Raw genomic sequence first — 57,671 nt, forward strand, 5'->3', positions numbered from 1 at the left:
GTGTCGTCGATGAACAGCCCGGCGCCTCCGGTGAACGGGTCGCTGACGTACGCGAACGACACCTCGACCCGCTTGCCCGCGTAGGCGGACAGGTCGAAGGCCGCCGGCACCCAGCCGTTGGAGTTGCCCGTGAAGGCGTTCCACGAGCCGGACGATCCCCTGTTCTGGCAGGGGTTCCCTCCCGTGAGGTAGTGCGTGAGGAACGGGTGCATGTCGAGGTAGTAGCCCGCCTCGCACTCGATCGGGACGGTGGTGCGCGTCCGCCCGTTCTTGTCGGGCAGCGTCGTCCAGTCGTCGCCGTCCGCCGTGCGGGCCTCCAGGATCACGTTGTCGAAGCCCGTCTCCGTGCTGTAGGAGAGCATCGCCTGGAGCGCCGGGGCCTGCGCGGCCGTGACGTTCGTCAGGTCGATGGTCCGGGTCAGCCGCCGGTACAGGCTGTCGTCGTGCGCGCCCGCGACGTAGTACCGGCCCTCGATCGGCTCCGTCGCCGCGGCGGCGCCCAGGTAGTCGCCCAGCTTCCAGCTGCGGAACTGCGGGAAGTCGCCGGCCGGAAGGACGGTCGAGGTCACCTGGAATCCGCCGGCCTCGTTCACCGGGTTGGACGGCGTGCCGCCCAGCCCCGCGTCGAGGCCGCCGAACGGGCTCGCCGTGCCGGTGAACGCGGTGGGCGCGCCCACCCGCTGCCGGTCGAAGGCGCCCAGGTAGTACTGGAAGAAGTCGTCCGACAGCAGTTCGCAGTCGTCCCGGAAGTTGCCGCTCACGACGCACGGCCGGTCCGTATGGCCCTTGAGACCGTAGTAGATGCCGCCGCCGTTGAGCCGGTTGAGCGGGCCGTTGTAGCCGGTCGTCTCCCCGGTGTGCAGCAGCTTCCCGCCCTCGTTGAGGTAGGAGCGGACGTTGAGGACGAGTTCCTTGGCGCGGTCGGCGACCTGCGAGTCGGGGACGTCGCCGAGGTAGGTGCGGACGGGGTCGTCCGCCGCGTCCTGCGTGAGGCGGTTGTCTCCGAGGTACCAGACGACGCCGCGGAAGTGCTTCAGGACGCCGAGGTCGTGCGGGACGCCGTCCTTGTCGATGTCCCAGACGAGCGGCCGGTGCCCGGCCCCCCGCACGAGGTCCGCGTACCGCCCGCTGTACCGGGGCGCGTTCGTCCCGGCCGGATACGTCGGGTTGACCCCGGTGTAGTCCTCGTCCGCGATGACGAGGACGTCGGCGCGGCCCCTGTCGCGGACCGTGTAGGTGAAGCGGCTCGACTCGACGCGGGTGCGCCCCTTGTACCCCGTGAACCAGACCTCGACCCTGTCGCCGGGCTTCTGGCCGTGGACCCTTCCGCGGTATTCGGCGTAGTAATGGTCGCCCTCGCCGCCGAACCGCTCACCGCCCCGCCATTCGCGGACGCCCGCCCGCCGCGCCTTTCCGCCGTTGATGCGGTAGTTCAGCGTCTTGGCGCCGAGCGACCGGCGGATCACCGCCGCGGCCTCCTGCGAGCCGCCGAAGGACGTCGTGAAGCCGTCCGGGACGAAGTCGGCGGTGGTGCGGCCGACGACGGACACCGGCTCGTCCGGCTTGTGGGCCGACTTGCCGGTGGCCACCGCGAACGGCAGGTTCTTCTCGAACTCGTGCTGGATCAGCCGCTCGTCGTCCGGGAACTCGAAGACGCTGCCGCAGTTCTCCGGCGTGTACGGGTCGTCGGGGAACGTGTTGGCGGCGGTCACGCAGGTCGCCATCTCCGGGGTGATCGACAGGGCGCCGTGCCGGTTGTCGGCCTGCCCGTCGGTCTCGCCGTTGGTGGTGTAGAGCTGCGCGCCGAGCTGCGGCGTGTAGCCGGGGACGGCGGGCTTGTCGATGTCGCCGAGGGCCGCGTCGTGGATCACGTCGTCCGGGCTGCGGGTGAGGCTCTGCCAGCCGACGCCGTGCAGCAGCAGCTCCGCCGCCGAGTGCCAGTTCACCAGGAAATTCGGGCGCAGCCGGTCGTACAGGGCGATCTGCGCTCGGGTCTCGGGCTCGGACGCGGGCCCGGTCCCCCGGTAGGTCTCGCTCGCCGGGTTGGGGGAGGAGCCCTCGTTGTCATAGCCCCACTTGTAGGGGAAGTTGCGGTTCAGGTCGACGCCGTCCCCGCCGGTGATCTGGCCGTCGCCGTTGTTGTCGCGCGCGTTCTTGCGCCACAGCCGGAACCCGTCCTGGAACGTCAGGTCGTAGCCGTCCACGTTGACGACCGGGATGAACCACAGGTCGGTGGTGTCGACGACCTTGGTGATGTCGGCGTTCTTCCCGTAGTTCCCGACGTAGTGGTGCAGGAGCCGGCGCACCATCTCGGGCGTGATCCACTCGCGGGCGTGCTGGGTGGCCTGGTACACGACCGCGGGCCGCTTGCCGTCCTTGAGGGTCTTCGCGCCCTTGCTGACCCGGATCGCCGTGATCGGCTTGCCCTGGACGGACGTGCCGATGTCCACGGCCGTCGCGATGCCGGGGTTGTCGGCCGCGAGCTTCACGATCTCCTCGCGGATGTTCCCGGCGCCGCTGTAGGGGCGGAAGACGCCGTTGGCCGCCGCCTTCGCGCGGGCGCGGGCGTCCTTGCCGTCCACCTTCTTGACCGCGAGCCGGACGCCCTGCTTCGCGAGCGCCGCGGCCTGCGTCCCGCTCATCACGGCCTCGACGCGGAAGAGGCCGTTCTTCCCCTTGCCGAACTGGACGTCCTCGCGATCGAGTCCCGATTCGTTCAGCGTCTTCACCTGGTCGCCGGTCAGCTCACCGGTGTACGCCTCGACGGCGGCGCCGGACGCGGCCGGCTTGGGGGCGGCGTCCGCCGGGACGGCCGTGAACGTCCCGATCAGGAGCGCCACGACGGCGAGCAATGTGGTGAATCTTCTGCGCCTGTGCCGGAATCTCGTGCGCGTCATCGCGCCCTCCCTGGCGTCGATCACAACGGGGGCGGGGCGATCGTCCGTTGAGGGAAGGTGGGTGTCAATGTGGCATCAGTGCTGATTGCCGCATTCGGTCAATTTGTGGGGCTTCCAACTGGCAAGTCCGGCGTGTTCCTCTGTTGACGCCATTCCGGGCAGACCAACTTCGGCATAGGCCCCCGCGAGTCCCTTACAGGAGGTAGCGTCACCTTCACCGCGGGTACGTGGCGTGGTCGCGCCGCCGCCGCGCCCCGACGTCGCCCAGGGGGGTCACGTGATCGCCAGAGAGCATCAGCCGCGCGCCGGGGCCGCCGCGCCGGGCGACGCGAACGCGCCGTGGGTCCTGGAGCGGCGCATCCTCGGCACCGTGCGGCTGGCGGCGATGATGCTCGACGGGGCCGGCCGCGTCCGGCACTGGAACCAGGCCGCCGCCGAGCTGTTCGGGGTCCGCGAGGCCGAGGCCCTGGGCAGGCCGCCCGCCGCGTTCCTGAAACTCCCCCGGGAGAACCGCGACGCACTCGAGCCGAAGACGTTCCGGCACGTCTGGTGCGGCTCCTGCACGCTGCCCCGCACCGACACCGGCGAGCACGCCGAGGTCGGCTGGTGGATCTACCCCCTCGACTCCCCGCCCCCCGGCGAGGACGGCACCGGCATCGTCGCGCTGGCCGTCGACCTGCGGCTGCTCCGCGCGGACGGCGCCGGCCTGCTCATCGACGGCGTGACCGTCGCGGTGCCGGGCGTCGCGGCCGGACGCGGCGGGGCGATGCGGGTGCTGCGGGTCGAGCCCACGATGACCGGGGTCGCGCCGGACGAGTCCGCGCCGATCGCCCGGCACCTCGCCGACCTGCTGCCGGTCGACGGCCCCGCCGCCACGGCGATCACCGACCGGGTGCTCGAGCTCGGCTGCCCGGCCATCACCCTCACGACGACCGTCAGGCTCCCCGTCGTGCCGTACGTGGGCGGCGTTCCGAAGACGCTGCGCGCCCGCCGCCGCCCCGGTGCGGTCCGCCCGCCGCTCGTGCCGAATCCGCGCCCTGGACAGGGATTGGAGACGATGGCCGTGTGGGAGCCACTGGAGTTCCTCGGTGAGGCCGGAGAACAGATCGGAAGCTCGCTCGACCACCTGCAGGCGGCCCGCACCCTCGCCGAGGTGCTGGTCCCGCGGATCGCCGACTTCGCCGCGGTCGAGCTGCTGGAGAGCGTCGTGACCGACCTCGAGCCACCGCGGGGGGAGTTCGACGGGCTGACGCTGATGCGCCGGGTCGCGGTCGTCCACAACGACGACCCCGGCGGCTGGACGGACGCCGTCCCGGAGGACGAGACGCTGCGGCTGCCCGAGAGCACTCCGTTCGTCCGGGCCATGAAGTCGGGCCGGGCCGTCCACATCCCGCGGGTCGGTCCCGAGGACGGCGCGGAGATCGCGGCCTCGTTCGGCGACCACGACGTCCGGCCCCTGCTGACCGACCGGGCGCTGCTCATCCAGCCCCTGATCGCGCGGGGCAACGTGCTCGGCACCTTCAAGCTGCTCCGCAAGCACGACCGGCCCCCGTTCGACGACCTCGAGCTCGCCATGGTGGACGAGCTCGCCCGCCGCGCCGCCCTCTGCATCGACAACGGGCGGCTCTACCGGCGCGAGGTCCAGGTCGCGCAGGAACTCCAGCACCGGCTGCTGCCCGATGATCCGCCGCACGTCCCGGGCGCGCGCATCTGCTACCGGTACCGCCCCGCCGGGCAGGCCGCCCAGGTCGGCGGCGACTGGTTCGACGCCCTCGTGCTGCCCGGCCACCGGGTCGGCATCGTCGTCGGCGACGTCATGGGGCACGGCATCACCTCGGCCGCGATCATGGGGCAGATGCGGACCGCCGTCCGGACCCTCGCCACGCAGGACCTCCCGCCCGAGGAGCTGCTCCGCCGGCTCGACATCCTGACCCGGCGGCTCGGCGAGGACAACCTCGCTACCTGCATGTACGCGGTGTACGACGCGGTCGGCAAGACGTGCACGATCGCGAACGCCGGGCACGTCCCGCCCGTCCTCGTCTCCCCGCTCGGCGAGAGCACGGTGCTGCCGGTGCCGGCGGGGCTGCCGATCGGCGTCGGCGGCGAGCCGTTCGAGACGGTGCGGATCGACGTCGAGGACGGCTCGCAGCTCTTCCTGTGCACCGACGGGCTCCTCGAACGCCGCGACCGCGACGTGGAGGCGGGGCTCGAGGCGATGCGCGCGCAGCTCGCCGGCGCGTCCCACGACCTCGACGACACCTGCGACGGGCTGCTCGCCGCGCTCGCCAACGACGTCCCCGCCGACGACATCGCGATCGTCGCGGTCGGCATCGACGGCATCCCGAAGGACGACATCGCCCGCTGGGACCTCACCCCCACCCCGAGCGCGGTGCCCCGGGTGCGGGCCCAGGTCGCGGCCCAGCTCACCGACTGGGGGCTCGGCATCGCCACCGACGCCGTCCAGTTGCTCGTCAGCGAGCTCGTCACCAACGCCCTCGTGCACGGCGCCGGTGTGATCAGGCTGCGCCTCATCAAGACCGACACGCTCCTGTGCCAGGTCTACGACGACGGCCAGGAGCTCCCGCAGCTGTGCCACGCCGGCGCCACCGACGAGTCCGGCCGCGGCCTGCACCTGGTCAGCGCCATCGCCGAACGGTGGGGCTCCCACGGCGCCGACCACGGCAAAGTGGTCTGGTTCGAATACGCCCTGCCCTGACCGGCCGGGCGCGGATCGGCCGGGTCCCGTGCCGCCCGGAGCCCGGCCGCCGGGCCTGACCCGGCCGGGCTGATAGCCAACTGTTCCTTTCGCGACAGCTTCTGCCGCACCCCTTTTCGGATCTTATTGTCGGGATAGTGGCAATTGTCGGGGGGGCGGAATGCTGACGCTGCCGGTTCCGGAGACGCTGTACGCGACGTACGCGGTGGCGTCCGGCGGTCCCGTCGAGGACCCCGGCGGGGTCGCACGGGTCGAGGTCGCCCGGCGCGTCCCGCCGCCGCTCCGCGACCTCGCGCTCGGCATGCTCGACAGCCCGATGATCACGCTGGACCTGCGTCCGGCGGCGGAGTTCCCGCCGCTGCCCGCGGACCTGCTCGCCGTGTACCGCGCCACGGCCGGCGACCTCGCCGCGATCGACGCCGCCACCCACGTCCTCGTCGTCCGCGCGGCCTACCGGCCGGGCCGCCCGCCCGCGCACGAATGGGCGGCCCGCGCCGTCGCGGGCGCCGTCGGCGCGGCCCTGGCCGCCCCCGTCATCGACGTCTTCACCCCGCAGGTCCTGACGCGCGAGCACCTCGAACGCTCCCTGCCCGCCCCCGACGGCACGTTCCGCCTCACCGACTGGATGCTGCTGCCCCACACGTCCGCACCGGGCGGATTCTGGTTCACCACCAAGGGCCTCGCCCGCTTCGGGCTCCCCGAACTCCAGACCGAGAACGTCCCGCCGCACCTGGTCGAACCCTGGGGCCTCCTCATGAACGGCCTGGCGCGCCGCCTCCTCGACCTCTGGCTGGACGCGCTCTCCGCCGGAGCCGTCACCGTGGACGTCCCCGACCGCATCTCGGTCGCCTCCCACCATGTCGCCGCGGCCCAGGGCGCGGCCGCCGACGCGGATCCGGAACGGGAGGTCTCGGTGCGGCTGCGACTCGTCCCCGGCGAGGTCCGGGCCGTCCTCGCGGAGGGGGACGGCGACCTCGACGCGCTCTGCTCCGCCCTCTTCGGCGCGCCGAGCGCGGGCTGACCGCTTGCCGATGATCTTGTTCTGGGCGCAGGATCGGTCACGTGAGATTCGGCCCGCGTGACCCGAACCCTGAACCCGACGATCCGGAACCCGGGGAGCAGCCCCCGCCGCAGGCGCCCCACCCGGGCGACGTGCACGTGGCGGGCAGCGGCCAGGCCCCCGACCCGGCGGCCTCATCGGACTGGGTGCACGTCCCGCCCGCGTCCACCGGCGGCCGGCACGAGCGTCCCGACGAGTTCCAGGAACCCTGGACGCCCCCGGAGCCCGGCGAGACCCCGCCGGACCCCGCCCCGGACGAGCCGTTCCTCCCGGGCAAGGGCCTGTCCGCCGACCCCCCGCCGTCCGCGACGAGGCCCGACATCGCCGTCCCGCGCGCCCGCGAACCCGCCGAGGACTCCCCGAGCTGGCCCGCCGGCCTCGCCGCGGACCCGCCGCCCCCCGCGCCCGGCCCCATGGACGACCCGGAGCGCCGCCGAGCCCTCGCCGACGCCTTCGTCGCCGAGTTCGTCGGCAGCACCACATGGCGGGCGACGCTCGCCGTCCTGGAGGGCGCCTTCCCCGGCGTCGGCATGGCCGCCACCCTCGCCCGCCGCACCGACGAGCTCTGGCGCACCATGGAGCCCCTCGACCAGCGGGCCGCCGCGGTGCTGTGCCTGCCGGCCTGGCTCGACGCGTCCGGCATGGTCGTCGACCTCAGCGCCCACCTGCACGTCCGCTCGCCGGCGCGGCCCCCCGCCCGCACCCGCCCGCCCCGCGCCTCCCGCCCCTACGCGGGCGCGTTCGTGATCGACACCCTCGACCCGCTCCGCTACCACCGCGCGGTCGGCGGCCCCCGCGCCCCCCGCGACCTCCCCACCGACGGCGCCGCCGCGCCGCCCGGGGAGGAGGACGACAGCGGCGTGGTCATCGTCGCGAACCTGACGTCCGCCGGAGTACGCGTCCTGGACTCCGTCGCCCTGTGGCGCTACGCGGGACGGGTCGTCACCGACACCCTGCACGACCCGCTGCGCCCCGACACCCGCGCCCGCGCCCGCCGGGCGCTGCGGGCCCTGCGGAGGGTCGTCCTGGTGGACCCGGACCTCCGCCTGGGCCTCTGCCTCCAGCTCGACGCGACCCGCACACCCCGCTGTCTGCTGGCCTTCGCGGTGGACCGCACCGACGCGGCGACCCCGCACTTCATCCGGCCCTGAGAGGAGCCGCCGTCCGGGGGCGGAGCGCGGCGCGGGTCAGGGCTGGGTGCGCAGCCAGGTCAGGTCGTGCTGGAGGGTGTCGGGGAGTTCGCGCAGGTGGCTCGCCAGCTCCCACGGCTCGGACGGGACCGTGGAGTCGTCCGGGTCCGCGAGGACGCCGCAGACCAGGCCGCTCGCGGTGCGGACGGCGGTGAACGCGCCGAACCGGGCGATGCCGCCGCCGTTCAGGTGCGCCAGCTCGGTGAGCAGCGCGCCCAGCGCGGACGGGTCGTGCGTGTCGTGCAGGCCGCGGACATAGGAGAAGACGTCCTCGGCGAGCGCGTCCGGGCGGCGGCCCGACAGGTAGTAGACCGTTCCCCAGTACGTGCCGTTCGCCGCGCGGGCGGAGCGCCGGTCGCGGACGCGCACGCGCAGGCCGTACTCGGCGGCGCAGCGCTCGTAGGCGTCCGCGAGGAGATGCTCCGCCTCGCCCTCCTCGCTGAGGAGCATGCCGGTGACGACGCCCTCGGTCCGGTCGAGGCGGTCGAGGAGCTCCCGGTGCAGCTCGGCGACGTCCTGCTCAACCGCGTCCAGCGAGCGGGCCAGGGCGTGCCGCGCGTCGCGGTCGAGGTCGAGGCCGGCGAGTTCGGCGGCGAGGTCGCCGAACTCCCGCTCCAGGCGCTCGACCCGTCCCTCGACGGCGTCGAGGCGCTCGACGACCTCGGGCGGCGCGGCCAGGGGCGGCGGGATCGGGATGCCGGCCGGCTCACCGGCCGCGGTGATCTCCGCGCGCAGGTCCTCCTGCCGCCTGGTGAGCTCCGCCAGCTGGGCGCGCACCTCGCGCAGCTCCGCCAGCGCCCTCGGCAGCCGTTTGTCGGACGCGATGTAGAGCTCGCGTCCGGCGAGCGCCAGGCAGAGCAAGACCAGGATCACGGTCGACATGTGACTCCTCGGGGGCGGGCTGCGCTCTCGACCCTAACCACAGGGACGCCCGTTTGGCCGGGCGAGCGGCGGATGTCGTCCGAAAGACCCGGATATTCCGTCAGCCGAACAGCCCGCCGAGCAGCCCGCCGAGGATCTCCCCGACGCCGCCGGCGAGCTCGGCGCCGACATCGGCCGCGACACCGCTCGCGGCCTCCGCGGCGAGGTTCCCGGCCATCTGGCCCGCGACCTGCCCCGCCGCCTGCCCGACATGTCCGGCGATCGCGTTGCCGAACGCGTCCACCGGCACTCCGCCGACGTAGCCGGCGACGTTCCCCGCGAGGCCGGCGGCGCCCGCGGCGGCGTTGAGCGCCATGCCGCCCGCCACGCCCGCCGCCGCGATCCCGCCGACCGCTCCGGCGGCGGCCGCGGCCGCGCCGTAGTGCCCCCGGTGGCCGTGGTGGCCCGGGTGGCCGTGCTGGACGTGCATCGGCGGGGGAGCGGGATGCCCGTGCGCCGCCGGCGGGTACGCCCCGGGCGGTGCGTAGGGCGTGCTCGGCGGCGGTGGGTATCCACCGGACGGGGAGTGGGCCGGGAAGCCCGCGGGCGGTGGAGGCGAGGGCCGGCCGTGCGCGTGCCCCGGCGGGGGCGCGTGCCCGGGGCCGGGAGGCGCCGCGTAGCCGGGGCCGGGGGCCGCATGGCCCGGACCGGGGGGTGCCGCATGGGCCGGACCGGGCGGGGGCGTCCGCCCCGGGAACGACGGGGGCATGTGGCCGGGGCCGGGCGGCGGCGCGTGCCCCGGGAACTGCGGGGGAGCGTGGCCGGAACCGGACGGCGGGTGCCCGGGACCGGGCGGGGGCGCGTGCATGGCGGCGGCCGGAGCCTGGTCCGGCGCGGGGGCGGGCGGCGGGAACCGGACGTCCCCCGGCTGCCCGTACTCGCCCGGCCCGCCGTACGGCGCGGCCTGATGACCGCCGGGCGGGAACGTGGCGGGGCCGCCCGGCGGCGGAAGCGGGGCCCGCCCCGCCCCGTGCTCGGACGCCCCGTGCTCGGACGCGCCGTGCTCGGACGCGCCGTGCCCGGACGCGCCGTGCCCGGACGCGGACGGCGCCGCTGAGCGGGGAAGCCGGTCGGCCTCCTCCAGCCACCGGGTGATCTTCTCGTCCCAGTCGGTCGTGGCGGCCTCCGCATGGCCGACCTGGAACACGCCGAACGCCTCGTCCGGCGGGGTCGTGCGGTCTTCGGCGCGCAGGACGAACGCCATGACGCGGGGGCTCGCGACGAAGCTGAGGCCCACGCGCTCGACCCGGCCCCGGTAGGCGGACGGCGGGACCAGGTGGATCTCCTGGTGGAACGGCAGTTGCCGCGAGAGCCCCCGCAGCCTGGACTTCTCGAACGTCACGTTCTTGATCTGGAAGCCGAGCCGGGCGATCGCCGCGAGGACCCACTGCTGCGACTCCAGGGGCTCCACCGAGATCGGGTCGATGTCGCCCGGATCGCGCTGCCCGGCGAGGTCGACCTCGGTGCACATCCCGATCGTGAACCCGGGCAGCTCGTGCCCGAGGACGGTCGTGAACGGCAGCTCGTACGGCAGCGGGATGGAGAACGACAGGTCGCGGTTCTGCGTCGCGTCCAGCCGGAACCCGCGGGTGAGCGCGCCCCGGTACACCTCGGGGCCGGCGCTCTCGCCGCCGTACCCGTTCTGCATGCGGGGCATCAGCGCGAGCGTCACGTGCCGGACGTCGGCGGGCAGGGCGCCGCCGCGCAGGTGGACCTTCCCGGCGATGACCCCGCCGGGGCGGCAGTGCGGCTCGTCCAGGATCGTGTCGACGGTCGGCCCGCCCGCACCGTGCCCGCCCGCACCGTGCCCGCCCGTGCCGTGCCCGCCCGCCATCGGCCCCCCTGGCATCCGCCCGTACGACACCGGCAGTTCCCCTCTCGCGACCCGCGAGGCCGTTCCCCGCACATGTCAGACGAAGTCCACCATGCCACCGGTTCACGCTCGCGCGCGAACATCGAGCCGGATAGGTCTTCGAGTCCTCCGCGCCGACCACCGCGGCCCCGGGCGTCGGCCGCCCGGGGCCGTCCGCGGACGGACGGGGTCAGTCCTCCTTGCCGGTGACCGTGACCGGGGCGTAGCCGAGCTTCTCCAGCGGTTCGCGGATCTGCGCGGCGTCACCCACGGCGACGATGGTGAGGGCGTCCGTGTCGACGTGGTTGCCGTAGGCGTGGGCCACGCCGTCGGGCGTGGACGTGCGGATGGCGGCGAGGTAGCGGCTCGGGTAGTCGGCGCCGAGCCCGTTCGCGGCGGCGTCGGCGAGTTCGACGGCGACGGAGCGGGACGTCTCGTACTCGGCGGGCGCCCGGTCGGCCAGCGCCCGCACGGACGAGCCGTGCTCCTCCGCGTCGATGCCGCGCGCCGTGACGCTGCGGAGCTCGGTGAGGGCGTCCGCGACGGCGTCGGCGGTGACCTCGGTGTGCACGGCGCCCTGCGCGATGAACAGGCTGCAGTGGCGCATGCGCAGCAGCCCGGCCCGCATCCCGTACGTGTAGCCCTTCTCCTCGCGGAGGACGGCGTTCAGGCGGGACGTGAGACCGCCGCCCAGCACATGGGACGCGACCATCAGGGACGGCCAGTCGTGGTGCGCCCGGTCGGGGACGCCGTGGGCGAGCCCCAGGTACGTCTGCACCGATCCCGGACGGTCGACGACCACGATCCTGGCGGCGGAGGTCGGCATGACGCGGTCGGCGGCCGGGAGGGCGGGGCCGGAACCCGCCCAGCCCTCCAGCGCGGCGGCGAGCGCCGCGTCCGTGTCCACCCCGGAGAGGTCGCCCGCGACGACCGCGGTGCCCTCGGCGGGCACCACGGAGCCGAAGAAGGAGCGGACGTCCGTGCCCTGGAGCGCGCCGACCGACGAGCGTCCGCCGGCGGTCGGGCGGGACGCGCGCGCCTCCGCGGGGAACATCACCGCCCGCAGCTCGCGCATGGCGCGGCTGCCCGGGTCGGCGTCCTCCTGCGCGATCTCCTCCAGGCGCTCGCGGACGAGGCGGCGCACGTCGGCGTCGTCCAGCGCGGGCCGCCGCACCATGGACGAGAACAGCTCCAGCGCCGGCTCCAGCCGCGTCACCGGCACGTCCAGCGCGACGCGGAGCGCGGTGAGGTCGGCGAGGGCGTAGACGGTGGCGCCGAGCCGCTCGAACGCGGCGGTCAGCGCGGTGCCGCCGCCGGGCTCGGTGCCCTCCAGCAGCGCCCGCGCGGTGAGCGCCGCGACACCGTCCAGGCCGCCGGGCTCGCGTCCGGCGCCCGCGTGCAGGACGAGCCGGACCGCGGCGAGGCGGCGTCCGGGCAGGTCGCAGCGGAGCGTCGCGGGACCGGCCGGCACGCGCCCGGCGGTTCCGGCCGGGAACGCCCACGCCGGGACGGCGCCGGGAACGGGGCGCGGCTGCACGGCGATACCCGTGTCACTGCCGCTGCCATCACTGTCGGTCACGGCGTTCACTGCGCTCCTTCGTAGGTCAGGGCGGTGCGGGCGCCGGGGGCGAGCCACCGGCCCGCCATGTCCTTGATGGCGTCCGCGGTGACGGCCGCGGCGCGGCCCGGCGCGGTGAACACGCGGGCCGGGTCGCCGAACTGGGTGGCGTTCTGCGACAGCGCGTTCGCCAGGCCCGTCACGGTCTCGGTCTGCTCCAGGAAGCTCCGCTCGGCCTGCGCGGTGGCGCGGGCGGTCTCGTCGGCGTCGGGGCCGTCGGCGGCGAACCGGGCGAGCTCCTCGTCCAGCACGGCGGCGATCTTCTCCGGGTCGGGGCCGATCGCGTCCACGATGGCCAGGGAGGGACCGGACGCGAGCCGCGTCACGCCCGCCCACACCTCGGTGGCGATCTGGTCGCGGCGGACCATCCGGTCGTAGAGCCGCGAACCGGACCCGCCGCCGAGGATCTCGACGGCGAGTTCCGCGGCCTCGATGCCGTCGCCGCCATCGGTCGGCAGCGGGAACATCGCGAAGTAGGCGGGGGACGGGACGTCCTCGTTCAGCGCCTCGCCGTGCACCCCGGTCAGCGGGCCGAGTTCGCCCGGACGGGCGGGCGGCGTCCGCGGGCCGGCCGGCAGGCCGCCGAAGTAGCGCTCGACCGCGGCGATCGTCTTCTCGGGGTCGACGTCGCCGACGACGGACAGGACGGCGTTGGCCGGCGCGTACCAGGTCGCGAAGAAGTCGGCGCAGTCCTCGAGGGTGGTGGCGTCCAGGTCCTCCATGGACCCGATCGGCGTGTGCGCGTAGGGGTGCCCCTCTGGGAACGTCAGCGCGCACAGCCGCTCGAAGGCGGTCCCGTAGGGCTGGTTGTCGTAGCGCTGGCGGCGCTCGTTCTTCACGACGTCGCGCTGGTTGTCGAGGTTGGCCTGGGTCAGCGCCGCGGGCAGCGTGCCCATCCGGTCAGCCTCGAGCCAGAGGGCGAGTTCGAGATGGCTGACGGGAACCGTCTCGTAGTAGTTCGTCCGCTCGAAGGACGTGCTCGCGTTGAACGTGGCGCCGGCGCTCTCCAGGAGCGCGGCGTGCTCGCCCTCCGCGACGTTCGCGGACCCCTGGAACATGAGGTGCTCGAAGAGGTGGGCGAGCCCGGTGCGGCCGGCGCGCTCGTGGCGCGAACCGACTCCGTACCAGATGTTGACGGCGGCCAGCGGTACGACGTGGTCTTCGCAGACCACGACCCGCAGGCCATTGCCGAGCGTGTGCTCGTGCAGCGGCTGTTCGGCCACGGAGCGCTCCCGTCCGGTCGATGGTTGGACAGCCCCGCGCGCGTCGGCGGACGCGGCCCGGGCGGGCTTGATCTCCACCTCACCGTACCGGTTTCGTCCACCGGGCAGGCGCCGCAGCGCACCGTCCGGCGGTCACCGGGAGAGCGTCAGGACGCGGCGGCCTCGTGCGCCGCGATGGCGTCCTCCAGCGACCCGTACAGGACGAAGATCTTCGTCAGCTGGGTCACGTGGAACACCCGGCGGACGCGGTCGTTCACGCCCATGAACGCCATCGAGCCGTCGCGGGCCCGGAGGCGGTGGTAGATGCCGACCAGCACGCCGAGGCCCGTCGAGTCGAGGAAGGTGACCTCGCCGAGGTCGATGACGAGGTGCGGGGCGGTTTCGTCGTCGATGATGCCGAGCAGCGCCTCCCGCAGCCGGGGGCTGGTGAAGACGTCGATCTCACCGCTGATCTTGACGACGGTGAGGCCTCTCTCGACCCGATGCTCGACAGCGAATTCCACCGGTGCTCCCTTTGTCGCTCGTGGTGCCTGTGCCGCTCGTCGGAAAGACCCCTATACCCGGCTCCTCGCGTCCTACCCTTCAAAAGGAGATCAAGGGGCGTCCGGGCAGCGGAACAGCGCCCAGACCACCTTGCCGGCGTGCAGGGGACGCCATCCCCACCGGACGCTGAACGAGTCCACCAGGTGGAGTCCGCGGCCCGTCTCGGCGATGTAGTCCGGTTCCTTCCGGCGCGGCGCGGCGGTACTGGAGTCCATGATCCCGCAGAGCACCCACGGTCCCCGGTGGGTGAGCAGGAGCCGGATCTCCGCGGGCGCGGAGCCGAGCGGGTCGGCCGGATCGCCGTACACGCCCGCGCGGTGCACGGTGCCGTCCGGCCGCCCGCCCGCCGTTGTGCCGCGACGGTCGAACGCCGTCGCCTCACGGTCGTCGAATGCCGCCGCGCCGCCGTGCCGGAGGGCGTTCGTGACGAGTTCCGAGACGACGAGCCCGACATCGTCGGTCAGGGCGGGCACGCCCCACTCGCGGAGCAGCGAGAGAGTGAAGTGCCGCGCGTCGGTGACGGACTCGGGGTCGGGTGGGACGGTGTAGGAGACGGTCCCGCCGGCGAGTTCCGTGAGCGCGGTCAGCGCCGATTCGAGGCGGGACGGCAGATCGGACGATTCCGGTATGGGTGTCGAGCACGCGGCATCGCTCGGGGGGGCCGTCGGCCTCACGGCGAGGCCGACCTCCCACCGCGTGTGGTCGTGCGCCTGGCGTGACGTCATTCCCGGGACCCCGCAGAGTGATCTCGTTGTGCAGCCGTGGCTCGGAAGTCTCGTGCGTTATCCTGCGCATCGTAGCGTGCGAATGCAAGACCCAATGCACGTGCATCCGAACTTGCGGGGTGGGTGAGTCGGGCGTGCACGGCAGGAACGGAGGTGGACGGCAGAGACGCTGAAGCCGCGAAACACTGAGGCCAGTGGCACACTAGGTGCGCTGTCCGCCATTTAGCCGGGAGGTTGGGCGTGACTCCAGAGACGCCGGGAAGCGGATCGACGGTCCGTCGGATCCTGCTCGGGTCACAGCTTCGCCGTCTGCGCGAAGAGAAAGGCGTGACCCGCCAGGAGGCCGGCTACGTCATCCGTGCGTCGGAGTCGAAGATCAGCCGTCTCGAGCTCGGCCGTGTCAGCTTCAAGGAACGCGACGTCGACGACCTGCTGACGCTCTACGGCGTCACGGACAAGACGGAACGCGAATCGCTCCTGCAACTGGCGCGCGAGGCCAACACGCCCGGATGGTGGCACCGGTACAACGACGTCCTGCCCGGCTGGTTCCAGACCTATGTCGGCCTGGAGGAGTCGGCGGCGCTGATCCGCACGTACGAACTGCAGTTCGTCCCGGGACTGCTGCAGTCGGAGGGGTACGCGCGTGCGGTGATCCGCCTGGGGAACGCCGGAGCCGCCGAACACGAGATCGACCAGCGCGTGGCGCTGCGCATGCAGCGCCAGGAACGCCTCACCGGCCCGGAGGCACCGCGCCTGTGGGCCGTGCTGGACGAGGGGGCGCTCAAGCGCCCCATCGGCGGACCCGAGGTGATGCGGGGCCAGTTCGAGCATCTCATCGAGATGTCGAAACTGCCCAACGTCACCATCCAGATCATGCCGTTCAGGTTCGGCGGCCACGCCGCCGAAGGGGGGGCCTTCACCATCCTGCGCTTTCCCGAGCAGGACCTGCCGGACGTGGTGTACGTCGAGAACCTCACGGGCGCGATGTACCTGGACAAGCGCGACGACGTCGACACCTATCTGCAGGCGATGGAACGCCTGTGCGTCGACAGTGCGACCCCGGAACGCACCGTCGAGCTTCTTGGTGATCTTCTCAGAGAGACATGATGCTCCACATCTCTTACGGCCCGACGATGGCCGATCCTCACGAGTACGACAACGGGATGCCCGCCACCGAGCTCCACGGGGCACGGTGGCTGAAGTCCCGGCGCAGCAACTCCCAGGGAAACTGCGTCGAGATCGCCGAACTGCCCGACGGGCAGGTGGCGATGCGCAATTCCCGGCACCCCGAGGGCCCCGCCCTCATCTACACCCGCCACGAGATCGAGGCCCTCATCCTTGGAGCCAAGGACGGGGACTTCGACCATCTCATCCTCTCCCGCAACTGAAACCGAGAGGCCACCCCGACGAAGGGGTGGCCTTTCCTCATGGCCCGCAGGGCGCGGCGCCCCCGTCCCCCGAAACAGGCGACACGGTCCCCACGCTCTCACCGAGCCCTGAACTCCGAACCCCGACACAAAGGCCCCCATGCCCGAGGGCATGGGAGCCTGCGCAGCCGTGGGTCAGGCCGGGTCGGGGGACCTACGCGCGGGACGCGCCGCCGCCCGGCCGTCTCTACCGCCCGGCGGGCCCTCCGGGGCGTGATGCCGTTCCAGCCGCGCCGCGAGCGCGAGTGCCCGCAGCGACGTCGTCTTCATCTGCGTCCGTCCGGCCAAGGGCCGCGGCGTGGGAATGCTCGTATGCACGCATACCTCCTAGAGATCTTCCAGCGATGTCATTACTTGCAACTGCAAAGACTTGCCCCGTATTCCCCCACCCACACCTCCCGCCCCATCACCTTCATCACAATGAGTACATGTATCGCCACTGAGTGTATCTACGCCCATGACCGCACGGACACGCGCGGCGGCCCCACCGCCGCGCGCATGCGGCGCAGGAGGTCAGGGGCGCGGTTACCGCTCCCGCAGCCGTCGGCGTGGCCTCCGTGGGCCGGTTCGAGTCATGAGAGCTGCACGCGATTCGGCCGGGAGGATCGCATACGACCGACCATGTTGGGTCGAGCCGTGGGGGGGCGGGCTGTGCGGCCGATGTGGTGGGTTCGGGCCGGTGATGATCGGGGTGAGCGCGGGTCACAGGTACAGGCCGACTTGGCCTGAAGGGTTCGTGGTGGGTGGGCGGAGGTCGGTGGCTTGGAGGGTGATCAGGTCGGTGGGAGGCGAGTCGTCGGTCAGGCGTTCCGACTGGACGGCTATCGCGGTGTCCAGGAGGTTGCGCATCAGGCGGCCGTTGCCGAAGGCGGGGCCCCTCGGGATGTCGCGGAGCAGGGTGTGCAGGCGCGGCTTGACGTCGGGCGTCAGGATGAGGCCCTCGGCGGCGGCCTGGTGCTCGAAGATGGCCGCCAGTTCGGTGTCGGTGTAGTCGGGGAACCTCAGGTGCTTCGGGAAGCGTGATTCGAGGCCGGAATTGGCCTTCAGGAAGGTCTCCATCTCGCGTTCGTAGCCCGCCGCGATGACGACGAGGTCGCCTCGGTACTCCTCCATGAGCTGGACGAGGGTGGCGAGGGCCTCCTGGCCGTAGGAGTCACCGGCGAGGGCGTACGCCTCGTCCACGAACAGGATGCCGCCCAGGGCCTGCTCCACCGCGGCGCGGACGCGGGGTGCCGTCTGGCCCAGGTAGGAGGCGACGAGGTCGGCGCGGGAGACCTCCACGAGGTGGCCGGAGGACAGCAGCCCCAGGGAGGCGTACACGGACGCGACGAGGCGGGCCACGGTGGTCTTGGCCGTGCCGGGGTTGCCGGTGAAGACCATGTGGCGGGTCGGGACGGTCACGGAGTGGCCGGCGGCGCGGCGGAGTTCGGCGGCGCGGGCCTCGGCGGCGAGGCGGCGGACCTCCTCCTTGACGGAGGTGAGGCCGATCAGCGCGTCCAGGGCGGCCATCGGGTCCTCGGCGGGGGTGACGCGGGTGGTGCCGGTGAGGGAGTCCGGGATGTCGGCCGGGAGGAGGGTGGCGAGGTCTTCCGGGGTGGCCTTCTTCTTCGCGGTGACACGGGCGGCCTGGAGGGCGGTGGCGCGCTCGGCCAGGTTGCGCATGACGCGGGCGTTGCCGAACGACCGGCCGCGGGGGGCGCGGCGGAGCAGCTCGGAGAGCTTCGCGCGGGCGGCGGGGGTCGCGGTGAGGCCGGCGGCGGCCGCCTGGCCCGTGAAGATCTCGATGAGCTGGTCGTCGGTGAAGTCGGGGAACCGGACCGTGGTCGGGAACCGCGACGCGAGGCCGGGGTCGGAGGCGATGAAGCGGCGCATCTCGCGCTCGTAGCCGGCGACGATGACGACGAGGTCGTCGCGGTTGTCCTCCATGACCTTGAGGAGCTCGGCGATGGCCTCGGGGCCGTAGTCGTCGGACAGGTCGCTCTGCGTCAGGGAGTACGCCTCGTCGATGAACAGGACGCCGCCGACGGCCCGCTGCGCGACGGCGCGGGTCTTGACGGCCGTCTCGCCGATGTACTGGCCGACGAGGCCGGAGCGGCCCGTCTCGACGAGGTGCCCGGACGACAGGACGCCGAGGTCCTTGAAGACGCGGGCGAGGAGGCGGGCGACGACGGTCTTGCCGGTGCCGGGGCTGCCGGTGAAGACCATGTGGCGGGCGGGGGCGATGCCGGGCATGCCCGCCTCGCGGCGCAGCGCGGCGGCCTTCGCGCTCGCGGTCAGCAGCTCGATCTCCCGCTTGACGGTGGTGAGGCCGGTGAGGGCCTCCAGCTCCGCCATGGGGTCGGACGGCGTGCCGGACGCGTCGAACGACGCGGGGATGTCGGGGCGCTTCACCACGAGTTCCTCGCCGGGCTCCGTGCGCTTGCGGACGGCGGTGACGACCGTGTCGGCGAGGTGCTGGGCGAGGCGGGCGTTGCGCAGGTTCCGGACGGGCGGCGTCCGGACGAGCAGTTCGCCGGCGGCGGTGAGGGCCCGCTTGTGGGCGCGGGCGCCGCGCTGGTGCAGGGCGCGGTTGAACAGCTCGGCGTAGCCCTCCGCGTCGAAGGGGTGCGTCCGGACGACCTGGAACCGCAGCGCGAGGGCGGGGTTGACCTCGCGGATGCGCTCGTCGCCGCCCGGTTCGCAGAGGGCGACGACGTGCAGGTCGTCGTTGACGTCGAGGGCGCGGTGGAGTTCCTCGACGATGGCCTCGCCGCTGCGGACGTCGCGGGACATGTCGTCCAGCCCGTCGATGACCATGAGGCGGCTGCCGGCGGAGTCGCGCGCGTCGTTGTAGAGGTGGGTGGTGGCGGCGGACACCTCCTTGGCGGCGAAGAAGTCGTCGGCGAGCCAGAGCGGCGGGTCGGTGATCTGCCGTTCGCGGAGCAGGCGGGCGATCTCCTGCGCGGCGTCGCGCTTGCCGGTGCCATCCGGGCCGACGAGTATCAGCCGGACGGGCTTGTCGCCCTCGGCGATCTCCTCCAGCGCGGCGACGACGTCCGGCTGGCCGATGAGGGTGGAGCCGATCTCGGCGCGGCGGGTGCGGCGAGTGCGGGACGGGGCCTTCCCGACGCCGGCGGCGAGGGGGTTGACCATGCGGCGGCGGGGCGCGAAGAGGCGGCGGAGGTCCTCCTCGAACTCGCCGACGGGGATCCATTCCGGTTCGGGGATCTGCGCCTCGCCGGGGAAGCCCTGCGCGGCGCCGGTGAAGCGCATCGCCATGTCGAGCCAGGCGCGGCACGTCTCGCCGGCTCCGGCGCCGAGCGCGCGGGCGAGCCACGCGCGCGTTCTGGCGTACCAGGGGTGCCCCTCGAAGTCGGCGCGTTCGGCGGCGAACCGCTCGAGCAGCTCCCCGAACCTGTCCTCGGTGAGGACGGCCGACAGCTCGGCCGGGACCTGCTGCAGGCCGCCCTGCAGGAGGAGGTGGACGAGGAGCTCGTCGGTGGACTCGTCGTGCGGCGCGACCTCGAGGAGGTGTTCGTGGACGGGCTGCAGACCCGACCACACCCATTCCAGGTAGCCGATCGGCCCGGCGAGTTCGGGCAGCACGGCGACGACGTCGTCGGGGGCGTGCGCCATCCAGAGGTCGCGCTGCTCGGGCAGCGGTGCCGACAGTGACAGGCCGGGCGGGGGCGAGGCGTAGAGCCGCTTCAGCGCCTGCCGCCGCTGTTCGAGCGGCTCCAGCCCTTCGAGGACGTCGAGGGACTCGACCGCCAGGGCGAGGGCGAGGTCGTGGTCGGGAGACTCGATGAGCCATTCCAGCGGACGGAACGCACCGCGGGAGACGCCCCATTCGGTGGGCTTGCGGAGGGGCTCGCGGGGCTCGACGTGGTAGCGGCCGAACAGCTGGTACTGGAGCTTGGAGTGCGTCCCGGAGCCGACGGCGGCCGCGCCGCAGAGGAAGTCGACGGCGAGCAGCAGGTCGGCGACGACGAGCGGGGCCGGGGCGGTGAGCAGCGAGCTCTTGTCGGTGGTGAGGCCGGCGCAGCGCGGATCGGCGACGAGGGCGTCGACGCGCGCGCGGATGTCGTCGTAGAGGCCGTCCGGGACGCGCCAGGGTCCGTACGCGTACAGGTCGAGCACCGGTTCGTCGGACACGAGCAGTTCCAGGCTCTCGGGCAGCCGCACCGCAATCCTCTCCAAACGCACACCAATCGCGGCGAACAGCCTAGAGCGTCGCGCGCGCCGGGGTGCGCGCATCGAATCCCCGGGTCGCGGACGCCGGGGAGGGCCCGAGGAATAAGTGAACACTTTCCCCTGCGGGCATGTTCGGGAACTTTGCTCGCGATCGGATGATGCCCGGGGAGGCCGCGGCGCGTAGCAGTAGTACGGCCGGAAGATCCCGGCGCGCCGTCTCCTGGGGAGAAGCCCGTGATCACGAAGCTGCTCGTCGCCAACCGGGGTGAGATCGCCGTCCGGGCGTTCCGCGCCGCCTACGAACTCGGCATCGCCGGCGTCGCCGTCTACGCCCACGAGGACCGGCTGTCCCTGCACCGGCAGAAGGCGGACGAGGCGTACGAGATCGGCGAGCGCGGGCATCCGGTGCGCGCCTACCTGGACGTGGACGGGATCGTGCGGACCGCGCTGCGGGTCGGCGCCGACGCCGTCTACCCGGGATACGGGTTCCTGTCGGAGAGCCCGGAGCTGGCCGAGGCGTGCGAGCGGAACGGGCTGACGTTCGTCGGGCCGCCGTCCGGCGTGCTGCGGCTGGCCGGCAACAAGATCGAGGCGGTCGCGGCGGCGCGCCGCGCCGGGCTGCCGGTGCTGCGCTCGACGACGCCCGAGCCGGGTCGGGAGCTGGAGGCGGCCGACGAGGTCGGGTTCCCGCTGTTCGTGAAGGCGGCGGCGGGCGGCGGCGGCCGCGGCCTGCGCCGCGTGGAGCGCCGCGAGGACCTGGTCGCCGCCGTGGACACCGCGCGCCGCGAGGCGCAGAGCGCGTTCGGCGACCCGACGGTGTTCCTGGAGCAGGCGGTCGACGCGCCGCGCCACATCGAGGTGCAGGTGCTCGCGGACGCCGCCGGGCACACCGTGCACCTGAGGGAACGTGACTGCTCGGTGCAGCGCCGCCATCAGAAGGTGGTGGAGATCGCGCCCGCGCCGGGGCTCGATCCGGCGGTGGCGGAGCGGTTGTGCGCGGACGCGGTGCGGTTCGCGCGCGAGATCGGCTATGTGAACGCGGGCACGGTCGAGTTCCTCGTGGACGGCCGGGGCGAGCACGTGTTCATCGAGATGAACCCGCGAATTCAGGTGGAGCACACCGTGACCGAGGAGGTCACGGGCATCGACCTGGTGCAGAGCCAGTTGCGCATCGCGGGCGGCGAGACGCTCGGCGACCTGGGCATCGCGCAGGAGGACGTGGCCGTCTCCGGGTTCGCGGTGCAGTGCCGGATCACGACCGAGGACCCGGCGAACGGGTTCCGCCCGGACACCGGCAAGATCTCGGCGTACCGGTCGCCGGGCGGGGCGGGCGTCCGCCTCGACACCGGCACCACGCACGCGGGCGCGGAGGTCACGCCCCACTTCGACTCGCTGCTGGTGAAGCTGACGTGCCGCGGCCGCACGTTCGAGGACGCCGTGAAGCGCGCCCGCCGGGCGGTCGCCGAGTTCCGCATCCGCGGTGTGGCGACCAACATCCCGTTTCTGCAGGCCCTCCTGGACGAGGACGACTTCCGCGCCGGCGGTGTCACGACGTCGTACATCGCGGATCATCCGGAGCTCCTCACGGCCCGGTCGAGCGGGGACCGCGCGACGCGGCTCGTCCGGTACCTGGCGGACGTGACCGTCAACAAGCCGCACGGCAGCGCCCCCACCGACCTCGACCCGGCGGTGAAGCTGCCGCCGCTCGACACGACCGCCCCGTTCCCGGAGGGCTCCCGCGACCTGCTGCTGGCGCTCGGCCCGCGCGCGTTCGCCGAGCGGCTCCGCGCGCAGGACGCCCTGGCCGTCACCGACACCACGTTCCGGGACGCGCACCAGTCCCTTCTCGCCACCCGTGTACGCACCTACGACCTCCTCTCCGCCGCGCCCCATCTGGCGCGGACGACGCCCCGGCTGCTCTCGGTCGAGGCATGGGGCGGCGCGACCTATGACGTGGCGCTCCGCTTCCTCGGCGAGTCGCCGTGGGACCGGCTCGCCGCGATCCGCGAGGCGGCCCCCAACCTGTGCGTCCAGATGCTGCTCCGCGGCCGCAACACGGTCGGTTACGCGCCGTATCCGGAGTCTGTCGCCCGCGCCTTCGTCCGGGAAGCGGCTTCCGCGGGTGTGGATAACTTCCGGGTCTTCGACGCCCTGAATGACGTGAATCGAATGAAACCGGCCATCGACGCCGCGTTGCAGACCCACGCTCTCGTGGAGGGAACCCTGTGCTACACGGGGGATCTCTCATCTCCGGGTGAGGACCTCTACACGCTGGACTACTACCTACGGCTCGCGGAGGAGCTGGTGGAGGCCGGTGTCCACATCCTGTGCGTGAAGGACATGGCGGGCCTTTTGCGGGCTCCGGCGGCGCGCACCCTGGTGTCGGCGCTGCGCGAGCGGTTCGACCTGCCCGTCCACCTGCACACGCACGACACCGCGGGAGGCCAGCTCGCCACGTACCTCGCCGCTATCGAGGCCGGCGTGGACGCGGTGGACGGAGCCGCCGCGCCGCTGTCGGGGACGACGAGCCAGCCCTCGCTCCAGGCGATCGTCGCCGCGACGGACGGCACCCCCCGCGCCACCGGGCTCGACCTGGACGCGCTGACCGCGATGGAGCCCTACTGGGAGGCCGTCCGCAGGCTCTACGCGCCGTTCGAGATGGGCCTGCCGGCTCCCACCGGGCGCGTGTACCACCACGAGATCCCGGGCGGCCAGCTGTCGAACCTCCGGCAGCAGGCGGTGGCGCTGGGTCTCGGCGACCGGTTCGAGGAGATCGAGCGGCTGTACGCGGCCGCGGACCGGATCCTCGGGCGGCTCGTGAAGGTCACCCCGTCCAGCAAGGTCGTCGGCGACCTCGCCCTGCACCTGGTCGCGGCGGGGGCGGATCCGGACGACTTCGCGGAGAACCCCGACCGCTACGACATCCCCGACAGCGTCATCGGGTTCCTGAACGGGGAGCTGGGGGATCCGCCGGGAGGCTGGCCGGAGCCGTTCCGCACGAAGGCGCTGGCCGGGCGCCGGTACACGCCCGCGCGGGCCGAGCTCACCGAGGACGAGGAGAAGGCGCTCTCCGGCCCGGACGCGCGCGGCGCCCTCGACCGCATCCTCTTCCCGGGCCCGGCCAAGGAGTACCGCGAATCCCGTGCCGCCTACGGCGACCTGTCCGTCCTCCCCACGGGCGCGTTCCTGTACGGGCTGCGCACCGGGCAGGAGGTGGCGTTCGACCTCGAACCGGGTGTGCGCGTCCTGGCCGGCCTCGAGGCCGTGGGGGAACTGGACGAGGCGGGGGTCCGGCAGGTCATCTGCATGGTGAACGGGCAGTTGCGCACGCTCTCCGTCCGCGACAGGTCCGTCGCGTCGGACGTGCCGCCGGTCGAGCGGGCCGACCCGGACGACCCCGGTCACGTCGCCGCTCCGTTCGATGGATCCGTCACCCTCCGCGTGGGCAAGGGCGACCGGGTCGAGGCGGGGGACGTCGTCGCGACGATCGAGGCGATGAAGATGGAGGCCGCCATCACCGTGCCCGTGGCGGGCACCGTGTCGCGCCTCGCCGTCGCCGCCGTCGCCCCTGTCCAGGCGGGAGATCTCCTGGTCGTCGTCGCCTGACGGGAATGCGTCCTGGAGGCGGAATGTTTCGCGTCGTGGGGGGACCGGGTACCCGAACGAGGTGACCCGTTCACCCTCCCCGGCCGGACGAGCAAAGGACACCGCCCTGAACGCCACGCGTACCCCCACCAAGTCAACCAAACGCGGTCTGTCCGACTCGTCTGCCCGTGCGGTCATCGACCCGATGAAGGACTACCTGTCCCGCATCGGCCGCACGCCGCTGCTCACGGCCGAGCAGGAGGTCGACCTCGCGAAGCGCATCGAGGCCGGGCTGTTCGCCCGCGAACGCCTGGAGACGTTCGGCGACGCCCTCTCCTGGGACGACCGGGAGGACCTCGCCTGGATCGCCGAGGACGGGCGCCGCGCCAAGGAGCACATGGTCGAGGCCAACCTCCGGCTCGTCGTGTCGCTCGCCAAGCGGTACATGGGCCACGGCCTGCCGCTGACGGACCTCGTCCAGGAGGGCAACCTCGGCCTGATCCGCGCGGTGGAGAAGTTCGAGTACCGCCGCGGGCTGAAGTTCTCCACCTACGCCGTCTGGTGGATCAAGCAGGCGATCAGCCGGGCGCTCGCCGACCAGAGCCGGACGATCCGCATCCCCGTCCACGTGGTCGAGGTCCTGAACCGGATGACGCGGACGCGCCGCCAGATGATGCAGGACCTCGGCCGGGAGCCGAACCCGGGGGAGCTCGCCGCGGCGCTCGACGTCACCCGGGAGAAGGTGGAGTGGCTCCTGCGGCAGGCCAGGGAACCGCTCTCGCTGCACACCCCGCTCGGCGACGACGGCGACGGTGAGCTCGGCGACGTCATCGAGGACCCGGACGGCGGCGACCCCGCCGACGTCGTGGCGTCGTCCATGCTGCGCGGCAGGCTCGACGCCGTCCTGGAGACGCTCACCGAGCGCGAGGCGGGGGTCATCTCGATGCGGTTCGGGCTGACGGGCCAGGAGCCCAAGACGCTCGAAGAGGTCGGCAAGGTGTACGGGGTGACGCGCGAGCGCATCCGGCAGATCGAGTCCAAGGGGATGCTGAAGCTGCGTCACCCGTCCCGCCGCGACACCCTGGCGGACCTGCTCGGCTGAGGCCTCCTCACCCGAGATCCGCGGGGTCGGTGTTCGCTCCGCAGAGCACGACGACGATCCGTTCACCGGGCTCCGGACGGTAGGCGCCCGTGCGGAGCGCCGCGACGGCGGATGCCGTGCCGTGCTCGACGACGAGGCGGTACTCCGCCCACAGGAAACGGCGGGCCTCGATGATGGCCTCGTCCGGGACGAGGACGGAGCGGACGCCGGTCCGGGCGGCGACCGCGTAGGCGATGTCGCCCAGCCGGGTCGCGCCCAGGGAGTCGGCGGCGATCCCCGAGACGTCCACGTCGACCGGTCCTCCCGCGCGCAGAGCGCGCTCCAGGGTCGGGATGGTCTCCGGCTCGACGCCCACGACGCGCGCGTCCCCCTCCAGAGCGGCGGCCACGCCCGCCATCAGTCCGCCCCCGCCGACGGCCAGCAGCGCCGTGTCGAACCCACCGGTCTGCTCCAGGAGCTCCAGGCCGAGCGTGCCCTGCCCGGCGCACACGTCCGGCTGGTCGTAGGCGTGGCAGAACAGGGCGCCGGTGTCCGCCGCGTGGGCGATGGCGGCCTCGTACGCGCCCGAGTACCGGTCGCCCTTCTGGACGACCGTCGCCCCGGCCGCGCGCAGCGCCGCGACCTTCACCGCGGGAGCGGTCTCCGGGACGAACACCTCCGCGGGCACGTCCGCCCGCGCGGCCGCGTACGCGAAGGCGAGGCCGGCGTTGCCGCCGGAAGCGGCGACGATCCCGGCCCGGGGGATCCGTCCGTCCGCCTTGGCGGAGAGGACGCGGTTGAACGCGCCGCGGGCCTTGAACGACCCGGTGTACTGCGTGTGCTCCAGCTTCAGCCACATCCGCGCCGCCGGGGCTGGCGGCCCGGGGTCGACCTCGAGGAGCGGCGTCCGCCGGACCCGGCCGGCGACGCGTGCGGCGGCGGCGTCGACGTCCGCGCGTGTGATCAAGGGGGTGTCCTCTCGGGTGGGCGAGGTCGCGGCACGGTCGGGTGAGAATTTCTCCGCGCCGCGTCGTGGCAGGTGACGATGGTATGCGGTGGGCGGGGCGCGGCCCGGCCAGTGGGAATCGCGCTCGCCGGCGAGTAACTTTTCCCCGTAGGCACGATTCTCGTGCGCGTGGGAAGGAAGCCGTGAGCACCGACGCCGACGACCTGGCGGGGACCATGCCGTCCCCGCCCGCCGGGGCCCCCGCGGCGGGCCGGGGCCACGCGGGACCGACCGTCCTGCGCATGCTGGTCGGCGCGGAACTGCGCCGCATGCGCGAGTCGGCCGGCATCTCCACCGAGACCGCCGGATACGAGATCCGCGGCTCCCACTCCAAGATCAGCCGGATGGAGCTCGGGCGGGTCGGCTTCAAGGAACGCGACGTCGCCGACCTGATGACCTTCTACGGCGTCACCGACACCGCCCTCCGCGACTCCCTGCTGGAACTCGTCCAGCACGCGAACAGGCCCGGCTGGTGGCAGCGGTACTCGGACGTGGTGCCGTCCTGGTCCGAGGCGTACCTCGGGCTGGAGCAGGGCGCCGACGTCATCCGCACGTTCGAGGTGCAGAGCGTCCCGGAACTCCTCCAGACGCCGGAGTACGCGCGCGCCCTGATCACCGTGTGCCACCCGGAGGCCGCCCCCGAGGAGATCGACCGGAGGGTGGAGCTGCGGATGCTGCGCCAGGGCGTCCTCGACCGCCCCGACCCGGTGCGGCTCTGGGCCGTCCTGGACGAGGCGGCCCTGCGCCGCGTGGTCGGCGGCGCCGCCACGATGTCCGCGCAGATCCGGCACCTGCTGGCGCTGGCGGAGAAGCAGAACGTCACCATCCAGGTGCTGCCGTTCGCCGCGGGCGGCCACCCCGCCGAGAGCGGCCCGGTCACGCTCCTGCGGTTCGCCGAGCCCGCCCTGCCGGACGTGGTCTACCTGGAGCAGCTCACCTGCGCCCTCTACCCGGACCGCCCGGCCGACGTCCAGCGGTACCGGGACGTCCTCGACCGGCTGGGCGTCCAGGCCGAACCCCCGGCCCGGACGCCCGACATCCTGCACGGCGTCCTCGCCGCCCTCCAGCGGGGGCCTATCGCTTGACCGCGCGGTAGGTCGCGATGATGACGCCCGTCTCGAAGACCTTCTGGTCGGCGAGCTCGAACGTCGCGGTGAAGTCCTGGGCGCCCAGCATCCCGACCGGCTCGCCGGTACCCGCGAAGACGGGGTGGATCCAGAGGCGCAGCTCGTCCAGCAGGCCGTGCCGGACGAGCGTCCGGGACACGTCGCCGAAGCCGTACTGCAGGATGTCCTGGCCGTCCTGCTCCTTCAGCGCGGCGACCGCGGCGGCGGTGTCGTCGCGCCGGATGACGGTGGTGTCGCCCCACGTCCCCTTCTCCAGCGAGTCGGACACGACGTAGTGGGGGAGGGTGTTCATCCGGACGCCGAAGTCGCCCGTCGACTCCTCCATCGCGGGCCACGCCTCCGCGAAGCCGTCGTAGGTCCGGCGGCCCATCAGCAGGGCGCCGGAGGAGAACAGCAGATCGTGGGCGTAGGCGGCGGCCTCCTCCTGGAAGTAGGCCGACGTCCAGTTCTGCGGGTTCTCGATGACACCGTCGAGCGAGACGTACGTCGAGTTGATGACCTTGCGCATGATGTGCTCCCTGCCTTGGACCGTGCTGTCGATGTCCCTACTGTGCTGCACCCCGTTTATGGATTTCTTACCGTCGTCCTCCGGCGCGTTATGGTGCCGCTCATGCGCTTCGGGGTTCTGGGACCGCTCGCCGTCTGGACGGATCTCGGCGTGCCCGTCCCCATTCCCGGCCTCAAGGTCCGCGCCCTGCTCGCCGACCTGCTCGTCCACGAGGGCCGCCCCGTCCCGGCCGACCGCCTGATCGACGACCTGTGGGGCGACACGGCCCCGGGGAACCCCGGCGCCTCCCTGTCGGTGCGGGTGTCGCAGCTGCGGCGCGTCCTGGAGGACGCCGAACCGGGCGCGCGGGCACTCGTCGCGACGCGTCCGGCCGGCTACGTCCTGGACGGCGGCGACGTGGACGCCGTCAGGTTCCGGGAGCTGCTGGCGGAGTCGCGCGCGACCGCGGACCCCTCGGCCAGGGCGCGGCTGCTGGCGGACGCGCTCGCGCTGTGGCGCGGCCCCGCGTTCGCGGACTTCGCCGACGAGGAGTTCACCCGCCCCGCCATCACCGCGCTAGAGGAACTGCACGTCACCGCCCTGGAGGAGCAGGCGGAGGCCAGGCTCGAGCTCGGCGAGCACGCCGCGCTCGCCGGTGAGCTCGCCGCCGCCGTGGCCGCGCACCCGCTGCGCGAACGGCTCCGCGCCGCGCACATGCGCGCCCTGTACGGGGCGGGACGGCAGAACGAGGCGCTCGAAGCCTACGAGCGGTACCGCACACTCCTCGCGGACGAACTGGGCCTCGATCCGGGGACGGAACTGGCCGGCCTCCAGACGGCCATCCTGAACCAGGACCCCGCGCTGGACCCGCCTGCGCCGCGGTCGAACCTGCCCGTCCCGTCCTCGGAACTCATCGGACGGGACGACTCCGTCACCGAGATCCGCGCACGCCTCGGCACCGCCCGCCTCGTCACCCTCACCGGCCCCGGAGGCGTGGGCAAGACACGCCTCGCGGTGGAGACCGCCGCGGGGCTCGCGGACGCCTACGCGGGAGGGGTGTGGATGGCCGAACTGGCGGCGCTCGACCGGTCCACCCTCCCCGACCTCACCGAGACCGTCACGGCCGTCCTGGACGTCCGGGACATGCCCGGCGCCCCGGCGGCGCCCCTGGACCGGCTCGCCGCGGCGCTGGGAGGCCGGCGCCTCCTGCTCGTGCTGGACAACTGCGAGCACGTGGTGGAGGACGCCGCCGCCCTCGCGGACGGGCTGCTCCGCCGCGTCCCGGGCATCCGGATCCTGGCGACCAGCCGGGAGCCGCTCGGCCTCGCCGGGGAGGTCGTGTGGGCGGTTCCTCCCCTCGCGCAGGAAAGCGCGGTACGGCTGTTCGCGGCGCGGGCGCGGGCGGCGTCGCGCGGGTTCCGGATGGACGAGACGACGGCGGACGCCGTGGCCGAACTGTGCCGCCGCCTCGACGGTCTGCCGCTCGCCCTGGAACTGGCCGCCACCCGCGTCCGGTCCCTCGGAGTGGACAAGCTCGTGGAACGCCTCGACGACCGGTTCCGGCTGCTGGGCACCGGCCACCGCGGCGCCCCCGCCCGGCAGCGCACCCTCACCGCGATGATCGACTGGAGCTGGGACCTGCTCGGGGAACCGGAGCGTGCCGTCCTGCGGCGGCTGGCGGTCCATGCCGACGGCTGCACGGTCGAAGCGGCGGAGGAGGTCTGCGCAGGGGGAGACGTGGACGAACTGGACGTCATGGACCTGCTCGTCCGGCTCGTCGACCGCTCCCTCGTCGTCATGTCGGACCGGCCCGGCGAGGAACCCCGGTACCGGCTCCTGGAATCGGTCGCCGCCTACAGCGCGGAGCGCCTCGTCCAGGCGGGTGAGCGAGAGACCACCCGCGACCGGCACCTCCGTTACCACCTCCATCTGGCGGAGGTCTCCGAAAAGGACCTGTACGGGCCGGATCAGCCCCGCCGGCTGCGGATCCTGGACGCGGAGGCCGCCAACCTGCGCACCGCCATCGACACCGCCGTCACCGCCCGCGACGCTCAGAGCGCGCTCGGGCTCGTCAACGCCCTCGCCTGGTACTGGTTCCTGCGAGGGCGGCTGAACGAGGCCCTCCGCTCGTTCGAGGCGGCGCTGGCGCTCGACGGCGGCTCGCCGGCCGCCCGCGCGAAGGCCGTCACCTGGCATACCGGACTCGGCATCCTCAAGGGGGCCGGTCCCGCCGCGATGTCCCGGCGCGCCGAGGCCCTCGCCCTCGTCGACGCGACCGGGGATCCCGCGCTGCGGGCGTGGGCGCGCTGGTTCCTCACGTTCGCCGCCTCCGAGCACGACGACGCGGCGGAGGGCGCGGTCGTCCTGGACGAGGCACTGACGGCCTTCCGCGCGTCCGGCGACCGCTGGGGCGAGGCCGCGGCGCTCCTGCTGCGCGCCAAGCACGCGCACGCGCACGGGGACCCCGGCGCCCTCGCCCGCGACGCGGCACGGGCCGCCGACCTGTTCACCGGCCTCGGCGACCGGTGGGGACGCCTCCAGGCCGGCGAATGGCTCGCCGCGGGCGCCGAGCTGACCGGCGACTACGAGCGCGCGGGCCGCCTCCAGCAGGAGGGGCAGCGGATGGCGGAGGAGCTGCGCCTGTGGCCGGACGTCGCCGTCCGGATGGCGTGGCGCGGCTGGACGGCGATGATGCTCGGCAGGCCCGCCGAGGCCCGGACCCTGTTCGGACGCGCGCACCGCGTCGGCGTGGAGCAGGGCCTGGCGCAGGCGGTGTCCTTCGCCGAGCTCGGTCTCGGGCTGACCGCGCGCAGGGAGGGACATCTGGACGAGGCGGAGGAGCGCCTGGGCCGCATGCTGCGATCGGTGCCGACGGACGGGTTCCCGCCCCTGTTCCTCCCCCTCGTCCAGGTGGGGCTCGGATACGTCGCGGAGGCGCGCGGGGACGCGGCCGCCGCCGTGACCTTCCAGCGCGACGCCCTCGCGGTCGCTATCCGGCTGGAGGCGCCGCGCGACCTCGCGTTCTCCCTGGAGGGCCTCGCCGGTGCCCTGAGCCTCCACCCCGACCGCCACCGGGAGGCCGCGGCGGCGCTCGGCAAGGCCGCCGACATCCGCGCGTCCGCCCGGCTGCGCCCGGGGCCGGCCGAACAGGACGACATCGACCGCATCACGGCCCGCCTGGCCGGGGCCCTGGGCGAGGAGGCGTTCGCCAAGGCGGCGGCCGAGGGCTCCTCGCTGGAGCCGGCGGACATCCTCCGGCGCGCGGAGCAGGCGCCTCCCCGGGGTCCCTCCGTCTGGTCCGCCCCTGATCAGGCGCGATAGTAGGACCATGCCGTCCACGTTCCGCCGCCCCGGCTTCGTCTGCACCGACCATTTCCTGGACGTCCCGCTCGACCACTCGGCACCGGACGGGCCGTCCATCCGCATCTACGCGCGGGAGGTCGTGGCGCCGGGCAAGGAGTCCGCGGACCTCCCCTGGCTGCTGTTCCTCCAGGGCGGCCCCGGCAACAAGGCGGTGCGCCCGGGGGCGTCACCCGCCGCCTGGCTCCCGCGCGCGCTCCGCGACTACCGCGTCCTGCTCCTGGACCAGCGCGGAACCGGGCGCAGCGCACCCGCGGACCGGCGGACGCTCCCGGCGGCCCCGGCGGAGGCCGCCGCCCACCTGCGCCACTTCCGCGCCGACTCCATCGTGCGGGACGCCGAACTGCTCCGCCGCCACCTCATCGGCGACCGCCCCTGGAGCGTCCTCGGGCAGAGCTTCGGCGGCTTCTGCGCGGTGACGTACCTGTCGATCGCGCCGGAGGGGCTCCGGGAGGCGTTCATCACCGGCGGCCTGCCCAGCCTCACCGCGACCCCGGACGACTGGTACCGCGCGTCCTACCGCGGCATCGCCGCCAAGAACGAGCGCTACTTCGCCCGCTACCCGGACGACCAGGCGATCGCCCGCCGCATCGCGCGGCACCTCGACGCGTCCGACGAACGGCTCCCCACCGGGGAGCGGCTGACCGCGCGCCGCTTCCAGACGGTCGGCCTCGGCCTCGGCCACTCCGTCCTCTTCGACAACCTCCACTACCTCCTGGAGGAGGCGTTCCTCCCGGACGGGCGGCTCTCCGACACCTTCCTGCGAGGCGTCCACGACCACGTCTCGTTCGCGCTCCAGCCCCTCTACGCGCTCGTGCACGAGGCGTGCCTCTGCAACGGGACGTCATCGAACTGGTCGGCCGACAGGATCCTCGCCGGACTCCCCGAGTTCGACCCGCTCGCGGACGACTTCCGCTTCCTGGGCGAGACCATCCACCCGTGGCTCTTCGAGGAGGACCCCGCACTGGCCCCGCTGCGCGAGTGCGCCGACATCCTGGCGGCGCAGGAGTGGCCGGCCCTCTACGACCGCGACCGCCTCGCGTCCACGACCGTCCCGGTCGCCGCCGCCGTCTACTACGACGACATGTACGTGCACCGGGAGATGTCGCTGGAGACAGCGGATGTCATCCCGGGCATCCGCACCTGGGTGACGAGCGAGTACGAGCACAACGGCCTCTCCGCGGACGCACGCGTCCTCGACCACCTCATCGGCCTCATGCGGGGTGAGAAATAGTCTTCCCCCGGACGTAGACCCAGGCGTCGTCGTGCTTCACGAACCGGCTCACCTCATGCATGACGCCGTCCCCGTACGACGCCCGGAACTCGACGACCCCCTTGGTGTCGGACCGCCCGCCGTCCTCCACCCGGAGGATCTCCAGGCCCGTCCACCGCAGCTCGGGATCGAACTCCACCGTCGCGGGACGCGTCGCGGGATGCCAGCTCCGCAGCAGATACGCCTCGTCCCGCTTGACGAACGCGCTGTACCGCGACCGCATCAGCTCCTCGGCGGTCAGCGCGCGCGCCGCCCCGCGGTGCAGACGACCACAGCACTCCCCGTAACCTCCACCGACCCCGCAAGGACACCCAGCCACCCGCCCATTGTCCACAGCGCGCAATCAGCCCTCCACACCGGTCGCGCCGCGGGGCGCACCGACCGGCTTCGACTCGGGCGACCCGCGCTGGCGCAGGAAGATGGACAGCCACACCATGGACGCCACGGCCAGGAACTCCGACTGCCAGTTCTGCAGCGACCTGTTCCAGAAATCGGCGGACACCACATAGCCGACCCAGGACACCGTCTCCTGCCGCTCCGCGAGCCGGTCGCCGTTGTACGCGAACCGTCCCGCCACCGACTGCGCGAACCAGGACGCCAGGAACAGCGCGCCCATCGTCAGCCCGAGCGATCGCGAGAACAGCGGCCCCCGCACCCCGCCCACCCGGGCCCAGCGCGGCGCGTCCGGCCCGGCGTAGCGGCCGACCTGCTGGTCCTCGTCCGACTCGGTGCCCTCCTTCCCGATCTCCTTGGACTCGGGCGACCCGCGCTGCACCAGCCAGACCGTCATGAAGATGTAGAGGAAGAACTGCAGGTACTCGGACTGCCAGTTCTCCGTGACATCGACGGCGAACTCCGCGCTCGTCACGAAGTGCCACAGGCTCACCGTCCCGCCGCCGCCCGCGACCTGCCGCTCGTTGTACCGCGCGTGCCCGGCGAAGGCCTGCCCCACGAGGGCGAGCACCGTGAGCAGCAGGAAGAACAGCGTGAGCCCGTTGTCGCGCAGGAACCGCCTCACGCCTCCACCTCGCACGCGTACGGCTCGTCCGGACGCGCCTCGCACCCCGCCGCCGCGACCCGCCACCCCGGCCCCCACCGGCTCAGGAAGACGGCCTGCCCACCGGCCCGGACGAGCGCGTGGTCGCCCCATACCTCGACGCCGCGCACCCCACCCACCGCCACGTCCAGCCCGAGGACCTCGTCCGCGCACGCCTTCCCGCCCGACTCCAGGCTCTCCGCGGCCCGGGGCAGCAACCGGGCGCAGGCGCCGGCCCCGTCCCCTTTCTGCAGCGCCCGCAGGAACGCCGCCGCCTCATCCGCCACCGCCCGATCGTCGACGGACGAGCAGGACACCGCCCCCACCAGCACGAACCCGAACGCGACACCCCCTCTCCACCTCATGCGCAAGCCCTACCCGCCGCTCACCGGAAGCAACGCGGTGACAACCGCACGCGAGCAGCCGAATCGGAGCCTGGCCTGGACATGCTCCGTGCCGACGGGCGAGCCGGAAGAGACGGCCATAGGCGGCCATGGCGCGGATCAGCGGGCACCTGGCGGACCCGTCGTTCTCGGCGGACCCGTCCCGGCAATCGTGGTTCTCGCGGTTGCCGGGGCCGGTTTCGGCCTCCTCGTTTCGGCGTGCGGTGGACGCTCTTCGACCGGCCGACTGGTGATACTGCGATGTGTAGCGAGAGGCATGGAATCGTCACTGATCGCGGGGGACGGCGATGACTTCAGGCATCCGGCGGAGGGTGTGGGCCGGGGTGGGGACGGTCGCGGTGGCCGCCGCTGTGAACGTGGCGACCGGCATGTTCACGGAGAGGTGGACGCTGGCCTGGGGCCTTTGCGCCGTGGTCGTGGTCGTGGTCGGAGGGGTCCTGCAGGCATGGCTGACCGTGGGTGACGGACGCGCGGAGCAGAGCCCCGAGCCCGCGTCCCAGGTGGCCGAGGACGTGACGGTGGGCGGCTCGGCGTCGCAGGAGATGCACGGTCCCGGGCAGCAGCGGATCACGCGGTCGGAGGTAGAGGGCGACCTGTCCCAGATCCAGCGGAGCGACCGCCATGACCCGCGAGGTTGATCTTTCGCCTCGCCGAGGCCCGGGGGCGTGATGGGGAGTTCCGATTCCGGGGAGAGCAGCGGGCCGAAGGATGACGGCGCGCGGCAGCACGTTTCGCACACCAGGGTGGGCCGCGACCTCTACCAGCTGAGCGGGAACGTCGGCGTGCTCACCCTGTCCAGGTTCCTCATCGGAATGGCGGTCGTGCTGGTGGTGACCATCGTGATCGTCGGAGCGTTCTACGTGCGCGGGCAGATCAGGGACCCGGAACGCGAGGCATCGGACGGAGCCGCCGGGCAGCGACCCGTGGCGGGAGCAGCGCCGTCCGGGTCCGCGCCGACCACCCCGTCCGCCACCGAGCCGCTGATCAAAGCGGTGACGGACACCAATCCGCTCAACCTGCGATCGCGTGAACTCCTGGAGATGTACGGACGGCAAGAGGATTGGATCATTCCCAGCCCTCGGGTCGTCCGGGGCGCTCCGAAGGTCAATGGCGAACGCCTCTCGGACGGCTTGTACCGGTTCGTCAAAGAACGCGGCGGTGTAGCGGTGAACCGTCTCTTCTTCAGCGTCACAGTGCAGAACCTGACGGGCGGGGCGGCCGCTCTTCGCAGCATGCGGGTCACGGACCTGGCATGCGGGCCACCGCTCAAAGGCACACGCCTCTGGTCAGGTGGGGGCGCCGATCCGCTGACGCCACGGGTCATCCTGCTCGACCTGGACTCCGCGGAGCCCAAGCCGCTGCTCTTTCCCCGCCTCCCAGAGGACCGGTCCGGCGATGACGGCGCATCCAAGATCGACCCCAGAGCGGCTCAGCCCTTCGGATTCACACTCGCCGAGGGGGAAACGGAGTCGTTCGATGTGATGACGCTGTCCTTCAAGCATCGGAGCTGCCGATTCAGGCTGGCGATCACCGCGACGCTCAACGGCCGCAACGAGCAGATCGTCGTGGACGACGGCGGCGCTCCGTTCGCGGTGGCCGGCAATCCCGCACTGGACTACTGGACGTACTTTCCCAGGGAACCATGGGAGTCGCGGTGGTTACGTGACGTCCCGCCGGCTGAGGAACCATGGAAGCGCAGCCCCAGCGAACCCTTGGAGCAGACCACCCCCTGACCGTCTACATCTTCGGGTGCGTGCCACGGGGTGCACCGGACGACAAGATCGGCTCTGCGGCCGCACCGAGCAAGGATCCCTCGGCCCGCATCGGGACCGAGGGCTCGCATGAGGCCGGTGAGGGGTCAGGGGAGGTCGAGTTCGCCGCGCTTCGCACGCTCGGCGAACGCACGCCAGTCGGCGGCGCCGAACACCAGGTGAGGAGCCTGGGGAGCCTTGGAGTCCCGCACGCCGATGTTTCGTCCGAGGTACGCAACTTCCACGCAGTCACTCTGGCCGGAGGTGCCACTGTGGGCGGACTTGCGCCAAACGGGTCAATGAAGCCCCTCCACGGCTTGCGTGATCAGCTCGATCGAGGCGCCGACGGGCAAAGCCAGGTCGCTGATGCGGTCGAACCGCAGCCGGAACGAGCGGACCTCTGTTGAGTCCACGACCAGTCTTCCACCTCCGCATGCCTCTGTGTAGGCGATCTCGGCGTTTCCAGCCGTCATGATCTTGAATGAACCGTCGCGGCCGACATGCGCGCCGACGTGGCGAGGGACGACCCGGAAAGTGATGTTCGGGTGTTGCGCCCACTCCAGAACCGAGGCGAGTTGGGCACGCATGATCCTTTGGCCTCCGACCGGCTGCTCGATGACTCCTTGGTCGAGGAACACGCGCATGATGGGGCCTGGGTCGCGATTGAGGACCTCCTGCCGCTTCATGCGCTTCGCGAGGTGGGCGTCGACATCCTGTGGACCCGCTGCCGCCAAGATGGCCCTGGCGTACCCCCCGGGCGCACCGGCCGCGCCGCTCCAAGACGCTGGACGGGCGGTTCTTCAAAGGCACCGTCGAGGAGGCCGTCGAAGCCGCCCGCCGCAAGGTCGAAGAGTTGTGGACCGCTCTGGAGCAGGTCGACGACTGACAGCCGTGACGGGAGCCCTGGCAAGACCGCGCTCCCGAGCCCGGCTGACTGGGGAGAACCGACGCCGGCCACCTTCCGCCGCGCCTTCCGCCCGGTGCGCCGTACGGCTCGCTCCCACAAGGCGTTGCACAACCGCACACAGCGCGAAGCCCCTGACCGGCGTCGGTCAGGGGCTTGCTCTTGTCGATGATCCCGGTGCCCCCGGCAGGATTCGAACCTGCGGCACCCGCTTTAGGAGAGCGGTGCTCTATCCCCTGAGCTACGGAGGCGTGTCGTCGCACGAGCGAGCGTAGCGGACGGCCTCTCTAGCCTAGGGGAAGAAGGGTGCTGGGTGCCTACTCTTATGGGGTGATTTGTGGGCCCTAGGCCCAAAGGTGCAGGTGAGGTACGCTGCGGTCCCGTGACGGGTCGGCATCGTGGGCAGCTGGACGGCGAGGCTGCGGAGAAGCGGGCACCCGGGAAGAAGCGGATCGCTCTTCTCGCCGGTGGCGCCGCTGTTCCGCTGCTGCTGGCCGGTGTGATCGCGTTCGGCGGGTCGGACGGATCGGAGCCGCGCGGGCGCAGCGATGCCGGGGCGGCGGGCCCGCAGGCGGCGCCGGAGCCGACGCTCGGGGTGTACGTGGCCCCGGCCCCGCGCCCGGAGGCGGAGACCAAGGCGCCGGTCCCGGCCCGGGTTCCGGTGAGGCCGGCCGCCACGCCGACGAAGCGGCCCTCGACCCGTCCCACGCCGACCGCCAGGCGGCCCGAACAGCCGGAACGGCCGGAGCGGTGCCCCCTGCCCTTCTTGCGCAGGTGGTGCGAACGGCATGGTTACGCTACTCCCTGAGCACGAAAGAGCCTGGTCACCGTGAACGTGTAGTAGCGTTCTGCCGCTGTCAGGCATTTGGGCATCAGGAGGAAAACCACTGTGCCGAAACCTCGGTCGGCGGCGCTGACCGCGGGCTTCCTGGTGATGGCGATGCTGGTGCCGCAGGGCGCCGTGGCCGCCGACCCGGTCGACACCCTCGAGTCGCTGCGCCGGGAGGCCACGAAGGCCCGCACGGAGCTGGAGAAGGCCACCGCGGAGATGGTGGACCGCCGCAAGGCGCTCGCCGTGTCCCAGGTCAAGCTGCGGAACACGCTGAGGGACCTCGCGGTGGCGGAGACGGAGCTCGACCGGATCAGGGAGCCGCTCGCCCGGCTCGCGAACTCGGCGTACCAGCAGTCGGGCGCCGTCGGTTCCCTGTCGGTCTTCGGGGAGGGCGAGCCGGACGCCGCGCTGCGGGCGTCGGCGGACGTGACGATGCTCGCCCAGTCCCAGCAGGCGCTGGTGGACCGCGCGGACGCGCTGCAGAAGCGCCGGCGGGAGCTCGCGTCCACCGCGCAGGACCTCCAGTCCCGCAACGCGATCGAGCAGACGAAGGTGCAGCAGCAGATCGACGGGCTGAAGGAGCGGTCGGCGCAGCTCACGAAGCAGCTCACCACCGCGCTCGGCAAGGTCGGGCGCGACACGCGGCTCGAGTTCGGGTGCGACAAGACCCTCGCCGACGACGCCGGGCAGTTCCCGAACGGGTTGATCCCGTCCAAGTACCTGTGTCCGCTGCCGCAGCGGGGGAACCAGCTCCGCGCGGACGCGGCGCTCGCCTTCTACAAGTTGAACGCCGCGTACCGGCGCAGGTTCGGCCGCGACATGTGCGTCACGGACTCCTACCGCAACCTCGCCGAGCAGCATCGGATCTACTCGGCGCGGCCCGGGTTCGCGGCCGTTCCCGGCACCAGCAACCACGGCAAGGGGCAGGCCCTCGACCTGTGCGGCGGTGTGCAGAGCTCCGGGTCGCTCCAGTTCAACTGGATGGAGGCCAACTCGCGGAAGTACGGGTGGTTCCATCCGTCGTGGGCCTACAGCAACCCGTTCGAGCCCTGGCACTGGGAGTTCGGCACAGCGCAATGACCTAGCGCGGCATCTCCGTGGTGGGCACGATCTCGCTGGTGCAGTAGCGGCAGCGCCGCGCCTGGACGGGGACGTCGCCGAGGCACTGCGGGCATTCCCGCTCGGTGGCCTCCTGCTTGCGGTCGAGACGCTCCAGCAGCTTCTGCGTCGGCAGGACGACGAGGAAGTACACGATCGTGGCCGTGATGACGAACGTGATCGCGGACGTCACGAACACCCCGTACGGGAACTTCGTGCCGCTGATCTCCACCGTCAGGCGGGTGTAGTCGGGCTTGCCGCCGAGCAGCGCGATCAGCGGGGTGATGAACGAGGTCGTGAAGTCCTTCACGAGGCTCGCGAACGCCGCGCCGACGACGAACGCGACCGCGAGTTCGACCAGGTTCCCGCGGAGCAGGAATTTCTTGAAGCCGCTCAAGGCCGCTCCCGAGGTGAGGGCGCCCCGGCCGCCGGGGACGCAGATGGACGGCGCCGAATCGGACACCGCGTATCGGTTCGATGGACGTCCAGAACCTACAGCGGGGAGGGCGTGCGCGAGCGCATCGACAGGCGGCGCGCACCGACCTGGCCCCGGACGAGGCCGCGTGGACGACAGCCGGAGGGCGGTTGCCCGCCTGCGGCGGGGGTGGACGGGCGGGGTCAGTGGGGCGTGATGGTCAGGGAGAGGGCGGGGCCCGCGGCCGCCAGGGCTCGGGCCTGGGGGCGGGTCGCCGCGACCAGCAGGAGCGCTCCTTCCTGTGCTTCGCCCTCCCCGCGGGGCGGTACCGCCATGACCGGGATGTCCGTGGCTATCGTGCGGGCCTCGGGGGCGCCGGACGGGGCGTCCGGGGTGGCGGCCAGGACGTCGATGCGCGTGCCGGGCCGGACGAGCCGGACGGTCGCGGCGTCGGCGATGCGGATCGGGGCGGCCACCGTGCCCGGCGGGTGGTCTCGGGCGAGGGTGCCGTCCAGGAGGCGGGCGTCGGTCAGGGGTTCGCCCCGCCGCACGGGACCGGCGAGGACGCGGCCGGTGGCGCCGGAGCGGAGGGCTCCGGACGGGACCGCCTCGGGCGGAAGCCGCGATGAGCGCAGATCGGTCTCGGTGAGCCTCGCGCCGGCGGGCAGGTCGCGGGCGGCGGCCAGGACGCGGACGGACGGGGCCTGTGCGGGCCGCAGGGCGTGCAGGGACAGGGCGGTCGCCGTGGCGGCCAGCACGGCCGCCAGCAGCCTTCTGAAGCGCGCTGACCGGACGGTCATGCCGGGCTCGGGGAAAGGGGCGCGCCGCCCCGGACGCGGTCCGGGGCGGCGGTGGGCGGGGAATCCGATGACATGGCGACGAACGTAGCCGGGGCGGCGGCGGGTCGGCGGAGTCGTCGCCGATTGTGGATAACTCAGCCGACCAGGACCTTCTCCCGTTCCGTTTCGCCGGAGTCCTGGGGGGACGCGAGGCGGCTCGGCGCCCAGATCCGCCGTCCGATGTCATAGGACAGGGCGGGCAGCAGGAGCGACCGCACGATCAGGGTGTCGAGCAGGACGCCGAACGCGACCACGAAGCCCATCTCCGCCATGGACACCAGCGGCAGCGTCGCCAGGGCGGCGAACGTGGCGGCGAGGACCAGGCCGGCGGAGGTGATGACGCCGCCGGTGACGGTCAGGCCGCGCTGGATCCCGCGCCGGGTGCCGAGGGACTGCGCCTCCTCCCGGACGCGGTGCATCAGGAAGATGTTGTAGTCGACGCCGAGGGCCACCAGGAAGATGAACGCCAGGAGCGGGAACCCGGTGTCGGTGCCCTCGAACCCGAAGACGTGCTTGAAGATGAGCGCGCAGGCGCCCAGGGACGCGAGGAACGACAGCACGACGGTCGCCATCATCAGCAGCGGTGCGACGAGCGCGCGCAGCAGCAGCACCAGGATGAGGAACACGACGGCCAGCACGATCGGGATGATGAGCATGTTGTCGCGGTCGGACGCCCGGTTGATGTCGAGGGTCGTCGCGGTGGTCCCGCCGACCTTCGCGTCCGCGGACGGGACCGCGTGCACGGCGTCGCGGAGCCGGTCGATGGTGTCCTGCGCGGCCTTGCTGTCGGCGGCGGCGCGCAGGGTCGCCTCGTACTGCACGTACCCGTTCACGGTGGCCGGACGGCCCAGTTCGGCGATGCCCGGCGTCTTCGTGATGGCGGCGGCGACCTCGTCGGACGCGGCGGCCTTGGCGATGACGACGGCGGGGTCGCCCGAGCCCGCCGGGAAGTGGCGGGCGACGACCTCGGCTCCGACGATGGAGTCGGGGCGTCCGGTGAACTGGCCCTCGTTGGAGAGGCCGTTCGCGTTGAGCGATCCGAGGCCGAACAGGAGCGCGGCCAGGCCGACGCTGGTGGCGGCCCAGAGCGCGCGCGGGTGGCGGCCGACGAACGCGGCGATCCGGCTCCAGATGCCGTGCTCGGCCTCGAACGCCTCGGGCGCGAGGTACTTGGCGTCGTAGCGGGGGACGAGCGGCCAGAAGAGCCAGCGTCCGAAGATGACGAGCAGCGCGGGCAGCAGCGTGGTCATGGAGGCGAGCGCGGTGATGACGCCCGCGGCGGCCACCGGGCCCATGCCGGCGGTGGAGTTCATCTCGGCGACCATGAGGCAGAGCAGGCCGACGGCGACGGTCGCGGCGGACGCGATGATGGCGGGGGCGGCGCGGTGCAGCGCGAACGCCATGGCCTCGTGCCGGTCCTCGTGGCGGTGCAGCTCCTCGCGGTACCGGGCGACGAGCAGGAGGGCGTAGTCGGTGGCGACCCCGAAGACGAGGACGGTCAGGATCCCGGCGCTCTGCCCGTTGACGGTCAGCCCGGCGTTCTTGGCGAGCAGGTAGACGACGGCCTGGGCGAGGCCGAGGGCGAAGACGGCGCTGAGGACGGGGACGAACCACAGCGTGGGGCTGCGGTAGATGATGAGCAGCAGGATGATCACGACGGCGCCGGCGGCCATCAGCAGGAAGCCGTCGATGGTCTCGAACACGGCGAACTGGTCCGCGCCGCCTCCGGCGGGGCCGGTGATGTGGGCCGCGAGGCCGGGCGGGCCCCGCTTGACGAGGTCGCGCGACTCGTCCACGACGTCGATCAGCTCGTCCTCGCCGGCGATCGGGATGAGCGTCTGGAGCGCCTTGCCGTCCTTGGACGGGAAGGGGCCCTGGGCCTTCTCGGTTCCGGGGAGACGGTCGATGGCGGCGATGTCCGCGGTGGCCTTGGCGCGGTCGGCGGCGGTGATGCCGGACGGGCGCTCGTAGACGATGACGGCGAGCATCGTCTCGTCCTCGCGGAACTGCTCCTGGAGCTCGACGACCTTCGTGGACTCGGCCCCCGCCGGGAGCCAGGCGGCCGCGTCGTTCTCCTCGACGTCGCCGAGCTTGCCGGCGAGGGGGCCGAGGGCGGCGAGCAGGACGACCCAGAGGGCGAGGACGGCCCACTTCGTCCGGCGGCCGGCGATCAGGCTTGCGACGCGGTGGGCCGGTGTTCTGGGGGGAGCCGGGCTGTGTGCGCTCATGGTTTCTCTCCGAAGGCGATCCGCGATGTCAGGCGTTCGACAATCGTCGCGTCGGAGGGCCCGCGGCGCCTCCGGCGGCGGTCCCTACTTGCGCTACTCCGTGTGCGGCAGGGGCGGCGCGTCCGCTACCACCAGAGGCGTAGGCGTCCCTGATACCGGCGGGGCCGCCGCCGACGGGACTCGGGCATGCAAGAACCCGGGGAGCCCACGTCAGGACGTGGATCCCCGGGTTCGCAGGCCGGGCGGCGCCCTCAGGGTCATCCCCCAGGCGCGGTCAGGGACGACCGAAACGGGCGCCGGGAGGCGGAACCCGGCGGCCTTCCGGGAGGAGTCAGGCGACCTTCTCGGAGGAGGAGGAACTCGTACCGGCCGAGGAGGACGCGGACGAGTCGCTCGCACCCGAGGAGGAGGCGGCCTTGTCGGCACCCGACGAGGACGATCCGTTGGAGGCGGGCGCGTCCGACCCCGCACCCGACGTGGAGGTCGCAGGCGAGCCCACCGTCGAGGAGGACTTGCCGGAGCCGCGGCTGTCGGTCCGGTAGAAGCCGGACCCCTTGAAGATGATGCCCGCGGCGGAGAAGACCTTGCGGAGCCGGCCCTGGCACGCCGGGCATTCGGTCAGCGCGTCGTCGCTGAACTTCTGCACGACCTCCAGAGGCTCGCCGCAATCGGTGCAAACGTACTGGTACGTCGGCACGGTTTCCTCCTCGATGACGCAGCCGGGGCCGCGGCCCTGACTGGCACTCTCTCTTAACGACTGCTAATGGTACCCACGTGTGGAACGGGATTCGTCCCCGGCCTGTTCCGCGCGCCGCTCACGCGCCCGTCTCGCCGAACCAGCCCGCCAGCTTGCCGCGGCGGCTGACCGCCCGCAAGCGGCGCTCCGTGGCCGTCCGGACGTTGTCCGTGGTCACGACCAGGAGCGTGTCTCCCGCTTGCAGAGGCGTGGTGGGTTCGGGGACGAAGCTCGTCCCGTCCCGCACCACGAGGGTCACCGCCGCGCCCTGCGGCAGGCGCAGCTCGAAGATCTCCACTCCGCTCAGCATCGAGTCGGGCGGGATCCGGACCTCCAGGAGGTCGGCGTGCAGCTCTTCCAACGGAGCCGCCTCCACGTCCAATTCCCGGGTCTCCTGATCGGCCTCCAGGCGGCACCAGCGCGCCACCAGGGGGAGCGTGGGCCCCTGCAGGAGCGTGAACACGAACACGATGTTGAAGACGATGGCGAAGATCCGTCCGGATTCGGGGACCTGCTCCACCATCGGGATCGTGGCGAGGACGATCGGCACCGCTCCGCGGAGTCCCGCCCAGGAGGCGAACAGCTTCTCGCCCCAGGTGAACCGGAAGCCGATCGTGGACAGGATGATCGACATCGGGCGGGCGATGAGCAGCAGCACGAACCCGATCACCAGCGCGGGGACGATCTGCGCCGGCAGCGCGCCCGGGGAGGCGAGCAGGCCCAGCATGACGAACAGGCCGATCTGCGCGAGCCACCCGATGCCCTCCGCGAAGCCCCGGGTGGCGGGCCGGTGCGGCAGTCGGGAGTTGCCGAGGACGACCGCCGACACGTACACCGCGAGGAATCCGCTGGCGTGCAGCAGGGAGGCGGCGCCGTAGGACCCGACCGACAGCGACAGGACGGCGATGGGGTAGAGGCCGGAGGCGGGCAGGGCGACCCGGCGGAGGGCCTGCGCGCCGAGCCAGCCGATGCCGACGCCGACGATCGCGCCCACGATCAGCTCGTACACCATCATGGCGAGCAGCGCGGGGATGTCGGGCACGGACGTGTCCGCGGTACTGAGCGTCACGACGATGATCACGACGGGGGCGTCGTTGAAGCCCGACTCCGCCTCCAGCAGGCCCATGAGCCGGGGCGGAACGGGCAGCCGCCGCAGCACCGAGAACACGGCGGCCGCGTCGGTCGGGGCGAGGACGGCGGCCAGCAGGAACGCGGCCTGCCAGTCGAGCCCGATGAGCCACATGGCGGCACCGGCCAGCACGACGATGCTGATCAGCGTGCCGAGGAACGAGACGCTGATCGCGGCCGGCACGGTCGGCCGGACGCGCTGCCAGCTGGTGGTGATACCGCCCTCGGCGAGGATCAGGACGAGGGCGGCGATGCCGAGCGTCTCGGCGAGGTGGACGTTGTCGAAGTCGATGTGGAGGGGGCCGGACTCGCCGATGAACAGGCCGAGGCCGATGTAGGCCAGGAGCGTCGGGAGCCCCGCCTTGTGCGACAGGCGGACCGCGATGATGGCGCAGAGTACCAGCACGGCCCCGAGGAGTAGCCAGATGTCGAGGTGCACATCCCACCCTTCGAGGTCGGCGAAATGATCGTTTAGGAATCCTACAGATTCAGGGACCGATCGCGCACTTCCGGTTGACGGAACGTGCCCGCCGCCAACCCGTCACCGCCCTCTGATCTGCGCATCTACCCCGTTGAACACGTCCCTCACGGACGTCCCGGAAGTGCCCGCCAGGCCCTGCCGTCCCGCCCGGGGCGCCTCACGGGAAGCGGACGAACCCCTCCGCCGGGGTCACCACCGCACGGACGGGACGGTCGTGCGCCTCGCCCGGCAGCACGTCCACCAGGTCGGCGTCGTACACCAGCGCCACCGTCAGGATCGCGGGGCCCACGCGCGCCAGCGCCCGGTCGTAGGAGCCGCCCCCGCGCCCGAGCCGCATCCCCGCGCGGTCGACCGCCAGCGCGGGGACGAGGACGACGTCCGCGCTCGCGACGGCCTCCGGACCGCGCGCGGGCTCGGTGGGTTCCGGCAGCCCGCGCGGACCCGGCGCCAGCGAATCGGGCCCCTCGTACGACGCCCAGTCCAGGTCGCCGTCCGGCAGCAGCTGGGGGAGCAGGACGTACGTGCCCCTCTTCCACAGCGCGAACAGCAGGCCGCGGGTGTCGGGCTCGGAGCCGATCGAGACGTACGCGGCGACCGTGCCCGCCATCTCCACCTCCGGGACGCCCAGCAGGGCGTCCCGCATCGACCTCGCGGCGGCCGAACGGGCCTCGGGGGAAAGGGCGGCACGCCGGGCGAGCGATTCCGCGCGGAGAGCGGTCTTCGTGGCGATGTCCTGCACGCTGTGGTCCTCACGGATGACTAGGGTCTGTCTATGGCCGACATTGCACCTGTTCTCAAGGCGGTCGTCCCGGCGGCCGGTCTCGGTACCCGATTCTTGCCCGCCACCAAGGCGACTCCCAAGGAAATGCTGCCCATCGTCGACAAACCGGCGATCCAGTACGTCGTCGAGGAGGCGGTCGACGCCGGCCTCACGGACGTCCTCATGATCACCGGGCGCAGCAAGCGGTCCATCGAGGACCACTTCGACCGAGCCTACGAGCTCGAGGAGGCGCTGCGCGCGAAGGGCGACGACGCGCGGCTCGCCGCCGTCCGCGAGTCCAGCGACCTCGCGATCATGCACTACGTCCGGCAGGGCGAGCCGCGCGGCCTCGGGCACGCGGTGTCCTGCGCCCGCCAGCACGTCGGCCACGAGCCGTTCGCGGTGCTGCTCGGCGACGACATGATCGACGCGCGGGACCGGCTGCTGCGGCGCATGATCGAGGTGCGCGGCGAGTACGGCGGCAGCGTGGTCGCCCTCATGGAGGTGGAGCCCGACCAGGTGTCGGCGTACGGTTGCGCCGCGATCGAGGCCACGGACGAGGACGACGTCGTCCGCATCACCGATCTCGTGGAGAAGCCCGCGGCGGACGAGGCGCCCAGCAACTGGATCATCATCGGACGCTACGTCTGCGACCCGGCCGTCTTCGACGTCCTGGAGAAGACCCCTCCCGGCCGCGGAGGCGAGATCCAGCTCACGGACGCGCTGCGCACCCTCACGGACATGCCCGCGGAGCAGGGCGGCGGCGTGTACGGCGTGAAGTTCCGCGGACGCCGCTACGACACGGGCAACAAGCTGGAGTACCTCCGGACCGTGGTGCAGTTCGCGTCCGAGCGCCCCGACCTCGCCCCCGAGTTCATGCCGTGGCTGCGCGAGTTCGTCCGCGGCCAGGACGCGTCCGGGACCGCCTGACGACCCGTCACACTGGTGCGGTGGCCATGAGATCCGTTGAAGAGCATCTGGCGGCGATCCTCGGCAGCGTCCGGGAACTGCCGCCGGTCGATCTGGCGTTGCCGGACGCGCGGGGAGCGGTGCTCGCCGAGCCCGTTTCCGCGCCCGTCCCGCTGCCGCCGTTCGACAACTCCGCGATGGACGGGTACGCCGTCGTCGCGGCCGACATCGCGCGGGCGAGCGAGGCCGACCCGGTCACGCTGCCGGTCGCCGGAGACAACATGGCCGGCGAACCGGGCGTGCCGGCCATCGCCCCCGGCACCACCGCGCGGATCATGACGGGGGCGCCGCTGCCCGCGGGCGCGGACGCCGTCGTCCCCGTCGAGTGGACGGACGGCGGAACCGAGACCGTCCGGATCACCCGTTCGGCGCCGCCCGGAAACCACATCCGGCGGGCCGGGGAGGACGTCCGGGCCGGCCAGGTCGTCATGGCCGCCGGGACCCGGCTCGGCGCGGCCCAGCTCGGCATGCTCGCCGCCGTCGGGCGCGGGCACGTCACCGTCCGCCCGAAGCCGCGCGTGGTGGTCCTGTCCACCGGCACCGAGCTGCGCGAACCCGGTACGCCGCTCGGCCCCGGGCAGATCTGGGAGTCCAACTCCTTCATGATCGTCGCGGCGGTGGCGGAGGCCGGCGGTGTGGGCCACCGCCACGCCACGATCGACGACGAGCCGGGGAAGGTCATGGGGACGCTCCGCGACCAGCTCGTCCGCGCCGACGCCATCGTGACCACGGGCGGCGTCTCCATGGGCGCCCGGGACGTCGTCAAGGAGGCCCTCACCGGGACCGGCACCGTCGATTTCCACAAGGTGCGGATGCGGCCCGGCAAACCCCAGGGCTTCGGCCTGCTCGACGGGGTCCCGGTCTTCACCCTCCCCGGCAACCCGGTCAGCGCGTACGTCGCGTTCCAGGTGTTCGTCCGGCCCGCACTGCGCGCCATGCAGGGCCTCCCGGCGGAATCGCTCCCGATCGTCGGCGCCGTCCTCACCGAGGACGTCACGTCCCCGCCCGGCCTGCGCCAGTACCTGCGCGCGCACCTGACCCTCACCCGCAGTTCCTACACCGCCACCCCGGCGGACACGCAGGGCTCGCACCAGCTCGCCTCGCTGTCCTCCGCGAACGGGCTCATCGTCCTCCCCGAGGACGCCGAGTCCCTGCCGGCCGGATCACACGTCGACGTCATGAGGTTGCCGTCATGAGCGCCATGGGAACCGAGTTCACCCACCTGGACGAGAAGGGCGCGGCACGCATGGTCGACGTGTCCGCGAAGAACGTCTCGGCCAGAACCGCGACCGCGACGGGCTTCGTCCGGCTCTCCGCGGCATGCGTCGAGCTGCTGCGCGCCGGCGACATGCCCAAGGGCGACGCCATCGCCGTCGCCCGCATCGCCGGGATCATGGGCGCCAAACGCGTCCCCGACCTCGTCCCGCTCTGCCATCCGATCGCGCTCCACGGCGTCACCGTCGAGCTCGCGATCGAGGACGAGGGCGTCGCGATCACCGCGGTCACCCGCACCGCCGACCGCACGGGCGTCGAGATGGAGGCGCTCACGTCCGTCACCGTCGCCGCCCTCGCCCTCGTCGACATGGTCAAGGCCGTCGACCCCGCCGCCGTCATCACCGACGTCCGGGTCGAGGAGAAGACCGGCGGCAAGACCGGTGTGTGGCGCCGGTGACGCGCGCACTCGCGGTCACCGTGTCGAACCGCGCCGCCGCCGGCGTGTACGCGGACAAGTCCGGCCCCGTGCTGGTGGAGCTGCTGACCGGCCTGGGCTGCGACACCGACGGCCCGGTCGTCGTCCCGGACGGCGAGCCCGTCGCCGCGGCCCTCCGCGACGCCGTCGCCGAGGGCTACGACGTGGTCGTGACCACCGGCGGAACCGGCCTCACCCCGTCCGACCGGACCCCCGAGATGACCCGCACGGTGATCGACCGGGAGGTTCCCGGCATAGCCGAGGCGATCCGCCTCGAAGGCCGCGACAAGGTCCCCGCGGCGATCCTGTCGCGCGGCCTCGCCGGCCTCGCCGGCCGCACCCTCGTCGTCAACCTGCCCGGATCCACCGGCGGCGTCCGCGACGGGATGGCCGTCCTCGGACGCGTCCTCGCGCACGCCGTCGACCAGATCGCGGGCGGCGACCACCCCCGCCCGCCGGTGTGACTCGAGGATTCGTCGGCCACAATTGATGGCGTCCACCTGTCCTACCAGGGAATCATGGAGCCGTGGAACGATTGCGGGGATGGCCGGTCACCCTGACCGATGACGCTGTCGCGCTGCGCCCGCTCCGGCAGCGCGACGCCGCCGCGTGGCGCGAACTCCGGGTCCGCAACGCGGACTGGCTGCGCCCCTGGGAGCCCACCAACCCGGAGACGCCGCTGTTCCGCAGTGGCCTCGGCCCCTACTTCAGCATGGTCCACACCATGCGCCGCGAGGCCCGCCAGGGGCTCGCCCTGCCCTGGGTCGTCACCCACGAGGGCGCCTTCGTCGGCCAGCTCACCATCGGCGCGATCGTGTGGGGTTCGTCCCGTTCCGCGCAGATCGGCTACTGGGTCGACCGCAACGTCGCCGGCCGCGGCATCATTCCGACGGCCGTCGCCCTGGCCGTCGACCACTGTTTCTTCACCGTCGGCCTGCACCGTCTCGAAGCGAATATCCGTCCCGAGAACACGGCCAGCCGCCGGGTCGTCGAAAAACTCGGATTCCGCGAAGAGGGAATTCGCCGCCGCCATCTCCACATCGACGGCGCCTGGCGCGACCACATCTGCTATGCCCTGACCGTCGAGGATGTCCCCGGCGGTCTCCGCAGCCGCTGGCGCACCGGCCGTGACCAGGCATTTCCGCGCCCATCCTCGTGACCGCCGCCTTTCGGCCGGAAGAATCCTGCGGTCGACAAGATCCGGCAAACAGAGAGTAACGGCGGCCGCGATCTCGCGACACACCGCCCCTTATGCTCGTCAACGTCTGACACCGGCTCGTACCGTGCGTGGCGTGACCCTGCTCCCATTGCACGTTAGCGCGCCGAAAGTCGGCCCGCCGCTCACACGTGCCCTGGGAATTCCAGGGACGGTGACCGCGTGAGCAGCGCCGTCCTGTACCTCGCCATCGTCGCCGTCTGGGCGATCGTCCTCGTCCCCATGTGGCTGCGCCGCGACTCCGGCCAAAAGCGCGAGGAGGAGACCACCGAGGCGCAGCCCGCCGAGGCGCCCGCCGAGCACGCGCAGCCCGCCGAGGCGGCACCCGCCGAGGCCGTGCCGCGCCCCCGCCCGTCCCGCGCGACGATCATCGCCCGCCGCCGCCGCCGAACGGCCGGCCTCACCCTCCTGGCCCTCACCGCGGTCGTCGTCGCCGCCGCGGGCCTCGCCCCCTGGTGGACCGTCCCGCTCCCCGCGGCCCTCCTCACCGGCCACCTGGCGCTCCTGCGGGTGGCCGTCCGCATGGACGCCGCCGCCCGCACCCGGACCCGCGCCGCGGCCGCCGCCGCGGCCCGCGCCAGGGCCCGCGAGGCCGCCGCAGGCCCCGCCCCCGCGCCCGCCGAGGTCATCGAGCTGATCACCCCCCAGGACGTCTTCGACCAGTACGCCGACGACCGCCGAGCGGTCGGCGAGTGACCGCGATGCACGAACACCCCCCGATGTTTGCTAACCTTACGGAGTCCTCGGGGCTGTAGCGCAGTCCGGTAGCGCACCTCGTTCGCATCGAGGGGGTCAGGGGTTCAAATCCCCTCAGCTCCACCCAGGTCAAAGGCCGGTTCCCACAAGGGAAACCGGCCTTTTTGGTGCCCGTACAGCGACCCGCCCTCACGTGAGCAAGCCTCCGGCATCAATCGTCATCGTTTGTCCATCCGTCCTCCAGGCGCCTCAGCAGCTTCTTCGCGGCGGGGCGGTGGTGGCCGCCTTCCGAAGGGTCCTCCGCCACTTCGCGCAGCACGCTCTCAGCCGCCCGCACCTTCTCTGATATTCCTTGGCACACGTCCAAGGGGCCGTGCTCAGGGTCGTCATAGGTTGCGAAATCTGGGTCGGCCATGAAGCGACCCCACCAGTCCAACAGGACGTTGAGCGCTTCCATCCGTGCCGGTCCCGGATGATCCGCGATGACTTCCAGGAAGACGGTCGTTGCGGGCACCGCGGCCGGGTGCAGCGCCCCCGCGTGATCGTTGCTGACCGCGTGACGCAAACCGGACACCGCCGCCGCGGCATGCTCGGCGGGCCGAGGGGCGCGCAGGGCCTTCGCCGCGTTCTGAGCGTCATCCGGTCGGTACCAGCGCGGACCTGGAACCCGGAACCAGTCGAACACTTCCATGAGCACTCCTGAGATGGAAATGGCCACGACCGAACCATGCGGGTGCCGCCGCAGATCACGCGGACTGCTGTACAGCACGGAAGTACAGCATCGGTCACTGACAACGACGCATGCGAGCGTACGCCGCCACACGTCGCAAGCTGGGCCAGGCATGACGGGCTGGAGTGCCGGTGGTCCGCGTCGAGGGAGTCAGGGGTTCGGCTCTGGCGGGTCTGAAGAGACCGTAGATCAGTCGCGGACGGCCCGGTAGTCGGCGCCCGCGCCGTCCGAGGAGCGCAAGAGCGTGGTCCCGTCAGGCAGCGGAGCCGACCAGGTCTCAGAGGCCGCTTCGGGCTTCGTGCGCGCCACCCAGAACGCCGTCAGGGCGGTCGCGGTACGCGGCCTGGCTCGAATCGGCTTCCCATACGTCCCGCGTGATCATCGCTGTGGTCGACCCGGCGCGATCGCGTGGGGCAAGGTGCTCCATGAAAGGTTGCGAGCCTCAACTTGATATGTCGCGGAAATTGAAGCCTTGTAGGTGTGGCAGCCGTCCGGGTGAGGCTGGGCCGAACTCCTCGATGTTCCAGGTGATGATCCGGCGCGGGTGGATGTGGAGTGTTTCGGGGGAGAACGCGTCGATGAGCGGTCGATCAAGGGTGACGATCTCGACTTCGCCGCGCACCTCCATGCCCCGCCCCGTTTGGCCGAGTGGATTGGGTGTCTCGGATTGATCGTCGACGACGAAGGAGACCCGTGGATCGGCCTGAACGTTGCGGAACTTCTGGCTTCTGGTCAACGCCGGGCCCCCTATGGCGATCGTTCCGGTGTCTGCGTTCAACCAGAAGGCCACCGGCTGGACCTGCGGCGCTCCATCTGGCCGGATGGTCGCCAGACGTCCGAGCGAATGCTCGGCGAGGTATTCGATCTCTGCGGTGGTGAAGACCATGTCATGAGCCTTCCACCTCGACCACGCTTGAGGTCAAACCAGTTCCTGTAGGCGTTGCGGGGCGTCGGTGACCTCTGTGGTCACCGGAGTGCTCAGACCGTGTGAGAGTGGCTGACGAGAGCCCGTCCGATCGGAAGATCGGGCGGGCTCTTGCGTTTCGTGTGGTCGAAGGCCCTGCGCGGCCGGCTTGCGATCATAGATACCCCCATGGGTATATTGACGGCAGGCGACGATACCCCTGGGGGTAAAGGTGAGAGGGAGTCGTATGGTCAGCGTGCAGCGGGAGCGGTCTCAGCGGGATGTTGCGCCTGGGCCGTTGGGGCGGCTCGGAGGGTGGGCTGCGGGCCACTTCCGCCTGGTCGTGTTCGTGTGGGTCGGGCTTCTCGTCGTCCTGGGGGCGTTCGCGCCCAAGGTCAACACGGCGCTGTCCGGAGCGGGATGGCAGGCGGACGGGTCGGAGTCCGTCCAGGTCCGGGAGGCGGCCGAGAAGCACTTCGGTGGCAACGCGTCCACCGCGCTCCAGGTCGTCGTCGCGGCCGACCGGCCCGTCACGGACGGTGCGGTCGCGGCGGTGATCGACAGGGCCGTGCGCCTCGTGGCGGCGGACGGCCGGATCGGTCGAGTCGTCCGGCCCCAGCCGGGCGCGACCGTGAGTCCCGATGGCAGGACGGCCGTGATTCTCGCCGGGGCCGCCGCCGACCCGAACGAGATGGTGCGGGCGGCCGACGATCTCAAGGAGCCCCTCGCGGCCCTGTCCGCGGACGGGATCGAGGTTTCCGCGACCGGTTCGTCCGTGCTGTGGAGCGACTTCAACACGGCCAACCACGACGCGATGATGAAGTCCGAGATGCTGTCGTGGCCGGTCACGCTGGCGATCCTCGTCCTGGCGTTCGGGTCGCTGGTGGCGGCGGGGCTGCCGCTCCTGCTCACCCTCGCGGGGCTCGCCGCGTCCGCGGGCAGCCTCGTGCTGCTGACCGAACTCACGCCGATCTCGATCTGGGCGATGAACTTCGCGATGATGTTCGCGCTCGCCCTCGGCATCGACTACGCCCTGTTCCTCGTCATGCGGTTCCGCGGTGCGCTCAGCCGGTCCGGCCCGGCCGACGCGGTCGTCGAGACCATGGACACCGCGGGCAAGGCCGTCCTGCTGTCCGGTGTGACCGTCCTCGTGAGCCTGTCGGCCGTCATGCTGGTTCCGTCACCGGCGTTCCGGTCGATGGCGGGCGGCATCATGCTCGCGGTCGTGTTCGTCCTGGCCGCCACCCTCACCCTGCTGCCCGTTGTTCTCGCCCGGCTCGGGCACCGCATCGACAAGGGCGCGCTGACGCGGGTGACGGGCGAGCACCGATCGCCCCGGTTCGCAGCCTGGGGACGACTGCTCTGGCGGCGGCCGGCGCTGTTCGGTGTCGCCGCGGCCGGTGTGCTGTTCGCGCTCGCCCTCCCTGTTCTCGGCCTGCGCACCGCCATGCCCTCCATCACCGTCATTCCCGAGGACGCTCCGGCCCGGGTCGGCTACACCGCGGTCCAGCGGGCCTTCGGTCCCGGCGCGCCCGGGGCGCTCCAGGTCATCGCCGCGGGCCCGCAGGCGGACGAGGCCGTGCGGGTGCTCAGGGCGGACTCCGGTATCGCCGCGGTCATGCCCGCGGTGCCTTCCGGCTCCGGTCCGGCGCTGATCCAGGCCGTCCCGAAGGTCGATCCGTCCGATCCCGCCCTGGCCGCCACGGTCGACAGGCTCCGCGGCGACCTGCCGGACTCCGCGCTGGTCGGCGGCGCCGCCGTGGAGAACCTCGACCTGAAGGCGCTGCTGGACGAGAAGACTCCGCTGGTGCTCGGCACCGTCCTGGCCCTCGGGTTCCTGCTGCTGCTGTTCGCGCTGCGCGCCCCGCTGATCGCGGCGCTCGGCACCCTCACCAGCCTGCTCTCCACGGCCGCCGCGTTCGGCACCGCCCGGCTCGTCTTCCAGGACGGGCACGGCGCCGGCCTGCTCGGCTTCACGCCGCAGGGCTTCCTGGACGGCTGGGCGCCCGTCTTCTTCTTCGCCATGATCTTCGCGATCGCGATGGACTACACGGTGTTCCTTCTCGCGTCCGCCAAGGAGCACTACGAGAAGAGCGGCGATCCCCGCGAGGCCGCCGTCGGGGCGCTGGCCCATTCGGGCCGCGTCATCTTCGCCGCGGCGGGCGTCATGGTGGCGGTGTTCTTCACGTTCGCCCTGTCCGGGCCGCTGCCGCCGAAAGAGATGGGCATCGTCCTGGGCGTCGCCGTCCTGCTGGACGCCTTCCTGGTGCGGCTCGTCCTGCTGCCCGTCCTGCTCCGCCTCGCCGGGCACGCCGCCTGGGCGTGCCCCCGGTGGCTCGCCCGCCTGCTGCCGGAGGTGCGGTTCGTCCATGACTGAGCCGGGCCGCCGGAAGGTATCATACCCCTGGAGGTATTGTCCCGGGTGATGGAGGGGAACGAGGCCATGAAGGTCGAAGAGGACGCGCAGAAGGCGGTGCTCAACCGGCTTCGCCGGGCGCAGGGCCAGCTCGCCGCGATCATCACCATGATCGAGGCCGGTCGGGACTGCAAGGACGTCGTGACGCAGCTCGCCGCCGTCTCCCGTGCCCTCGACCGCGCCGGCTTCAAGATCATTGCGAGTGGCATGCGCCAGTGCATGGCCGCCGCCGACGACCAGGACGCGCCGATGACCGAGGAGGAACTGGAGAAGCTCTTCCTCAGCCTGGCCTGAGTCATCCGGCAACGACGCGTCCGTGCGCATGCGCACGGGCGCGTTCGTCGTCTCGGTGACGAGGTTCACGTCGGCGGGATCGCCTGTACCGGCGAGGTTCTCGGGCGGAGGTCCCTGGTCCGACGGACCTTTGGCCCTTCGGCCGGCGGCGGGCGCGGTGGTGGGGTGGCCTCGGGCGGCGTGCTCGAACGCCGCCGTTCGAACCGTGAAGGGAAGGTCCGCGTTGGACGCGCTCGACCTGGCACGGTGGCAGTTCGGGATCACCACCGTCTACCACTTCATCTTCGTGCCCCTCAGTATCGGGTTGGCGTTCCTGGTGGCGAGCATGCAGACCGCCTGGTACCTGAAGAAGGACCCGGTCTATCTGCGGATGACGAAGTTCTTCGGGAAGCTGCTCCTGATCAACTTCGCCATCGGCGTCGTCACCGGCATCGTGCAGGAGTTCCAGTTCGGCATGAACTGGTCGGACTACTCGCGATTCGTCGGTGACGTGTTCGGGGCGCCGCTGGCGATGGAGGGGCTGCTGGCGTTCTTCCTGGAGTCCACGTTCCTCGGACTGTGGATCTTCGGGTGGGACAAACTGTCGCCCCGGCTGCACCTCGCCACGATCTGGCTGCTGGCGATCGGGACGAACCTGTCCGCCTACTTCATCCTCGCGGCGAACTCGTGGATGCAGCACCCGGTCGGATACCGGATCAACCCGGAGACGAACCGGGCCGAGCTGACCAGCATCTGGGACGTGCTGACGAACTCCACGACGCTCGTGACGTTCCCGCACGTCATCTTCGGCGCGTTCATCACCGGCGGCGTGTTCGTCATCGGGGTCAGCGCCTGGCACCTGATGAAGGGACGCGACACCGAGCTGTTCCGGCGGTCGCTGCGGGCCGGGCTCGTCCTGTCGCTGGTGTCCGGGATCGGCGTGACGGTGTCGGGCGACATCCAGGCGCGGATCATGACCGAGCAGCAGCCGATGAAGATGGCGGCCGCGGAGGCGCTGTACAACACGTCCACGCCGGGCTCGTTCTCGGTGTTCACGCTCGGCTCGCTGGACGGGAGCGAGGAGCTGTGGAGCGTCCGGATCCCCCATCTGCTGTCGCTGATGGCGACGGGCGACCCGAACGGCGAGGTCGAGGGGATCAACGACCTGCAGAAGCGGTACGAGGCGATCCACGGGCCGGGGAGCTACAAGCCGGTCATCCCGGTCACCTACTGGACGTTCCGGCTCATGATCGGGTTCGGGATGCTGGCCGTGCTGCTGTCGGTGGCGGGGCTCTGGCTCACACGGCGCGGACGCCTGCCGGGCGGCCGCTGGTTCCACCGGGCGGCGCTCGCGTCGATCGCGCTGCCGTTCCTCGCGAACACCATGGGCTGGATCTTCACCGAGATGGGCCGGCAGCCATGGGTGGTGCACGAGGTCCTGCTGACCCGCGACGGGGTGTCGCCCGACGTATCGAGCTTCGAGGTCATCACGTCCCTGACGGTGTTCACGCTGCTGTACGCGGCGCTGGCGGTGGTCGCCGGGGCGCTCATGGTCCGGTACGCGCGGCAGGGGCCGCCGCCGGAGGACGAGACGCCCAAGGACGACGAGCCGATGCCCGCCTTCTCGTACTGAGTCCGGAGACACGACCATGGAACTGACGACCTTCTGGTTCATCCTGATCGGGGTCCTGTGGACGGGGTACTTCGTCCTGGAGGGCTTCGACTTCGGGGTCGGGATCCTGCTGCCGATCCTGGCGCCGCGCCGCGACGGGCACTCCGAGATCGACCGCCGCGTCATGATCAACAGCATCGGGCCGGTGTGGGACGGCAACGAGGTGTGGCTGCTGGTGGCGGGCGGCGCGACGTTCGCCGCGTTCCCCGAGTGGTACGCGACGCTGTTCAGCGGGTTCTACCTGCCGCTGCTGCTGATCCTGGTGGCGCTGATCGTCCGGGGGCTCGCGTTCGAGTACCGGGGCAAGATCGACGGTGACCGGTGGCGCCGCAACTGGGACCGCGTGATCTTCTGGGGCTCGCTCGTCCCGGCGTTCCTGTGGGGGGTCGCGTTCGCGAACATCGTCCGCGGTGTCCCGATCAACGCCGACCACCACTACACCGGGAACCTGTTCACGCTCCTGAACCCGTACGCGCTGCTGGGCGGACTGACGACGCTGCTGGTCTTCGTCCTGCACGGCGCGGTGTTCCTCGCCCTCAAGACCGACGGCGAGGTGCGGTACCGGGCGCGGGCGTTCATCACCCGGACGTGGCTGCCCGTCGCGGGCGTCGCGGCGCTGTTCCTCGTCCTCACGCAGCTGTCGGACGGACGACCGGCGACCTGGGCGACGGCCGGGGTCGCGGCGATCGCGCTGCTCGGCGGCATCGCCGCCGCGCTGCGGGGCCGGGAGGGCATCGCGTTCGCCGGGACGGCCGTCGCGATCGTCGCGACCGTCGCGACGCTGTTCGGGAACCTGTGGCCGGACGTGATGCCGTCCAGCACCTCGGCCCTGTTCAGCCTGACCGTCGAGAACGCCTCGTCCACGCCCTACACCCTGAAGGTGATGACGTGGGTGGCGGTGCTGTTCACGCCGGTCGTCCTCCTCTACCAGGGGTGGACGTACTGGGTGTTCCGCAAGCGCCTCACGCGGCACGCCATCGCCCCGTCCTCCGCGCAGGCCGCGGCGGGCCTCGGCGCCGACGGGCAGGCCTCGGCCGGACAGATGCCGTGAAACCCCTCGATCCGCGGCTGCTGCGGTACGCGCGGGCGGCGCGGGCCTACCTGGCCGGCACCGTCGCGCTCAGCCTCGCCACGACGGTCCTCGTCCTGGCGCAGGCCGTGCTGCTCGCGCGGATCCTGGCGGACGCCTTCACCGGCTCCGGCGCGGACGCCCGCGACTTCGCCTTCCTCGCCGTCGTGATCGCCCTGCGCGGGCTCGTCACGTACGGCGGGGAGGCGACGGCGCTGCGGGCCGCCGCGAAGGTCAAGTCCCAGCTGCGGCGCGCGCTGGTCGAGCACGCGCTGCGGCTGGGCCCCGGCCGGCTCCGGGCGCCCGGCGAGGTCGCGACCCTCGCCGTCCGGGGACTGGACGCCCTGGACGCGTACTTCGCCCGGTACCTCCCGCAGCTCGTGCTGGCCTGCGTCGTCCCGGTCGCGGTCCTCGCGGTGATCTTCGGTGCGGACCCGCTGTCGGCGGGAGTCATCGCCTTCACCCTGCCGCTCATCCCCGTCTTCATGATCCTGGTCGGACTGCACACCCGCGCGCGCACCGAACGCCAGTGGCACCTGCTGGAACGCCTCGGCGGACACTTCCTGGACGTGGTCGAGGGCCTGCCCACCCTGAAGGTCTTCGGCCGGGCCAAGGCGCAGGCGGCGGTGATCCGGGAGGTCACGGACACGCACCGCCGCGCCACCATGCGGACCCTCCGCATCGCGTTCCTGTCGGCACTCGTCCTGGAACTGCTCGCGACCCTGGCCGTGGCGCTCGTCGCGGTCGAGGTCGGCCTGCGGCTCCTGCACGGCGGGCTGCCGTACGAGACCGCGCTGATCGTCCTGCTCCTGGCGCCGGAGGCGTACCAGCCGCTCCGCAACGTCGGCGCCCAGTTCCACGCCAGCATGGAGGGCGTCACCGCGGCCGAGCGCGTGTTCGAGATCCTGGAGACGGAAGCACCGGACGCCGCGTCCGGCGACCCCGGCGCGGAAGCGCGGCTCACCCTCGACGGCGTGACCGTCCGCTACCCCGGACGGGACGTCCCCGCCCTCAGTGACGTCACGCTGGAGGTCGAGCCGGGCAGGCGGCTCGTCGTCATCGGCCCCAGCGGATCCGGCAAGAGCACGCTCCTCGGCCTGTTCCTCCGCTTCGTCGAGCCGACCGAGGGGCGGACCGGGTTCGGGCACGTCCCCGCCGCC

Annotated in this window: 46 protein-coding genes, 2 tRNA genes and 2 pseudogenes (2 of these 50 running past the window's edge); 26 read left to right on the plus strand and 24 right to left on the minus strand. The window is 72.3% G+C overall.

The annotated features are described in order from the left end of the window. A protein-coding gene (locus IE99_RS0113195) for a M14 family metallopeptidase (protein ID WP_030169038.1) crosses the window boundary here: on the minus strand, window positions 1-2,897 show its 5' portion. It extends 256 nt beyond the left edge of the window; the window shows 2,897 of its 3,153 coding nt (coding positions 1-2,897); its start codon is at window positions 2,895-2,897; its stop codon lies off the left edge, out of view. A gap of 277 nt (window positions 2,898-3,174) precedes the next feature. Here IE99_RS0113195 and IE99_RS0113200 point away from each other — a divergent pair, with 277 nt between their 5' ends. The 3 genes from IE99_RS0113200 (at window position 3,175) to IE99_RS0113210 (ending at window position 7,824) form a co-directional block, all read left to right on the plus strand. Further along, complete coding sequence (locus tag IE99_RS0113200; RefSeq protein WP_157610259.1) at window positions 3,175-5,613, plus strand: ATP-binding SpoIIE family protein phosphatase; 2,439 nt, start codon at window positions 3,175-3,177, stop codon at window positions 5,611-5,613. Window positions 5,614-5,773: 160 nt separating this feature from the next. Further along, window positions 5,774-6,634, plus strand: coding sequence for a hypothetical protein (locus tag IE99_RS0113205; protein ID WP_030169044.1), 861 nt, complete (start codon window positions 5,774-5,776; stop codon window positions 6,632-6,634). Between the two features lie 41 nt (window positions 6,635-6,675). Further along, window positions 6,676-7,824 carry a hypothetical protein gene (locus IE99_RS0113210; RefSeq protein ID WP_030169047.1) on the plus strand — a complete coding sequence of 383 codons (1,149 nt, stop codon included), beginning with the start codon at window positions 6,676-6,678 and terminating at the stop codon, window positions 7,822-7,824. 36 nt (window positions 7,825-7,860) lie between these two features. Here IE99_RS0113210 and IE99_RS0113215 read toward each other — a convergent pair whose 3' ends face one another. The 6 genes from IE99_RS0113215 to IE99_RS0113240 form a co-directional block, all read right to left on the minus strand. Beyond that, on the minus strand, window positions 7,861-8,745 hold the full coding sequence (locus tag IE99_RS0113215) for a hypothetical protein (RefSeq protein ID WP_030169050.1): 885 nt from the start codon (window positions 8,743-8,745) through the stop codon (window positions 7,861-7,863). A 100-nt stretch (window positions 8,746-8,845) separates the two neighbouring features. Continuing rightward, complete coding sequence (locus IE99_RS30260) at window positions 8,846-10,618, minus strand: sporulation protein (RefSeq protein ID WP_051712457.1); 1,773 nt, start codon at window positions 10,616-10,618, stop codon at window positions 8,846-8,848. Between the two features lie 208 nt (window positions 10,619-10,826). After that, window positions 10,827-12,215, minus strand: a complete 1,389-nt coding sequence (locus tag IE99_RS0113225; protein ID WP_084219483.1) for a M16 family metallopeptidase — start codon at window positions 12,213-12,215, stop codon at window positions 10,827-10,829. Between the two features lie 5 nt (window positions 12,216-12,220). Then, window positions 12,221-13,477, minus strand: a complete 1,257-nt coding sequence (locus tag IE99_RS0113230; protein ID WP_030169059.1) for a M16 family metallopeptidase — start codon at window positions 13,475-13,477, stop codon at window positions 12,221-12,223. Between the two features lie 146 nt (window positions 13,478-13,623). Next, window positions 13,624-13,980, minus strand: coding sequence for an STAS domain-containing protein (locus IE99_RS0113235; protein ID WP_030169062.1), 357 nt, complete (start codon window positions 13,978-13,980; stop codon window positions 13,624-13,626). A 90-nt stretch (window positions 13,981-14,070) separates the two neighbouring features. Continuing rightward, window positions 14,071-14,745, minus strand: a complete 675-nt coding sequence (locus IE99_RS0113240; RefSeq protein ID WP_084219473.1) for an ATP-binding protein — start codon at window positions 14,743-14,745, stop codon at window positions 14,071-14,073. 285 nt (window positions 14,746-15,030) lie between these two features. Between IE99_RS0113240 and IE99_RS0113245 the strand changes: the two genes are divergently transcribed. Further along, the gene (locus tag IE99_RS0113245) at window positions 15,031-15,852 is read left to right on the plus strand and encodes a helix-turn-helix domain-containing protein (protein WP_084219484.1); all 822 of its coding nucleotides are present in this window, start codon (window positions 15,031-15,033) and stop codon (window positions 15,850-15,852) included. 26 nt (window positions 15,853-15,878) lie between these two features. Beyond that, window positions 15,879-16,133, plus strand: coding sequence for a DUF397 domain-containing protein (locus tag IE99_RS0113250; RefSeq protein ID WP_030169070.1), 255 nt, complete (start codon window positions 15,879-15,881; stop codon window positions 16,131-16,133). Between the two features lie 741 nt (window positions 16,134-16,874). Here IE99_RS0113250 and IE99_RS30265 read toward each other — a convergent pair. Then, the gene (locus IE99_RS30265) at window positions 16,875-20,336 is read right to left on the minus strand and encodes an AAA family ATPase (RefSeq protein ID WP_051712458.1); all 3,462 of its coding nucleotides are present in this window, start codon (window positions 20,334-20,336) and stop codon (window positions 16,875-16,877) included. Between the two features lie 243 nt (window positions 20,337-20,579). On the opposite strand from IE99_RS30265, the gene IE99_RS0113260 reads away from it, so the two are divergent. Together IE99_RS0113260 and IE99_RS0113265 are read left to right on the plus strand one after the other, a co-directional pair. After that, the gene (locus IE99_RS0113260; protein WP_030169073.1) at window positions 20,580-23,951 is read left to right on the plus strand and encodes a pyruvate carboxylase; all 3,372 of its coding nucleotides are present in this window, start codon (window positions 20,580-20,582) and stop codon (window positions 23,949-23,951) included. 160 nt (window positions 23,952-24,111) lie between these two features. Further along, window positions 24,112-25,032 (plus strand): annotated as a pseudogene (locus tag IE99_RS0113265) (RNA polymerase sigma factor); the annotation flags it as partial. Between the two features lie 7 nt (window positions 25,033-25,039). Here IE99_RS0113265 and IE99_RS0113270 read toward each other — a convergent pair. Continuing rightward, window positions 25,040-25,978: a threonine/serine dehydratase gene (locus tag IE99_RS0113270; RefSeq protein WP_030169077.1), complete on the minus strand. Its 939-nt coding sequence runs from the start codon at window positions 25,976-25,978 to the stop codon at window positions 25,040-25,042. A 182-nt stretch (window positions 25,979-26,160) separates the two neighbouring features. On the opposite strand from IE99_RS0113270, the gene IE99_RS0113275 reads away from it, so the two are divergent. Further along, window positions 26,161-27,102, plus strand: coding sequence for a helix-turn-helix domain-containing protein (locus tag IE99_RS0113275; RefSeq protein ID WP_342666215.1), 942 nt, complete (start codon window positions 26,161-26,163; stop codon window positions 27,100-27,102). Here IE99_RS0113275 and IE99_RS0113280 read toward each other — a convergent pair. Further along, the gene (locus IE99_RS0113280; protein ID WP_030169082.1) at window positions 27,092-27,652 is read right to left on the minus strand and encodes a dihydrofolate reductase family protein; all 561 of its coding nucleotides are present in this window, start codon (window positions 27,650-27,652) and stop codon (window positions 27,092-27,094) included. The genes IE99_RS0113275 and IE99_RS0113280 overlap by 11 nt on opposite strands. A 102-nt stretch (window positions 27,653-27,754) precedes the next feature. Between IE99_RS0113280 and IE99_RS0113285 the strand changes: the two genes are divergently transcribed. Together IE99_RS0113285 and IE99_RS0113290 are read left to right on the plus strand one after the other, a co-directional pair. Next, window positions 27,755-30,952 carry an AfsR/SARP family transcriptional regulator gene (locus IE99_RS0113285; protein ID WP_037559346.1) on the plus strand — a complete coding sequence of 1,066 codons (3,198 nt, stop codon included), beginning with the start codon at window positions 27,755-27,757 and terminating at the stop codon, window positions 30,950-30,952. Window positions 30,953-30,959: 7 nt separating this feature from the next. Next, on the plus strand, window positions 30,960-32,225 hold the full coding sequence (locus IE99_RS0113290; protein ID WP_030169087.1) for an alpha/beta fold hydrolase: 1,266 nt from the start codon (window positions 30,960-30,962) through the stop codon (window positions 32,223-32,225). On the opposite strand, the gene IE99_RS29115 is transcribed toward IE99_RS0113290, so the two are convergent. From IE99_RS29115 to IE99_RS0113305, 3 genes are read right to left on the minus strand one after another with little or no spacing between them, the layout of a single operon-like run. After that, window positions 32,206-32,598: a YchJ family protein gene (locus IE99_RS29115; RefSeq protein WP_030169090.1), complete on the minus strand. Its 393-nt coding sequence runs from the start codon at window positions 32,596-32,598 to the stop codon at window positions 32,206-32,208. The two genes, IE99_RS0113290 and IE99_RS29115, sit on opposite strands and share 20 nt — an antisense overlap. 9 nt (window positions 32,599-32,607) lie before the next feature. Further along, a complete protein-coding gene (locus IE99_RS0113300; RefSeq protein ID WP_030169094.1) occupies window positions 32,608-33,282 on the minus strand; it encodes a DUF6766 family protein in 675 nt (224 codons plus the stop codon). After that, the gene (locus IE99_RS0113305) at window positions 33,279-33,665 is read right to left on the minus strand and encodes a hypothetical protein (RefSeq protein WP_051712460.1); all 387 of its coding nucleotides are present in this window, start codon (window positions 33,663-33,665) and stop codon (window positions 33,279-33,281) included. Before IE99_RS0113305 ends, IE99_RS0113300 begins: the two co-directional genes overlap by 4 nt. A 326-nt stretch (window positions 33,666-33,991) precedes the next feature. On the opposite strand from IE99_RS0113305, the gene IE99_RS0113310 reads away from it, so the two are divergent. Together IE99_RS0113310 and IE99_RS0113315 are read left to right on the plus strand one after the other, a co-directional pair. Continuing rightward, the gene (locus IE99_RS0113310; RefSeq protein WP_030169101.1) at window positions 33,992-34,342 is read left to right on the plus strand and encodes a hypothetical protein; all 351 of its coding nucleotides are present in this window, start codon (window positions 33,992-33,994) and stop codon (window positions 34,340-34,342) included. Between the two features lie 30 nt (window positions 34,343-34,372). Further along, the gene (locus tag IE99_RS0113315; protein WP_030169113.1) at window positions 34,373-35,437 is read left to right on the plus strand and encodes a hypothetical protein; all 1,065 of its coding nucleotides are present in this window, start codon (window positions 34,373-34,375) and stop codon (window positions 35,435-35,437) included. A gap of 125 nt (window positions 35,438-35,562) precedes the next feature. On the opposite strand, the pseudogene IE99_RS0113320 reads toward IE99_RS0113315, so the two are convergent. Both IE99_RS0113320 and IE99_RS30270 read right to left on the minus strand, forming a co-directional pair. After that, window positions 35,563-35,736: pseudogene (locus tag IE99_RS0113320) on the minus strand (DUF397 domain-containing protein); the annotation flags it as partial. A 15-nt stretch (window positions 35,737-35,751) separates the two neighbouring features. Continuing rightward, window positions 35,752-36,189, minus strand: a complete 438-nt coding sequence (locus tag IE99_RS30270; RefSeq protein ID WP_245623184.1) for a DUF5753 domain-containing protein — start codon at window positions 36,187-36,189, stop codon at window positions 35,752-35,754. Between IE99_RS30270 and IE99_RS31845 the strand changes: the two genes are divergently transcribed. After that, window positions 36,171-36,341, plus strand: a complete 171-nt coding sequence (locus IE99_RS31845) for a hypothetical protein (RefSeq protein ID WP_157610263.1) — start codon at window positions 36,171-36,173, stop codon at window positions 36,339-36,341. The genes IE99_RS30270 and IE99_RS31845 overlap by 19 nt on opposite strands. A 196-nt stretch (window positions 36,342-36,537) precedes the next feature. On the opposite strand, the gene IE99_RS0113335 is transcribed toward IE99_RS31845, so the two are convergent. Then, window positions 36,538-36,610: transfer RNA gene (locus IE99_RS0113335), tRNA-Arg, on the minus strand. A gap of 638 nt (window positions 36,611-37,248) precedes the next feature. Here IE99_RS0113335 and IE99_RS0113340 point away from each other — a divergent pair. Beyond that, complete coding sequence (locus IE99_RS0113340; RefSeq protein WP_051712461.1) at window positions 37,249-38,271, plus strand: D-alanyl-D-alanine carboxypeptidase family protein; 1,023 nt, start codon at window positions 37,249-37,251, stop codon at window positions 38,269-38,271. 1 nt (window position 38,272) lies between these two features. On the opposite strand, the gene IE99_RS0113345 is transcribed toward IE99_RS0113340, so the two are convergent. From IE99_RS0113345 to IE99_RS0113370, 6 genes are all read right to left on the minus strand, one after another. Continuing rightward, window positions 38,273-38,686 carry an MscL family protein gene (locus tag IE99_RS0113345; protein ID WP_030169125.1) on the minus strand — a complete coding sequence of 138 codons (414 nt, stop codon included), beginning with the start codon at window positions 38,684-38,686 and terminating at the stop codon, window positions 38,273-38,275. 221 nt (window positions 38,687-38,907) lie between these two features. Then, window positions 38,908-39,504, minus strand: coding sequence for a Flp pilus assembly protein CpaB (cpaB, locus tag IE99_RS0113350; protein ID WP_030169127.1), 597 nt, complete (start codon window positions 39,502-39,504; stop codon window positions 38,908-38,910). 134 nt (window positions 39,505-39,638) lie between these two features. Then, the gene (locus IE99_RS0113355; RefSeq protein WP_051712462.1) at window positions 39,639-41,771 is read right to left on the minus strand and encodes an MMPL family transporter; all 2,133 of its coding nucleotides are present in this window, start codon (window positions 41,769-41,771) and stop codon (window positions 39,639-39,641) included. Between the two features lie 331 nt (window positions 41,772-42,102). After that, window positions 42,103-42,468, minus strand: a complete 366-nt coding sequence (locus IE99_RS0113360; RefSeq protein WP_030169133.1) for an FmdB family zinc ribbon protein — start codon at window positions 42,466-42,468, stop codon at window positions 42,103-42,105. A 118-nt stretch (window positions 42,469-42,586) separates the two neighbouring features. After that, window positions 42,587-44,074, minus strand: a complete 1,488-nt coding sequence (locus IE99_RS0113365; RefSeq protein ID WP_030169136.1) for a potassium/proton antiporter — start codon at window positions 44,072-44,074, stop codon at window positions 42,587-42,589. A 199-nt stretch (window positions 44,075-44,273) separates the two neighbouring features. After that, window positions 44,274-44,855: a 5-formyltetrahydrofolate cyclo-ligase gene (locus IE99_RS0113370; protein ID WP_030169139.1), complete on the minus strand. Its 582-nt coding sequence runs from the start codon at window positions 44,853-44,855 to the stop codon at window positions 44,274-44,276. Between the two features lie 33 nt (window positions 44,856-44,888). Between IE99_RS0113370 and galU the strand changes: the two genes are divergently transcribed. The 7 genes from galU to IE99_RS0113405 all read left to right on the plus strand — a co-directional run bounded on the left by galU (window position 44,889) and on the right by IE99_RS0113405 (window position 49,570). Then, window positions 44,889-45,806, plus strand: coding sequence for a UTP--glucose-1-phosphate uridylyltransferase GalU (gene galU, locus IE99_RS0113375; RefSeq protein ID WP_030169142.1), 918 nt, complete (start codon window positions 44,889-44,891; stop codon window positions 45,804-45,806). A 26-nt stretch (window positions 45,807-45,832) separates the two neighbouring features. Beyond that, window positions 45,833-47,041 (plus strand): molybdotransferase-like divisome protein Glp, encoded by a 1,209-nt coding sequence (glp, locus tag IE99_RS0113380; protein WP_030169145.1) that lies wholly within the window; start codon window positions 45,833-45,835, stop codon window positions 47,039-47,041. Between the two features lie 5 nt (window positions 47,042-47,046). Further along, window positions 47,047-47,517 (plus strand): cyclic pyranopterin monophosphate synthase MoaC, encoded by a 471-nt coding sequence (moaC, locus tag IE99_RS0113385; protein WP_157610275.1) that lies wholly within the window; start codon window positions 47,047-47,049, stop codon window positions 47,515-47,517. Continuing rightward, a complete protein-coding gene (locus IE99_RS0113390) occupies window positions 47,514-47,999 on the plus strand; it encodes a MogA/MoaB family molybdenum cofactor biosynthesis protein (protein ID WP_245623185.1) in 486 nt (161 codons plus the stop codon). Before moaC ends, IE99_RS0113390 begins: the two co-directional genes overlap by 4 nt. A 62-nt stretch (window positions 48,000-48,061) precedes the next feature. Beyond that, the gene (locus IE99_RS0113395; RefSeq protein ID WP_245623186.1) at window positions 48,062-48,694 is read left to right on the plus strand and encodes a GNAT family N-acetyltransferase; all 633 of its coding nucleotides are present in this window, start codon (window positions 48,062-48,064) and stop codon (window positions 48,692-48,694) included. A gap of 219 nt (window positions 48,695-48,913) precedes the next feature. Continuing rightward, window positions 48,914-49,447, plus strand: a complete 534-nt coding sequence (sepX, locus tag IE99_RS0113400) for a divisome protein SepX/GlpR (protein ID WP_030169156.1) — start codon at window positions 48,914-48,916, stop codon at window positions 49,445-49,447. A gap of 49 nt (window positions 49,448-49,496) precedes the next feature. Further along, a tRNA-Ala gene (locus IE99_RS0113405) sits at window positions 49,497-49,570 on the plus strand. A gap of 88 nt (window positions 49,571-49,658) precedes the next feature. Here IE99_RS0113405 and IE99_RS0113410 read toward each other — a convergent pair. After that, the gene (locus IE99_RS0113410; protein ID WP_030169158.1) at window positions 49,659-50,138 is read right to left on the minus strand and encodes a hypothetical protein; all 480 of its coding nucleotides are present in this window, start codon (window positions 50,136-50,138) and stop codon (window positions 49,659-49,661) included. A gap of 481 nt (window positions 50,139-50,619) precedes the next feature. Continuing rightward, entirely contained in the window at window positions 50,620-51,063 is a 444-nt protein-coding gene (locus IE99_RS0113415) for a PPOX class F420-dependent oxidoreductase (RefSeq protein WP_030169161.1), read from the minus strand. A gap of 316 nt (window positions 51,064-51,379) precedes the next feature. Between IE99_RS0113415 and IE99_RS0113420 the strand changes: the two genes are divergently transcribed. The 5 genes from IE99_RS0113420 to cydD all read left to right on the plus strand — a co-directional run. Beyond that, on the plus strand, window positions 51,380-53,458 hold the full coding sequence (locus IE99_RS0113420) for an MMPL family transporter (protein WP_245623187.1): 2,079 nt from the start codon (window positions 51,380-51,382) through the stop codon (window positions 53,456-53,458). 66 nt (window positions 53,459-53,524) lie between these two features. After that, a complete protein-coding gene (locus IE99_RS0113425) occupies window positions 53,525-53,791 on the plus strand; it encodes a metal-sensitive transcriptional regulator (protein ID WP_030169168.1) in 267 nt (88 codons plus the stop codon). Between the two features lie 223 nt (window positions 53,792-54,014). Further along, window positions 54,015-55,403 (plus strand): cytochrome ubiquinol oxidase subunit I, encoded by a 1,389-nt coding sequence (locus IE99_RS0113430; protein ID WP_030169171.1) that lies wholly within the window; start codon window positions 54,015-54,017, stop codon window positions 55,401-55,403. Between the two features lie 16 nt (window positions 55,404-55,419). Then, on the plus strand, window positions 55,420-56,493 hold the full coding sequence (cydB, locus tag IE99_RS0113435) for a cytochrome d ubiquinol oxidase subunit II (protein WP_030169174.1): 1,074 nt from the start codon (window positions 55,420-55,422) through the stop codon (window positions 56,491-56,493). Beyond that, window positions 56,490-57,671: the 5' portion of a thiol reductant ABC exporter subunit CydD gene (gene cydD / locus IE99_RS0113440; RefSeq protein WP_030169177.1), read on the plus strand. 456 nt of this gene lie beyond the right edge of the window; the window shows 1,182 of its 1,638 coding nt (coding positions 1-1,182); the start codon lies at window positions 56,490-56,492; the stop codon falls past the right edge of the window. The genes cydB and cydD overlap by 4 nt, the downstream gene beginning before the upstream one ends.

The organism is Spirillospora albida (genome assembly GCF_000718255.1).
Taxonomy (GTDB): Bacteria; Actinomycetota; Actinomycetes; order Streptosporangiales; family Streptosporangiaceae; genus Spirillospora; species Spirillospora albida.

Excerpts from the sequence above, each read along its gene's own strand:
- IE99_RS0113205 (WP_030169044.1), top strand. The coding sequence starts at position 5,774 with ATGCTGACGCTGCCGGTTCCGGAGACGCTGTACGCGACGTACGCGGTG.
- IE99_RS0113215 (WP_030169050.1), bottom strand. The coding sequence starts at position 8,745 with ATGTCGACCGTGATCCTGGTCTTGCTCTGCCTGGCGCTCGCCGGACGC.
- IE99_RS30260 (WP_051712457.1), bottom strand. The coding sequence starts at position 10,618 with ATGGCGGGCGGGCACGGCACGGGCGGGCACGGTGCGGGCGGGCACGGT.
- IE99_RS0113240 (WP_084219473.1), bottom strand. The coding sequence starts at position 14,745 with ATGACGTCACGCCAGGCGCACGACCACACGCGGTGGGAGGTCGGCCTC.
- IE99_RS0113250 (WP_030169070.1), top strand. The coding sequence starts at position 15,879 with ATGGCCGATCCTCACGAGTACGACAACGGGATGCCCGCCACCGAGCTC.
- IE99_RS0113280 (WP_030169082.1), bottom strand. The coding sequence starts at position 27,652 with ATGCGCAAGGTCATCAACTCGACGTACGTCTCGCTCGACGGTGTCATC.
- IE99_RS0113285 (WP_037559346.1), top strand. The coding sequence starts at position 27,755 with ATGCGCTTCGGGGTTCTGGGACCGCTCGCCGTCTGGACGGATCTCGGC.
- IE99_RS0113290 (WP_030169087.1), top strand. The coding sequence starts at position 30,960 with ATGCCGTCCACGTTCCGCCGCCCCGGCTTCGTCTGCACCGACCATTTC.
- IE99_RS0113305 (WP_051712460.1), bottom strand. The coding sequence starts at position 33,665 with ATGAGGTGGAGAGGGGGTGTCGCGTTCGGGTTCGTGCTGGTGGGGGCG.
- IE99_RS0113310 (WP_030169101.1), top strand. The coding sequence starts at position 33,992 with ATGACTTCAGGCATCCGGCGGAGGGTGTGGGCCGGGGTGGGGACGGTC.
- IE99_RS0113315 (WP_030169113.1), top strand. The coding sequence starts at position 34,373 with ATGGGGAGTTCCGATTCCGGGGAGAGCAGCGGGCCGAAGGATGACGGC.
- cpaB (WP_030169127.1), bottom strand. The coding sequence starts at position 39,504 with ATGACCGTCCGGTCAGCGCGCTTCAGAAGGCTGCTGGCGGCCGTGCTG.
- IE99_RS0113355 (WP_051712462.1), bottom strand. The coding sequence starts at position 41,771 with ATGAGCGCACACAGCCCGGCTCCCCCCAGAACACCGGCCCACCGCGTC.
- galU (WP_030169142.1), top strand. The coding sequence starts at position 44,889 with ATGGCCGACATTGCACCTGTTCTCAAGGCGGTCGTCCCGGCGGCCGGT.
- glp (WP_030169145.1), top strand. The coding sequence starts at position 45,833 with ATGAGATCCGTTGAAGAGCATCTGGCGGCGATCCTCGGCAGCGTCCGG.
- moaC (WP_157610275.1), top strand. The coding sequence starts at position 47,047 with ATGGGAACCGAGTTCACCCACCTGGACGAGAAGGGCGCGGCACGCATG.
- IE99_RS0113410 (WP_030169158.1), bottom strand. The coding sequence starts at position 50,138 with ATGGAAGTGTTCGACTGGTTCCGGGTTCCAGGTCCGCGCTGGTACCGA.
- IE99_RS0113415 (WP_030169161.1), bottom strand. The coding sequence starts at position 51,063 with ATGGTCTTCACCACCGCAGAGATCGAATACCTCGCCGAGCATTCGCTC.
- IE99_RS0113425 (WP_030169168.1), top strand. The coding sequence starts at position 53,525 with ATGAAGGTCGAAGAGGACGCGCAGAAGGCGGTGCTCAACCGGCTTCGC.
- cydB (WP_030169174.1), top strand. The coding sequence starts at position 55,420 with ATGGAACTGACGACCTTCTGGTTCATCCTGATCGGGGTCCTGTGGACG.